This is a genomic window from Erwinia sp. PsM31 (assembly GCF_030433775.1).
Taxonomy (GTDB): domain Bacteria; phylum Pseudomonadota; class Gammaproteobacteria; order Enterobacterales; family Enterobacteriaceae; genus Erwinia; species Erwinia aeris.
Genome location: NZ_JARUWZ010000031.1, coordinates 1 through 51,245, shown reverse-complemented (window position 1 = coordinate 51,245; position 51,245 = coordinate 1). Strand labels below are relative to the sequence as shown.

Sequence of the window (51,245 nt, the reverse complement as noted above, 5' to 3'; positions counted from 1 at the left end):
AACCTGCGACCAATTGATTAAAAGTCAACTGCTCTACCAACTGAGCTAACGACCCACTTTTACGCTGTCAGAACGTTTTAACATATGTCCCGGCAACGGCGGCATATATTACTGATTTACCGTTTCAGCGCAACCACTATTTTCAGATAACTTGTTCAACTGCCTGAGTTTCACCCGACCGGGCCATAAATTAGGCTAAACCCGTTCGTAAGCGGTTAATTACAGCGCAGCCGCACGTTTTTGCGCTTGTTTCGCCACGTCGGTGTTTGGATACTGTTTGATCACCTGCTGGTAGACGGCTTTCGCTTTCGCGCTGTCGCCCTTCTCCTGCATGATCACACCCACTTTATACAGCGCATCCGCGCTTTTCGGCGATTTAGGGTAATTTTTCACTACGGTGGCGAAATAGTAGGCCGCGTCGTCTTTTTTACCCTTGTTGTAATTCAGCTGTCCCAGCCAGTAGTTAGCATTCGGCTGGTAGGTTGAATCCGGATACTTCTTGATAAAAGCCTGGAACGCAGCGATAGCCTGCTCGTTCTGCTTTTTCTCCAATACCAGCGCCACAGCCGCGTTGTAGTCGCTGTTGGCGTCGCCACCCTGCGTCGGCGCAGCAGAAGCGTTGTCGCTGGCTGTAGCGCCTTCTGCGGCCGCTGCCGGAGCCGTAGCGCCTGAAGACGCCTGAGGCTGCGCAGACGCGCCGCTGCTCAGCGTATCTATCTGCTGATAGAGATTCTTCTGGCGTTCGGTGATCTGGTTAAGCTGATACTGGTTTTCCTGAATCTGACCACGCAGCGAATCAATGTCACGCTGGTTGTCGGCAAGCTGCTGCTGAAATTGCTGAAGAAGCTGTGCCTGCGCGTTAGAGATACGCTCAAGCGAGGTGACGCGGTCTTCGACCGAGCCTGAACCTACGTTACTGATTGACGCCTGGGCATTAGCGGCCCAGGGGGCCGCTACGCCAACCAGTAACGACAGACCCAGCAAGTGAAGTCTGAAGTTACTAATCATATGATTCTCTTAGTATACCAGTACGGCACGACGGTTTTTGGCGTAAGCCGATTCGTCGTGGCCCAGTACGGCTGGCTTCTCTTTACCGTAAGAAACGATAGAGATCTGGTCAGCAGAAACGCCTTTGCCCTGCAGGTACATTTTAACGGCAGTAGCACGACGCTCGCCCAGGGCGATGTTGTACTCTGGCGTACCACGCTCATCCGCATGACCTTCTACAGTCACTTTGTAAGACGGGTTGTTACGCAGGAAAGTAGCGTGCGCGTCCAGCATCTGAGCGAACTCAGACTGGATGTCATACTTGTCCAGACCGAAGTACACGATGTTGTTGCGTTGCAGCTGCTGCATCTGCAGGCGCGCCTGCTCGTCGGAGGACATATTGCCGCCGTTCATGCCGCTGTTCATGCCGCCGTTTGCGTCATCGCCCATACCCATACCGCTGGTCTGGTCGTTGTTGTTGTTTTTGTGTGAGCTACATGCAGCCACTGCGATAACTGGCAGTGCCAGCATTAAGCCTTTCAGCACTTTATTCAGTTGCATTTCTACAATCCTATTATTGTTTGCCATACATATTTATATGCATCACAGATACGGCGACCAGGCAGGTGATTTTACCTGTCCATCAGTAGCCGGAAGACGCGCTTTGAAACGACCGTCGGTCGACACCAGCTGCAGTACGGATCCCATGCCTTGAGTAGCGCTGTAGATAACCATAGTGCCGTTTGGCGCGAGGCTCGGCGTTTCATCCAGGAACGTGTCCGTTAATTGTTGAACGGCTCCCGTTTCCAGATCTTGTCTGGCGATATGTTGCGCACCGCCGTTGGTGCTTACCATCACCAGAGATTTTCCATCGGTGCTGACATCGGCGTTCTGATTCTGAGAGCCTTCCCAGGTCAGACGCTGCGGCGCGCCGCCGTTTACACCAATTTTATAGATTTGTGGACGACCGGCCTGATCCGAGGTATAGGCCAGCGTCTGGCTGTCCGGGAACCAGGTAGGTTCAGTGCTGTTATAGCGGCCGTCGGTGATCTGACGCATCTGGCCTGAACCTAAGTCCATCACGTAAAGATTCATGCTGCCGGATTTCGACAGGGTGAACGCCAGCTTGCTGCCGTCAGGCGAGAACGCAGGCGCGCCGTTATGACGAGGGAAAGAAGCAACCTGGCGGATAGCGCCGTTGGCCAGCGTCTGGATCACCAGCGCCGATTTGCCGCTTTCAAAGGTCACATAGGCCAGCTTGCTGCCATCTTTCGACCAGGCCGGAGACATCAGCGGCTCAGGCGAACGGTGCACCACAAACTGGTTATAGCCGTCATAGTCGGATACGCGCAGCTCATACGGGAACTGGCCGCCGTTGGTCTGCACCACATAGGCGATACGGGTACGGAACGCGCCTTTGATGCCGGTCAGCTTTTCAAAGCTTTCATCGCTGGCCGTATGCGCCGCGTAGCGCAACCATTGTTTAGTCACCTTGTACTGATTCTGCGCCAGCACGGTGCCCGGATTACCGGAGGTATCCACCAGCTGATAAGAAACGGTATAGCTGCCGTCGGCGCCAGGCTGGATCTGCCCGACCACCACCGCATCAATACCCAGCGCGGTCCATGCAGCAGGCTGCACTTCCGCTGCGGTGCCTGGCTGCTGTGGCAGACGAGCGCGATCCAGCGGATTGAATTTGCCGCTGTTGCGTAAATCCGCCGCCACGATGCCGCCAATATCTTCCGGGGCTGCGCCCGGGCCAGCCCATTTAAACGGGACTACGCCGATAGGACGTGCGGTGTTAACGCCCTGGGTAATCTCGATGCGAACTTCTGCATGCGCCATAGCGACAAACAGCATCAGGAAACTTAGTGCTACTCGTAATGCCTGCTTCATCTTCTCTCCCTTACCTGAACGCTACGTCCACGATAATTAGCAGTGTTTCAACAAACCAATGGTGCATTTATAGAGTACGGCAAGTTGACCATAGTTCAACCTGCCGCGTCCTGGCATCTTCTTACAGCTAATCTTACGGTTTGAAGATTAACGTCGCCTCTTTCACCGCCTGATACACATCCGTGCTTGGCGGTTTCGGGATCCTCGCCATGCGGGCAGCGTTAATAGCCGCCTGACACAGCGCCGGATCGCCGCCTGCCGGGGTGGCCGAAATCAACAGCCCGTCCGGCGCCAGCTTGATATGCACGTTACAGGTGCGTCCTTTAAACGTATCCGCGTCATAAAACTTGCTCTGGATAGCGCTCTGTACCTGGCCAAGGTAGCTGTCGATAGCGGCGCCGGAGGCACCCGATTTCTTCTGGTTGCCCTGCCCCGCCGCGCCCGCGCCGCCGGTTTTACCCTCTTTTGGCGCGTTCTTGCCGGAGGTCAGGCCGCCCAGCAGGTCGTCGACGTCGCTGCTCTCTTTAGCCGCTTCCGCCGCGGCTTTCTTCTTCGCATCGGCCGCCGCTTTCGCTTTTGCGGCTGCGTCCGCTTTGGCTTTTGCCGCCGCTTCGGCCTTCGCTTTCGCCGCCGCTTCGGCTTTCTCTTTTGCTTCCTCAGCCGCTTTTGCCTTCGCCGCCTCAGCCGCTTTTTCTTTGGCTTCTTTCGCCTGCTGCGCCGCTTTCTCTTTGGCTTCTTCGGCGGCTTTCTCTTTCGCCGCCTTCGCTTCGGCGGCAGCCTGGGCTTTCGCATCGGCCTGCGCTTTGGCTTTTGCCTCCTGCGCCGCTTTCACTTTAGCCGCCTGCGCCGCCGCGGCCGCTTTTTCTTCCGCTTCTTTTTTCGCATCCGCCGCGGCTTTTTTCGCTTCGGCTTCCGCTTTCTTCTGCGCGTCCGCCGCGGCTTTCGCCTGCGTATCGGCCTGCGCTTTGGCATCCGCCTGGGCTTTGGCTTTCGCCTCTGCCTGCGCCGCGGCCTGCTGCTCGGCCGCCTGCTTCGCCGCTTCCTCAGCTTTTTGCTGTTCTGCGGCCTGCTTCGCGGCCTCTTCCGCTTTCTTCTGTTCCGCCGCCTGCGCCGCTTCCTGCTTCGCCTCCAGCCGCTCTTTTTCCAGCGCTTTCAGACGCTGCTGTTCCGCAGCCTGCTTCTGCTGTAGCTCTTCCGCCTGCTGCTTCGCCTGCTTTTGACGCTGCTGCTCGGCGCGCTGGCTGTCGCTCTGCTGATTCTGCTGGCGGTTGTACTGCTCGACGATAGCGCCAGGATCGACCATGACGGCATCAATGTCGCTACCCCCGCCGCCGCCGCTGCTGGCGTCGATATGTTCGTCAAACGAGCTCCAGATCAGTAACGCAATCAGAAAGATATGCAGGATCACTGAAATGATGATGGCGCGTTTTAACTTATCGTTCTGTTCGGTTACCTTCGACACTTTCGATTCCCAAAAACGGTCCGAAATTAAATCGGCTGCGTCATTAATCCAACCGACTTCACGCCCGCCTGATGCAGCAGGTTCAGCGCCTTGATGATCTCATCGTAAGGCACCTCTTTCGCGCCGCCGATCAGAAACACCGTCTTCGGATTCGCTTCGATACGGCGCTGCGCTTCAGCGACGACCTGCTCCGGCGGCAGCTGTTCCATGCGATCGTGATCGACCACCAGGGTGTATTGTCCCACGCCCGCCACTTCAACAATCACCGGCGGATTATCGTCGCTGGACACCGTTTTGGAATCCGTGGCGTCCGGCAGATCCACCTCTACGCTCTGGGTGATAATCGGCGCCGTCGCCATAAAGATCAGCAGCAGTACCAGCAGAACGTCGAGCAGCGGAACAATATTGATTTCGGACTTCAGGTCGCGTTTACGGCGACCGCGCGTTCTGGCCATAGGTCACTCCTACCTGCTGTTCTCGCTGGAGAAAGCCTGACGGTGCAGAATAGCGGTGAACTCTTCCATAAAGTTATCGTAATTCTGCTCCAGCTTGTTCACGCGCTGGTTGAGGCGGTTATACGCCATAACTGCCGGAATAGCGGCAAACAGACCGATAGCGGTCGCGATCAGCGCTTCGGCAATCCCCGGCGCCACCATCTGCAGCGTAGCCTGTTTTACCGCGCCCAGCGCGATAAAGGCGTGCATGATGCCCCAGACCGTACCGAACAGGCCGATGTAAGGACTGATCGAGCCAACCGTGCCCAGGAAAGGAATATGGTTTTCCAGCGTTTCCAGCTCACGGTTCAGCGAGATGCGCATGGCGCGCGTTGCGCCTTCCACCACCGCTTCCGGCGCGTGGTTGTTGGCACGATGCAACCGGGCGAACTCTTTAAAGCCGGCATAGAAAATTTGTTCAGATCCGGCCAGCTCATCACGGCGCGCCTGGCTTTCCTGATACAGGCGCGACAGCTCAATGCCCGACCAGAATTTGTCTTCAAACGCGTCGGCTTCACGGCCCGCCGCATTCAGAATACGGGTGCGCTGAATAATGATTGCCCAGGAGGCAATAGAAAAGCCAATCAAAATCAACATGATAAGTTTGACCAGAAGGCTCGCCTTCAGGAACAAATCAAGAACGTTCATGTCAGTCACTGCTTGAACTCCGCGACAATAGACTTGGGAAGCGCAATGGGCTTCATCAGATGTGGATTGATGCAGGCGATCAGGACTTCGGCTTCATTCAGCGTCCGGCCTTCTGCATTAACAATACGTTGTGCGAATGTCATGGTCGTTCTGGTCATGTTGACGACCTCGCTCTGCACCTCAAGAAGTTCATCAAGACGCGCGGCGGCCAGGTAATCAACCGTGAGACGACGCACGACAAAACCGACCTGCTGTTCCAGCAGCGTCTGTTGACTGAAATGGTGCTGGCGCAGCATCTCGGTTCGTGCCCGTTCATAAAAAGCGACATAGCTGGCATGGTAAACCACGCCACCGGCGTCGGTGTCTTCATAGTAGACACGCACCGGCCATCGAAAAAGCATTGTACTCACTCTACATCCCGGTATAACTTTTTAAACGTTGCTACTATACGCAAGAGCATACGCCTTTGGAATGGATTGCCAGAGGCTAAACAAAATAATTATCTTCCGGAAACAATTATGTGGATTTAGGGAGAAATCTTAAACGTTTACTGACATAACCCAGGGCTGAAAAAAGCCGGGTTAACGGCGGAGAGCAGCGGCGACGAGCAGGAAAAACGGACCGGCGAACCGATCCGTTATTATCCCGCTTTTTTTACGGCAGGCAGTAAAATTCTTTTATGCGCGCTTATCGAGATGTTCGATAGCCAGCGCGGTAATCACCCCGATGGCGCAGGCCAGCAGCGTGCCGAGGATCCAGGCAAAATACCACATCGTTCTGCTCCTTAATCAGTAAAGGGAATGCGTGTTAGCTTCGATCTGCGCGCGCGTGATGCGGCCAAACATTTTGTAGTAGCACCAGCTGGTGTAAATCAGAATAAGCGGCACAAAGATCGCGGCCGTAACGGTCATGATTTTCAGCGTCAGCAGGCTGGAAGTGGCGTCCCACATGGTCAGGCTATGGTTCATCATGCTGCTGGAAGGCATCACAAACGGGAACATCGCCACGCCCGCCGTCAGGATCACGCAGGCTACCGTCAGCGAAGAGCAAAGAAACGCCCAGCCGCCTTTATTCATTCGCGAGCAGATAACGGTAAACAGCGGCAGCAGCACGCCCAGCGCCGGGATAGTCCACAGCAGCGGCTGATGGGTAAAGTTCACCAGCCAGCCGCCCGCTACGCGGGTCACTTCTTTCGCCAGCGGATTGGAAGCCGCATTATGATCCAGCGTGGACACCAGCTGATAGCCTTCAATGCCGTACTTCACCCAAATACCGGCCAGCACGAAGCCCGCCATCATCACCAGCGTGGCGATCTGCGCGATCGTTTTGGATCTGAGATGCAGCTCACCCGTGGTGCGCATTTGCAGGTAAGTGGCGCCCTGAGTCAGGATCATGGTGACGCTGACCACGCCTGCCAGCAGCGCAAACGGGTTCAGCAGCTGGAAGAAGCTGCCGGTGTAGAACAGACGCAGATATTCATCGGCATAGAAAGGCACGCCCTGTAACAGATTGCCAAACGCCACGCCAATAACCAGCGGCGGCACAAAGCTGCCGATAAAAATGCCCCAGTCCCACATGCCGCGCCAGCGCTGATTTTCTATTTTGGAGCGGTAGTCGAATCCTACCGGCCGGAAAAACAGCGAGGCCAGCACCAGCATCATCGCCACATAAAAGCCGGAAAAGGCGGCGGCGTAGACCATCGGCCAGGCGGCAAACAGCGCGCCGCCTGCGGTGATAAGCCATACCTGATTGCCGTCCCAGTGCGGCGCGATGGTGTTGATCATAATACGGCGCTCAACGTCGTTGCGGCCAATCAGACGGCCAAGCATCCCAACGCCCATATCAAACCCGTCGGTAACCGCGAAGCCGATCAGCAGCACGCCAATCAGCACCCACCAGACGAAACGCAACAGTTCATAGGTGATCATGGTTAAACTCCTGTTCCGGTGGCCTGTTCAAAGTGATAACGCCCTATTTTCAGGCTGCTCGGCCCGCGCCTGCCGAACTTAAACATCAGGTACATCTCGGCAAGCAAAAACAGCGTGTAAAGCCCGCAGATAAGCAGCAGCGAAAACAGGATTTGCCCCGTGGTCAGCGATGAGTTGGCTACGGCCGTCGGCAGCACTTCGCCAATCGCCCACGGCTGGCGGCCATATTCGGCGACAAACCAGCCGGCTTCCGCCGCAATCCACGGCAGTGGGATGCCGTACAGCGCGCATTTCAGCAGGAAGCGGCTATGACCGATGCGGTTGCGAATAACGCTCCAGAAACAGCAGAGGGTAACCAGCAGCATCAGCACGCCGCACGCCACCATGATGCGGAAAGCGAAATAGAGCGGCGCGACGCGTGGGATGGAATCCTGCGTGGCCTGACGGATCTGCGCCTCGCTGGCATCGGCTACGTTTGGCGTATAGCGTTTCAGCAGCAGCCCGTAACCCAAATCCTGCTTCGCCTGGTTAAAGGCGGCGCGTACTGCCGGATCGCTGTTGCCTTCCCGTAGCTGTTCCAGCAGCTGGTAAGCGCGCATCCCGTTGCGGATGCGGATCTCATGCTGCGCCATCAGATCTTTGATGCCGGTAACCTGTTGATCCACAGAGCGGGTAGCGATCAGGCCCAGCGCCCAGGGGATCTGAATGGCGTAGCGGTTTTGCTGCGCCTGCTGATCGGGCAGGCCGAACAGCGTAAAGGCCGCCGGCGCGGGCTGCGTTTCCCATTCCGCTTCGATAGCGGCAAGCTTGGTTTTCTGCACGTCGCCGACCACATAGCCCGACTCGTCGCCCAGCAGGATCACGGCCAGAACGGCTGCCATGCCGAAGCTGGCGGCAATAGCGAAAGAGCGCTTAGCAAAAGCGATATCGCGACCGCGCAGCAGATAGAAGGCGCTGATGCCCATAATGAACATGGCGCCGCAGGTGTAGCCTGCCGCAACGGTATGCACAAATTTGACCTGCGCCACCGGATTGAGGATCAGTTCGGAAAAGCTGACCATCTCCATGCGCATGGTTTCAAAATTGAATTCTGAGCCGACGGGATTCTGCATCCAGCCGTTCGCCACCAGGATCCACAGCGCCGACAGGTTAGAGCCTAACGCCAGCAGCCAGGTGCACGTCAGGTGCTGCACTTTACTCAGCCGATCCCAGCCGAAAAAGAACATGCCGACAAAGGTGGATTCAAGGAAAAAAGCCATCAGGCCTTCAATAGCCAGCGGCGCCCCGAATATATCGCCGACGTAATGGGAATAATAAGACCAGTTGGTGCCGAACTGGAATTCCATCGTCAGGCCGGTGGCCACGCCAAGCGCAAAGTTAATACCGAAGAGTTTCCCCCAGAATTTCGTCATATCTTTATAGATTTGTTTGCCTGACAGCACATAAACCGTTTCCATTATTGCCAGCAAAAACGCCATTCCCAGCGTTAAAGGGACAAACAGAAAATGGTACATCGCCGTTAGCGCAAACTGTAAACGCGACAGTTCGACCACATCTAACATGTTGACTCCTTGCTCCGTGCTCAGTTTTGTCCATGCGCCGGGCGGCCAGCGTATGGCCCAACAGGATCGCTCCTCATCGGGGTGACGTAACCCTGTAGGTAAGTGAATAATGTTAATGAGAAAAAATCAGCGGGCCCGCGCCGTTGCTGTTTTTGCAGGATAGCGATCGGGAAAATTTGCGATCGACACAGGAAGTCCCTTTTTATAATTAAAAGCGTAAAGCTGATTTTTTGACGCAGAGCAATTTAATCCCAAAGCTGATTTTTAGCCAGCCTCCGAAGCGTAAATAACTTGCGTTTCTTTGATCGCGATTAATTAATTGCGATAAAGTAAATATGAAAGGGATTATTTTAACAAAGAGGATTATTTAATTTAATTAATATTCAATACAGAAAACAATTTTGTAATATTTACCGGCGGGGTTAATTTTATCGCGTTATTTTACAGAAAGCTTTGCATTATATTAGCTTATTAATAAGAAAGCTTAACCAATATTCCGGCATGAATGCAAAAATAAAAAAGGCTGCCCTGAGGCAGCCCTGATGAGAAGATGGATCCGGCTTACTGCGGCAGAACCGCTTTCACCGCATCGCCGATATCGGCCAGGCTGCGCACGGTTTTCACGCCGGCCGCTTCCAGCGCCGCGAACTTCTCGTCCGCCGTGCCTTTACCGCCTGCGATAATCGCGCCCGCGTGGCCCATACGCTTGCCTTTCGGCGCGGTAACACCTGCGATATAGCCGACAACCGGCTTGGTCACGTGCTCTTTAATAAAGGCGGCGGCTTCCTCTTCCGCACTACCGCCGATTTCGCCGATCATGACGATCGCTTCAGTCTGCGGATCGTCCTGGAACAGTTTCAGGATATCGATAAAGTTAGAGCCAGGGATCGGGTCGCCGCCGATGCCCACGCAGGTGGACTGGCCGTAACCGATATCGGTAGTCTGCTTCACGGCTTCATAGGTCAGCGTGCCGGAACGGGACACGATGCCGATACGGCCTGGCTTATGAATGTGGCCCGGCATGATGCCGATTTTGCATTCGCCTGGGGTGATGACGCCAGGGCAGTTCGGGCCAATCATACGCACGCCCGCTTCATCCAGCTTCACCTTCACGGTCAGCATATCCAGCGTCGGGATACCTTCGGTGATGGTGATAATCAGTTTGATGCCCGCGTCGATCGCTTCCAGGATGCCGTCTTTGCAGAACGGCGCCGGAACGTAAATTACGGAGGCGGTGGCGCCAGTAGCTTCTACCGCTTCACGCACGGTATTAAAAACCGGCAGGCCCAGATGCTCGGTGCCGCCTTTGCCTGGCGTTACGCCGCCAACCAGCTGGGTGCCGTAAGCCAGCGCCTGCTCGGAGTGGAAAGTGCCCTGTCCGCCGGTGAAGCCCTGGCAGATTACCTTGGTGTTTTTATCGATCAGAATGGACATTATTTACCCTCCGCTGCGGCAACAACGCGCTGCGCCGCGTCGCTCAGGCTGGTTGCTGCAATAATATTCAGGCCGCTGTCCGCCAGTTTCTGCGCGCCCAGCTCGGCATTGTTTCCTTCCAGACGCACCACGACCGGCACGTTAACACCCACTTCCGCTACCGCGCCGATGATGCCGTCAGCAATCAGGTCGCAGCGGACGATGCCGCCGAAGATGTTGACGAAGACGGCCTTCACCGCGTCGTCAGAAAGGATGATTTTGAACGCTTCGGTCACGCGCTCTTTGGTGGCGCCGCCGCCAACGTCCAGGAAGTTAGCCGGCTGGCCGCCGCTCAGCTTCACGATGTCCATGGTGCCCATCGCCAGGCCTGCGCCGTTAACCATACAGCCGATATTACCTTCCAGCGCCACGTAGTTCAGTTCCCACTGCGCAGCGTGCGCTTCGCGGGAGTCTTCCTGGCTTGGATCGCGCATTTCACGCAGCTCCGGCTGGCGGAACAGCGCGTTGCCGTCTGCGCCCAGCTTGCCGTCCAGGCAGATCAGATCGCCCTGCCTGGTGATCACCAGCGGGTTGATTTCGACCAGCGCCAGATCGCGCTCCAGGAACATGGTCGCCAGACCCATAAAGATTTTGGTGAACTGACCAACCTGTTTGCCGGTCAGGCCCAGTTTGAACGCCAGCTCGCGGCCCTGATAAGGCTGCGGGCCGGTTAACGGATCCAGCGCCATTTTGTGGATCAGATGCGGCGTCTCTTCCGCCACTTTTTCAATTTCCACGCCGCCTTCGGTCGAGGCCATAAAGACTACGCGACGGGTGCCGCGATCCACGACCGCGCCCAGGTAAAGTTCCTGATCGATGTCGGTTGCCGCTTCCACCAGGATTTGGTTGACCGGCTGACCGTTAGCGTCGGTCTGGTAAGTGGTCAGACGCTTGCCCAGCCAGTGCTCGGCAAATGCGCGGATCTCTTCTTTGCTTTTTACTACCTTCACGCCGCCCGCTTTACCACGGCCTCCGGCATGAACCTGACATTTCACGACCCACGGGCCAGCGCCAATTTTAGAAGCGGCTTCTTCTGCTTCGCGTGGAGTGGTGCAGGCATAGCCGACAGGTGCCGGTAAACCATACCGGCCAAACAGCTGTTTTGCCTGATATTCATGTAAGTTCATGTTGTTAATCCATCCAGTTCGGAAAAGACTTGGCCAAATCCGGCAGTATGCCAGCGCTTTGGCCACACATAGGGTTGAGCGCGGCTTTCACCGCGCCCGACAGGAATTAAACGTCCAGCAGCAGACGAGACGGATCTTCCAGCAGCTCTTTGATCGCGACCAGGAAGCTCACGGACTCTTTGCCGTCGATCAGGCGATGATCGTAAGAGAGCGCCAGATACATCATTGGCAGGATCACCACCTGACCATTGACCGCCATCGGACGATCTTTGATCGCGTGCATCCCCAGAATGGCACTCTGCGGTGGGTTGATGATCGGCGTGGACATCAGCGAGCCGAAGACGCCGCCGTTGGTAATGGTGAAGTTACCGCCGGTCAGTTCGTCTACGGTCAGCTTGCCGTCACGGCCTTTGATCGCCAGCTCTTTGATTTTTTTCTCGATATCCGCCATGCCCAGCGCATCGATATCTTTCAGCACCGGCGTAACCAGGCCGCGCGGCGTGGATACCGCGATGCTGACGTCGAAGTAGTTGTGGTAAACCACATCTTCGCCGTCGATAGAGGCGTTAACTTCCGGGAAGCGCTTCAGGGCTTCCACTACCGCTTTCAGGTAGAAGGACATAAAGCCCAGACGGATGCCGTGACGTTTTTCGAAGGCTTCGCCGTACTGCTTGCGCAGGTTCATGATCGGCTGCATGTTGACTTCGTTAAACGTGGTCAGCATCGCGGTGCTGTTTTTCGCTTCCAGCAGACGCTCGGCGATACGCTTACGCAGACGAGTCATCGGCACGCGTTTTTCGCTGCGGCCAGCCAGCGAAGGCGCGGCTTCAGCCGCTTTCGGCTCGGCGGCTTTGGCAGCTGGCGCTTTCGCCAGGTGTTTCTCTACGTCTTCACGGGTCAGACGTCCGCCCACGCCGGTGCCTTTGATCGCCGACGGCTCCAGACCGTGTTCGGCAATCAGGCGACGGATAGCCGGGCTGAGCGCGTCGTTGCTCTCTTCTTCCAGCGAGGCGCTCTGGCGCTGCGCCGGAGTAGACTCTTTCTCTTCCGTTTTGGCGGAGCTTTCTTTGCCGCCGCTGTTGCCTTCTTTCAGGCGACCCAGCGCCTGACGAGAAGTTACGGTGGCACCTTCGTCTTCCAGAATCGCTTCCAGCACGCCGTCGGCGGAAGCAGGCACTTCCAGCACCACTTTGTCGGTTTCGATTTCTACCAGCACTTCGTCACGGCTGACCGCGTCGCCAGGTTTTTTGTGCCAGGTCGCTACGGTGGCGTCGGCGACGGATTCAGGCAGGTCGGGAACGAGAATATCTACGCTACTCATTATTTTTCCTTTAATTAATTAACGTTCAGCGCGTCATTAACCAGATCTTGCTGCTGCTGCTGGTGAACGGACATATAGCCAACTGCCGGCGAGGCCGAAGCGGGACGACCGGCGTAACGTAATGAAGCACCAAACGGCACTACCTCACGGAAATGATGCTGGCTACAGTACCAGGCACCCTGATTCAGCGGCTCTTCCTGACACCAGACAAAATCATGCACGTGCGCGTACTGCTGGAGTTTTTCCTGCACCGCTTTGTGCGGGAACGGATAGAGCTGTTCAATGCGGACGATAGCCACGTCGGTCTGCTCGTTTTTACGCCGCTTTTCCAGCAGATCGTAATAGACTTTGCCGGAGCAGAGCACCACGCGCTTAACGCCTTTTGGATCGAGATCGTCGACTTCGCCAATCGCCGGCTGGAAGCTGCCGTTAGCCAGCTCTTCCAGCGAAGAGACCGCCAGCGGATGACGCAGCAGCGATTTCGGCGACATCACCACCAGCGGACGACGCATCCCGCGCAGCGCCTGACGACGCAGCATGTGGTAAACCTGCGCCGGCGTGGAAGGCACGCAAACCTGCATGTTCTGCTCGGCGCAGAGTTGCAGATAGCGTTCCAGACGCGCGGAGGAGTGCTCCGGCCCCTGCCCTTCATAGCCGTGCGGCAGCAGCATCACCAGACCGCACATGCGGCCCCATTTCTGCTCGCCGGAGCTGATGAACTGGTCGATAACCACCTGCGCGCCGTTGGCGAAGTCGCCGAACTGCGCTTCCCAGATAGTCAGCGTGCGCGGTTCCGCCGTGGCGTAACCATATTCAAACGCCAGCACCGCTTCTTCAGAGAGCACGGAATCCCAGACGCGGAACGTGCCCTGACCGTTATGGATATGCTGTAACGGCGTATAGGTAGAGCCGTTGGCCTGGTTATGGATCACCGCGTGACGATGGAAGAAGGTGCCGCGGCCCATATCTTCGCCGGACAGACGGCACGGAATGCCTTCGTCTACCAGCGTGGCGTAGGCCAGGTTTTCCGCTGCGCCCCAGTCAAATGGCTTCTCGCCTGCGGCCATCGCGGCGCGGTCGTTGTAGATCTTGGCCACGCGCGACTGCATTTCAATCGCTTCCGGCACGGTGCTGATGCGTTTGGCCAGCGCCTGCAGGCGTTTCAGATCCAGCGTCGCCGGATAGCTTTCGTCCCACTCGTGGTTCAGGTAAGGCGACCAGGTAAAGGAGTGCAGGCTCATCGGACGCCATTCCGGCACCACGCATTCACCGGCATCCAGCGCGTCGCGATAGAGATTGACCATCTCCGTCGCGTCTTCCAGGCTGGCGACCTGTTCCGCTTCCAGACGGTCGGCGTAAAGCTTACGCGGCGTCGGATGCTTTTTGATTTTCTGGTACATCACCGGCTGCGTTGCGCTTGGCTCGTCGGCTTCGTTGTGGCCGTGGCGGCGGTAGCAAACCAGATCGATAAAGACGTCGCGCTTGAAGGTGTTACGGAAATCAAGCGCCAGGCGGGTAACAAACGCCACCGCTTCCGGATCGTCAGCGTTGACGTGGAAGATCGGCGCCAGCACCATTTTACCGATGTCGGTACAGTACTGCGTGGAGCGCGCATCCTGCGGATTAGACGTGGTGAAACCAATCTGGTTGTTGATCACGATGCGCACGGTGCCGCCAACTTCATAGCCGCGTGCCTGCGACATGTTCAGGGTTTCCTGCACCACGCCCTGGCCGGTAACGGCCGCGTCGCCGTGGATGGTGATCGGCAGCACTTTGCTGCTGCGCGGCTCGTCCAGACGATCCAGACGGGCGCGAACCGATCCCATGACTACCGGGCTGACGATTTCCAGGTGCGACGGGTTAAACGCCAGCGCCAGATGCACCATGCCGCCTTCGGTTTCCACGTCGGACGAGAAGCCCATATGGTATTTCACGTCGCCGGTGCCGAGATGCTCTTTATGCTTGCCGGAGAACTCGTCGAACAGGTCCTGCGGCTTTTTGCCCAACACGTTGATCAGCACGTTCAGACGACCACGGTGCGCCATACCCAGCACCACTTCGCGCGTGCCGCTTTTGCCCGCGTGACGGATCATCTCGTTCAGCATCGGCACCAGCGCATCGCCGCCTTCCAGCGAGAAGCGTTTCGCGCCGGGGAATTTCGCGCCCAGATAGCGCTCCAGCCCTTCCGCAGCGGTCAGCTGTTTCAGAAAGCCTTTTTTCTCATCCGTAGAGAAAGAGGCCTGGCCCGCCACCGATTCAATGCGCTGCTGGATCCAGCGTTTCTCTTCGGTGTTGGTGATATGCATATATTCCGCGCCGATCGAGCCGCAGTAGGTTTGCTGCAGCAGGCTGAACAGATCGGCCAGCTTCATCGTATCTTTGCCGAAGGCGAAGGAACCTACGTTAAAGGTTTCCTGGAAATCGGCCTCGGTCAGATCGTGAAACGCGGGATCCAGATCCGGCACCGGCTCCTGTTTCCACAGGCCCAGCGGATCGAGATTGGCCTGCTGATGGCCACGGAAGCGGAAGGCGTTAATCAGCTGGAGCACCTTCACCTGCTTGGCGTTGGTGTCGGGATCGCTGACGGAAGAGGTATAGCGAGAGGCATCTTTCGCCAGACGCTTGAAATATTCGCGAGTGGTGGAGTGGAATTGCTCTGGCCTGACTCCGTGACCCGGAAGCTGCTGAAACAGCGTTTTCCAGGCCGCATCGACAGAGTCAGGATCGGTCAGATAGTCCTCATAGAGCTGCTCTATATAGGTCTGATTCGCGCCGGCCAGCCAGGAGGAGTCCAGCCAGGGTTTCATCGCGCTGTTCTGCATTGTGATCCCTTAAAGCATTACGCTTTTTTGTTGCCGTGATTATGTAACGGAACAGCTAAGCCCCGCGCCGCGTCAGCGGCTTGCCCTCGGCCGTGTTCCGCTTAAGCAAAACCCGGCCTGATAAAACGACCGGGAGCCAGGCTCCCGGACGGTCTGCGCTTAAGCGCTTCGCGCCAGCAGCATCGACTTGATATGGCCGATGGCGCGCGTCGGGTTCAGCCCTTTCGGACAAACGCTGACGCAGTTCATAATGCTGTGGCAGCGGAATACGCTGAACGCATCGTTAAGGTCATCCAGGCGTGCACCGGTTTCCGTATCGCGACTGTCGATCAGGAAACGGTAGGCCGCCAGCAGCCCCGCCGGCCCGATAAACTTGTCCGGGTTCCACCAGAACGACGGGCAGGAAGTGGAACAGCACGCACAAAGAATACATTCGTACAGGCCGTCCAGTTTTTCCCGCTGTTCCGGCTGCTGCAGGTGCTCGCGAGCCGGTGGATTTTGCCCATTATTCAACAGGTAAGGCTTAATTTTCTCATATTGAGTGTAGAACTGGCCCATGTCTACTACCAAATCGCGGATGACCGGCAATCCAGGCAGGGGACGGATCACAATTTTACGTTTTCCCGCGCCGAGCGCGGAAACCGGCGTAATGCAGGCCAGGCCGTTCTTACCGTTCATATTGATGCCGTCGGAGCCGCAGACGCCTTCGCGGCAGGAGCGACGGAAAGCCAGCGTCGGATCTTTCTCTTTCAGACGGATTAGCGCATCCAGCAGCATCATATCGCGCCCTTCTTCCGACTCCAGGCTGTAGTCCTGCATCCGCGGCGCGTCATCGACGTCCGGGTTATAACGATAAACTGAAAATTCGATTCTCATCATATGCTCCGCGAACTAGTAGGTACGGGCTTTCGGCGGGAAAGCCGCGCGCAGTTTCGGCTCCATGTTCACCTCACGGCGAGTCATGCTTTCGCTCTGCGGCAGATAGACGCTGTGGCACAGCCAGTTTGCGTCGTCACGTTCCGGGTAATCGAAGCGGCTGTGCGCGCCACGGCTTTCCGTACGGTAGTTGGCGGCAACCGCGGTGGCGTAAGCCGTTTCCATCAGGTTATCCAGCTCCAGACACTCAATACGCTGGGTATTGAAGTCAGGCGAACGGTCGTCCAGACGGGCGCTTTTCAGCCGCTCGCGCAGGACTTTCAGCTCTTCCAGACCTTTTGCCATCGCGTCGCCTTCGCGGAATACCGAGAAGTTGTTCTGCATGCAGGTTTGCAGCGCTTTACGCAGCTCGGCAGGATCTTCGCCGGTTTCGTTATTGTTCCAGCGGTTCAGGCGCGCCAGCGAGGCGTCGATCTCTTCGTCGGTAGCGTCCAGCAGCTCGCCCTGCTCCAGCATCGACTGCTGTAAATGCAGGCCAGCCGCGCGGCCAAATACCACCAGGTCCAGCAGCGAGTTGCCGCCGAGACGGTTAGAGCCGTGTACGGATACGCAGGCGATTTCGCCTACGGCAAACAGACCCGGCACCACGACGTCTTCGCCCTGCTCGTTCAGCGTTATCGCCTGGCCGGTCACTTTGGTCGGAATGCCGCCCATCATATAGTGGCAGGTCGGGATAACCGGGATAGGCTCTTTGACCGGATCGACGTGGGCAAAGGTGCGGGAAAGCTCCAGGATACCCGGCAGACGCGCTTCCAGCACATCTTTACCCAGATGATCGAGCTTCAGCTTGATATGCGGGCCCCACGGGCCTTCGCAGCCGCGGCCTTCGCGGATTTCGATCATCATCGAGCGGGCAACCACGTCGCGTCCGGCCAGATCTTTGGCGTTAGGCGCGTAGCGTTCCATAAAGCGCTCGCCGTGCTTGTTCAGCAGGTAGCCGCCTTCGCCGCGACAGCCTTCCGTCACCAGCACGCCCGCGCCAGCAATGCCGGTCGGGTGGAACTGCCACATTTCCATATCCTGCACCGGCACGCCGGCGCGCAGCGCCATGCCCACGCCGTCACCGGTATTGATGTGTGCGTTGGTGGTGGACTGATAGATACGGCCTGCGCCGCCGGTCGCCAGCACGGTGGCTTTTGCTTTAAAGTAGACGACTTCGCCATCTTCGATATTCAGTGCGGTACAGCCGACCACCGCGCCGTCGGCGTTTTTCACCAGATCCAGCGCATACCACTCGGAGAAGATGGTGGTCTTGTTTTTCAGGTTCTGCTGATAGAGCGTATGCAGCAGCGCGTGGCCGGTACGGTCAGCCGCTGCCGCGGTACGTGCCGCCTGCTCGCCGCCGAAATTTTTCGACTGGCCGCCGAACGGACGCTGATAGATACGGCCATCGTCCAGACGGGAGAACGGCAGGCCCATATGCTCCAGCTCCAGAATCGCTTCCGGGCCGGTTTTGCACATATATTCAATGGCGTCCTGGTCACCGATATAGTCGGAACCTTTCACCGTGTCGTACATATGCCATTCCCAGTTGTCTTCATGACTGTTGCCCAGCGCGACGGTAATACCGCCCTGCGCGGACACGGTGTGGGAACGGGTCGGGAATACTTTAGATAACAGGGCACAGGTCTGGCCCGATTGGGAAATTTGCAGTGCGGCACGCATACCTGCACCACCTGCGCCGACTACGACGGCATCAAATTCTCTGACTGGCAACTTCATTTTTTACACACCCCACACAACGACGGTTCCATAAATCGCATAGACAAACAGCACTACCACAATCGCCATCTGCAACAGCAGACGCGTCGCCAGATGTTTGATGTAGTCTGTCAGCACCTGCCACATCCCTATCCAGCCATGCATCAGAATGGAGAACAGCGTCAGCAGCGTGAACACTTTCGTTACGGAGGAGGCAAAAAAACCGCGCCAGATGTCGTAAGTCAGCGTGTCCGTCATTACGATAAAGCCGAGGATGTAAAGGATGTAGAGCGTCATCACAATAGATGTGGCGCGCACCAGCAGCCAGTCGTGAACGCCGTTGCGTCCTAATGCGGAAGCGTTGCTTAACATACGAGGACTCCAGCCAGAATTGAAAGCACGACGGTGATACCAAAGCAGATTTGCGCCGAACGCGTTCCCACCACCTGCGTCTCTGCCAGGTAGCCAAAATCCATTAACATATGACGTATCCCGCCGACGGTATGGTACGCCAGCGCGGTGAGAATGCCCCACATGATGAATTTAACGAAGAAGCTTTGCATAACGGCAGACGCCTGCAAAAAGCCTTCGGGCGACGACAGCGACAGGCCCAATAACCAAAGCAGTATGCCCAAGGCAACAAACGTAATGACGCCGGACACGCGGTGGAGAATGGACGCGATTGCGGTAACGGGAAACCGGATCGTTGAGAGATCCAGGTTGACAGGTCTTTGTTTTTTCACGGTTTTGCCCACAGAGCCTTTCTTATTTTGCTTCCTCCGGTCCTGAAGGTGACAGCCAAATACATAAGCATTCGGACTGTGAACCGGCACCAAAACAGCAACATCCAGTGTTAATTGTGGCGCTAAAACGCTGGGTGGCTCCTGGTGTCAGGTATTCCGGAGACCTGGCGGCAGTATAGGTCGATCACAATCTCATTACAATTCCCCTACAAACATCTTGGTGAAAAATAGATGGAACAGTGATCTCACTCACGTTTTTCACAAATTGTACAAATTTAATTATCTGATTTGACAAAACTTCAACATTTTTGTTACAAACTGAGCGCGAAAAGTTCTATGATGCACAAAAGTTATGGGGATACACTTTCCCCTAAGCACAAGTTATGTAACATTGGTGAGCTAAACTTATTAAGCATCAGGTTAACAAGTTACGACCATACCGAATCTTTAACAACTGCTAAACAAAGCCTGATTGTGCCCTTCCGGCCCATAGGCGCCGTCACTCTGTACCCTGCACGTAATAAGATGCCACAGAGTTGATACTGCTTACCCGCAGCGGTGGACATAACGGCGTTTCAGATGTCATAGATTCATCGACAAGGCGCTAAGGAGACTTAAATGGCTGATAAAAAAGCAACGCTTAACCTGCCCGGCGAAGACGCTATCGAACTCGACGTACTGAGCGGCACGCTAGGCCAGGAAGAGATCGATGTCCGTAGCCTCGGTTCTAAAGGTTATTTCACTTTTGACCCGGGCTTTACCTCCACCGCCTCTTGCGAATCCAAAATTACCTATATCGACGGCGACGAAGGCGTTCTGCTGCACCGTGGATACCCTATCGACCAGCTGGCGCTGCACTCTAACTACCTGGAAGTGTGCTATATCCTGCTGAATGGCGAAGCGCCAACCAAAGAGCAGTTTGAAGAGTTCAGCACTATCGTTACCCGCCACACCATGATCCACGAGCAGATCCACCATCTGTTCCGTGGCTTCCGTCGTGATTCCCATCCGATGGCGGTCATGTGCGGCGTAACCGGCGCGCTGGCGGCTTTCTATCACGATGCGATGGACGTGAATATCGAGCGTCACCGCGAAATCGCCGCTTTCCGTCTGCTGTCGAAAATGCCGACCGTGGCCGCCATGTGCTACAAGTATTCCATCGGCCAGCCGTTCGTCTATCCGCGCAACGACCTTTCCTATGCCGGTAACTTCCTGAACATGATGTTCTCTACGCCTTGCGAAGAGTACGTGGTCAACCCGGTGCTGGAACGCGCCATGGATCGTATTCTGATCCTGCACGCGGATCACGAACAGAACGCCTCCACTTCTACCGTGCGTACAGCTGGTTCTTCCGGCGCTAACCCGTTCGCCTGTATCGCTGCGGGCATCGCTTCCCTGTGGGGACCGGCGCACGGCGGCGCCAACGAAGCCTGCCTGCGTATGCTGGAAGAGATCAAAACGGTTGAGCATATCCCGGAATTCCTGCGTCGTGCGAAAGACAAGAACGACTCTTTCCGCCTGATGGGCTTCGGCCATCGCGTGTATAAGAACTACGATCCGCGCGCCACGGTGATGCGTGAAACCTGTCACGAAGTGCTGAAAGAGCTGGGCATGAAGGACGACCTGCTGGAAGTGGCCATGGAGCTGGAGCATATTGCGCTGAACGACCCGTACTTTATCGAGCGCAAACTCTATCCGAACGTCGATTTCTATTCAGGCCTGATCCTGAAAGCGATGGGTATCCCATCCTCTATGTTTACCGTTATCTTCGCCATGGCGCGTACGGTCGGCTGGATCGCCCACTGGAAAGAGATGCACGACGACGGCATTAAAATTGCCCGTCCGCGTCAGCTTTACACCGGCTACGATCAGCGCGATTTTAACTCGTTGACCAAATAAGGCTAACGTTGCTATGAGAAGCGCCGCAATGCGGCGCTTTTTTTATGTCTGACAGCCCGGACACCAGTAAAAAGGCCGTGAAGAGAGCGAGGTTTTCTCAATGATGCCACCGCAGCGCTCGCACGGTTTGCCCGCCCGATGAAAAACTTTAAAGCTGAACAGCGCGCCATGATGCTTGTTTTCTTTTGCCACGCCACGCGTCTGGTAAGAAAGCCGGGGGATGGCCAGCAGCGCTTCCGCCAGCGTGTCCAGCTGCGCCTCGTCTAAATCCTGTGCCTTATGCTGCGGCGCCAGACCGGCGTGCCAGAGGATCTCTACCCGCAGATAGTTGCCTAAACCCGCCAGGAAAGCCTGATCCAGCAGCAGGCCGCTGAACTGGCGCCGCCGGAAGCGCGGTGACAGCAGGCGCGCCTTGACCTCTTCCACCGTCAGCGTCATATCCAGCACGTCCGGGCCGACGCGCAGCAAAAAAGGATGGGCGGCCAGCGTATCCTGCGTCAGCAGTTCAATATCAGAGGCGCTATACAGCAGCAGCGTTTTATCTTCTGCCGCCAGCTTCACGCGCAGCACCCGATTGCTTTGCGGCTCGGTGCCGCTTTTAATCACGCGCCAGACGCCGTAAAGCTGGTTATGGCTGTAGAGGATCAATCCGTTGGAGAAATGCGTCAGTATCGCTTTGCCGCGCGTTTCGATCGCCTCTACCCTTTCGCCAATCAGCGAGGATTCGTAGGTTTTCAGTTGGGGAAAAGCAAACCAGACGTCGGTCAGCGTTTTACCCTTGATGGCTTTTTCCAGCTTGTCCGCCGCGCGGCGGATCTCAGGCCCTTCCGGCATGGTGCCTCCTTGTTATTGTGTGGCGCCGCCTTCCAGCTTTTTGTCCTCTTCCACGGTCAGCGCGATGCTCAGCGCCATCTCCAGCGCCAGCACCACCGTCTGAAGCGGCATACTGGCCGCGCCCGGATGCCTTACCGCCTGCTGCGGCAAATACGGCACGTGGATAAACCCACCGCGACCGCCCTGCTGCGCCTGGCGATGCAGCAAACCGTAAAGCACATGATTGCAAACGAAAGTCCCGGCCGTTTGGGATACCGCCGCGGGGATATCCGCCTCGCGGATACCTTCGACGATCGCCTTAATCGGCAGCGTGGCGAAATAAGCGGCCGGGCCGTCCGCAACGATGCGTTCATCAATCGGCTGTCTGCCCGCATTATCGGGAATGCGCGCGTCGTCAATATTAATTGCCACGCGCTCGACCGTGATATTGGGCCGCCCGTTCGCCTGGCCGACCACGATCACCAGCTCCGGCTCCAGCTCATCCATCGCGTCGTTTAATACCTGAAGCGATTCACCAAATACGCAAGGCAGCTGTTTCGCCACCACGTGCGCGCCGCAGATCATTCTTTCATGCAGCTGGCTGACCGCTTCCCAGGAGGCGTTGACCAGCTCGCCCTCGAATGGCTCAAACGCCGCCATTAATACTGTTTTCATTGCCGCCTCACCGAAACATCAGAAACCAGAGAAGAAAAATATTGGTTATTAACAATAGCACGCCGGTCGGTATCTGAGCCTTGATCACCGCATTACGATCGGGCAGCTCCAACAGCCGGGCGGGTACGATATTGAAGTTGGCGGCCATTGGCGTCATCAGCGAGCCGCAATAGCCGGAGAACATGCCGATCGCCGCCATCACGGCCGGGTTGCCGTGGTGCTGCAAGACCAGGATCGGGATGCCGATACCGGCAGTGACGATAGGGAAAGCCGCAAAGGCGTTGCCCATAATCATGGTCAGCAGCGCCATGCCTGTAGCGTAGGCCGCTACGGCGATAAAACGGTTGTCCACGGCAAGGTAAGTTTCCGTCAGATGCGCAATCGCCGTGCCCACCCCGGCGGTAGTAAACAGCAGGCCCAGCGTGGCGAGGATCTGCGGCAGAATAAAGGCCCAGCCGATAGCATCAAGCAGGCGGCGCGCTTCCTGTACGGACTGCGCGGGCGCTTCATGCGTCATTTTCAGCGCGATCAGCCAGCCCACCACGCAGCCAACCATCATAGAGAAAAGCGTGACCAGCGTGGCCTGATTGCCTTCCCCAAACAGCGCCACCCGTGCGCCCGGCAAATTATTAAACAGCAGCACGCCGACAACCGTAACCACCGGGATGGCCAGCGCAGGCAGAAACAGCCGGTTGCGCAGGCGTTTGGCGCTCGCCTCGCGCTCCTGATGGCTGCGCTGATGGTAGGAGCCCAGCTTTACGCCGCCCAGACCGGCAATCAGCGCCATAATCACCACCACCACGCCGATAGCAATATGGAGCGAACGCGCTCCGAACCATGCCGATGCCCCGTCGCTGACCAGAAAAACCAGGCCGTAGAGCGCCCAGAACAGGCCGGTAGTCAGACGACGCGGATTAGCTTTGTCTCGCCAGGACATCACGGCGACCACCAGCAGGATCAAACCCGCCAGCCAGTAAAGATACTGTTGCTGAAACATCAGCGCCCTCCTTTGGCTTTCTGCGCCTGCGCATTCAGCGCGGCAAGCTCTGCCGCCAGGGTTTTATCCAGGCGACGCAGGCGAAAGGCGTGGATCAGAAAAGCGCAAACGGCGGTCGGGATGCCCCAGAGCGCTATCTGTAGCGGATCGGTCTGGATGCCCGCCGACTGCTGCATAAAATTATGCATAAAGATGATGGCGCCAAAAGCGACAAAGATATCCTCGCCGAAAAACAGCCCGACGTTATCGGTCGCCGCCGCCATAGCGCGCAGGCGATGACGCACTTCCGGCGGCAGCTCGCCGTAACGATTTTCGGTAGCGCCTTCCGCCATCGGCGCCAGCAGAGGACGCACCATTTGCGGATGGCCGCCCAGGCTGGTCAGCCCCATCGCCGCCGTCAGCTCACGCACCAGCAGGTAGACAATAAGCAATCTTCCCGCCGTAGCGCTTTTGATCTGCGCAATCCAGGCCTGGGCGCGCTCTTTCAGCCCGTGGCGCTCCAGCAGGCCTATCACCACTAAAGGCAACAGCAGGATCAGCGGCAGGTTGCGGGTATTGAGAAAGCCAGAGCCCAGTTTTTCCAGAATATCGCCGATCGGCATTTTTGCCGCCAGCCCGGTGATTAAACCGGCGACCAGCACCACCAGCACCGGGTTAAAGCGCAGTAGAAAACCAACCACGATGGCAGCGATGCCGGCCAGCGGCCAGAGATTAACGACAGGATCCATTTATCCTCCTGATAAAGGCTGAAGCTTCCCGCTGCGTGCAGGAGCAATAAGGGAGACGGCCAGGCAAGTGGGCCGTCCGTAGCGATACGTCAGCCGTAGCTGACTGCAATATCTCGTGCGGCGAAAGCCTCACGGAGCTGGCGGGCAAAGGCCAGCGCATGGGCACCGTCGCCGTGCAGGCATACGGTTTCCGCATTGACGCTGACCCATTCGCCGCTGACGGCCCGCACTTTCGCCCGCTGCACCATCGCGAGCGTTTGTGCAATAGCCTGCTCGTCGCTCTCTATCAGCGCGCCGGGCTGCGAGCGAGGCACCAGCGAACCGTCCGCCTGGTAGCCGCGATCGGCAAAAACCTCCTCTCTGGTGGTCAGGCCCGCTGATTTAGCGGCGCGAACAGATTCGCTGCCCGCCAACCCCACCAGGATCAGGTGCGGATCGGCAGCCCTGACCGCCTGCGCGATAGCTTCCGCCAGCGAGGCGTCCTCAGCGGCCTGGTTGTAAAGCATCCCGTGCGGCTTCACATGCGTCACCTTGCCGCCTTCGCTGCGGGCAATAGCCTGGAGCGCGCCAATCTGATAAAGCGTCTGCGCATAAATCGTTTCAGCAGGCAGTGCCATACGCGTGCGGCCAAAGTTTTCGCGATCGGGAAAGCCGGGATGCGCCCCAATCGCCACGCCATACTCCAGCGCCCAGCGCACGCACTGCCGCATGGTTTCCGCGTCGCCCGCGTGAAAACCACAGGCGATATTGGCCGAGGAAACCAGCTGTAATAAGGCGCGATCGTTGCCGCAGCCCTCACCCAAATCGGCGTTTAAATCAATTTTCATGCGCTAATCCCCATGCCATTTGTTCCAGTACCCGATCGCGCTCGCGCTTCGCCTGCAGCGCTTCTTCCAGTGTGCAGTGCACAAAATGGATCGGCTCGCCCAGACGGATCTGCGCCAGATGATAGAGATCGGCTTCAATCACGCAGGCGATACGCGGGTAGCCGCCGGTGGTTTGCGCATCCGCCATCAGCACAATCGGCTGGCCGTTAGGCGGCACCTGCACCACGCCGGGGATCAGCCCGTGCGACAGCATATCGCGCCCGGCTTCGCGCACCAGCGCGCGACCCTGTAAGCGATAGCCCATACGGTTGCTCTGCGGGCTGAGCTGCCAGCCCGTCCGCCAGAACAGCTCCCGGCTTTCGCGGCTGAATTCGTGGTATTCCGGGCCGGCCATCGCGCGAACGCGGTTGCCAAACAGCAGCTGGCGCACGCCCGCCGGTTTGCTGAATGTGCGCGCGGGTTCGCCCAGCGGCAGCCTGTCGCCGTCTTCAATCTGCCGTCCCGCAAAGCCGCCCAGGCCCGTTTTCAAATCGGTGCTGCAGGAACCGAGCACGGGCACGGCGGCAAAACCGCCAGCCAGCGCCAGGTAGCTGCGCATCCCGCGCTGCGGCATTTTCAACGTCAGGCGCGATCCTTTGCGTACGGCGAGGCGCCAGCCCGTCCACACCGGTTTGCCGTCCAGCTCGGCGCTACAGCCCGCGCCCGTCAGCGCCATCCAGCCGTCCCGGGTAAACTCCGCGCAGAACTGGCCGAGCGTAATTTCCAGCACCGGGCTGTTCTGCTCATTGCCGACCAGCAGGTTGGCCGTCGCCATTGCCGGATAGTCCAGCGCGCCGCCGCTGCTGACGCCGAACTGACGCCAGCCGATACGGCCTGCGTCCTGTAAGGTGGTACTCATGCCAGCCCGAATAATATTCAGCACAGGCCCTCCTTTTGCGGAATAAAGCGTACCTGGTCGCCGGGACGTAAAAGCGTCGGCGGCTGCTGTTCAGGCGTAAACAGAGCGATACTCGTCTGGCCAATTAGCTGCCAGCCGCCCGGCGCGGCAAGCGGATAAACGCCCGTCTGGCTACCGCCGATGCCCACGGATCCGGCCGGCACCTTCAGGCGCGGCTCCGCCCGCCGGGGCGTATGCAGCCGCTCGTCCAGGCCCGCCAGGTAAGGGAAACCGGGCTGGAAGCCGATAAAATAAACGGTATAGCGCCCCGCCGCGTGGGCTTCCACCACCTGCTGCGGCGTCAGTCCGCTTTGACGCGCCACCTCGTCCAGATCCGGCCCTGCTGCGCCGCCGTAGATAACGGGAATGGCGATATCCCGCGTTTCCAGCACCAGCGCTTCGCTTGTTTCCCACCAGCCCTGGAGCCACTCGATGGCGTCCAGCGCGTGCTGTTGCGGGTTGCTTAAAATCACCGTGATATTGTTCATGCCGGGAATGACTTCCGTGACTTCCGGCCGGCCGGTCAGACGCGCTGACAGGCCCCAGATACGCTGCTGGCTGCTGAGAGAGACAGGGGGTTCCAGCTCAAGCACTACCGCGCGCTCACCTGAAAGGTAACAACGTGCTCGTTGCAAAACACTCTCCCGGCCCGTTGATAAGGCCACCGTTTTCCAGAAAGAAGAAATAGTTATGCGGAAATGTCAGAGAAGTGTCAATAATCGATTAGCCAGGCGCGACACAGTGGCTACTATTACGGTTTCTGCATAAAGGAGGTAGCGATGAGCACGACATTCAAAATTCATTACGAACATCAGGCCGAAGGCCATCTGCATTCCGAAGAAGTGCTGTTGGAAAGCGAGGGCGAACCGACAGAGGCAGCCGTACAGGACGCGGTGCGCCAGGATATTGCGAAGCATCACGGCGCGGCAGAGTTTACGGTGATCTCAGTCGCACCCTACCCTTAATCGAACGTTGAGGTTAACAGGCGGCCACCGGCACCGCCTGTCTGCTGTCAGGCGGGGTTGTCGATATCGATAAAGGTGACGTCCAGGCCATGCTGTGCCGCCAGCCATTCACCCAGCGCCTTGATACCGCCGCGCTCGGTAGCATGATGTCCGGCCGCAAAAAAGTGCAGGCCCTGCTCGCGCGCGCTGTGAATGGTTTGCTCGGAAACCTCGCCGGAGATAAACGCGTCCACGCCGAACGCCGCTGCCGCGTCGATAAAACCCTGGCCGCCGCCGGAGCACCACGCCACTTTACGGATCAGCGCAGGCGCATTATCGCCGCAGTGCAGCGGGTCGCGATGCAGGGTCTGGCCAATGCGTGCGGCAAGCTGCTCGCCCGTCAGCGGCTCCTGCAGCTCGCCCCAGAACACCAGCGGCATCACTTCGCCTTTGACCTCAATCCCAAACAGTTTCGCCAGCTGCGCGTTATTGCCCAGCTCGGGATGCGCGTCCAGCGGCAGATGCCAGCCGTAAAGGTTAATATCGTTCGCCAGCAGCGTTTTCAGCCGGTTGCGCTTCATGCCCTTAATCACCGGCGCTTCGCTTTTCCAGAAATAGCCGTGATGCACCAGCACCGCGTCCGCCTGTAAACGTACGGCCTCATCCAGTAGCGCCTGACAGGCGGTCACGCCGGTAACGATTTTCTGTACCTGCTCGCGCCCTTCTACCTGAAGACCGTTCGGCGCATAGTCGCTGAAGCTCGCGGTATTCAGCTGCTGGTTAACGATGTTTTCTAATTCACTGTTTTGCATAGGGCGTACACTCTTTTGCCGTTCTCAATGCGGCTACTTTAGCAGAGGGCGGCAAAACGCGCGGCTATTTCCTTGCCGCCTCGTAGGCCGCCAGCGCACGTTTGCGGGCCTCTTTGTGGTCAACGATGGGGTGAGGATAATCGAGCTGAACGCCGTTTTTCCGCGCCCATTCATGCGGCTGGTGAATATGCTGAACGGGCACCGCCTTCAGTTCCGGTAGCCATTGCCGAATGAATTCGCCTTTTTTATCAAAACGTTCGCCCTGCGTAGTAGGATTGAAGATGCGAAAGTAAGGCGCCGCGTCGTTGCCGCTGGAAGCGGCCCACTGCCAGCCGCCATTGTTCGCCGCCAGATCGCCATCGATCAGCTGCGACATAAAATAGCGTTCGCCGATCCGCCAGTCGATCAGCAGATCTTTAATCAGGAAGCTGGCGGTAATCATCCGCAGGCGATTGTGCATCCAGCCAAGACTGTTCAGCTGCCGCATAGCGGCATCCACTATCGGATAACCGGTTTTGCCCTGCTGCCAGGCGGCCAGCTGGTCATCATTGCGCTGCCATTGCACCTTTTTTGTCCAGCTGATAAAGGGCTGATGTTTGCAGAGCGCGGGCCAGGCGACAATCAGGTGCCGGTAGAACTCGCGCCAGATAAGCTCGTTAAACCAGCTGAATATTTTGTCGTTTTCTAACGCGTCGGGATGCTCGCGCAGCAGGCGATGCAGGCACTGGCGCGGCGACAGCACCCCGGTAACCAGATAAACGGACAGGCGGCTTGTGCCGTCAATGGCCGGCGTGTCTCGCCTGGCCGCATACTCCGCGACCGGCTGCTGACAGAACTCGCGCAGACGTTGGATAGCCGTTTTCTCCCCTACGGGAAAAAGGTCGGTATTAAAATCTTCCTGCGGATAATCAAATGGTTCCAGAGCGGGTAGTTTTTCCAGCGGCGCCTGAGCGCGCGGTTTGGGCGCGGGCGCGCATTCCGGCATCCCTTCATGCAGTCGGCGAACAAAAGCTTTGCTGAATGGCGTAAAGACTTTAAACATTTCCCGATTGCCTGTCAGCACGCTGCCGGGCGGCAGCAGACCGTCATCGAAGCCCTGCACAACTATATCCAGCTCGCTCAGTTCGCGTTCCGCTTGCGCATCGCGCTGGCGCTCGTCGACTTCGTGCTGATAGTTATAAAACAGGCTGTCGACATGATGCTCACGGCAGAAATCTTTCAGCGCTTCAACGGAGGCGGAAAAATCATCGCGCTGTAAATAGTGCAGCGGGATGCCTTTTTCTGCCAAAGCGCCCTGGACATCGTGCAGGCTTTGATAAATAAAAGCGGCCTGCTTCGGTGACATATCATGCGATTGCCACTGTTTTGGCGTGGCAATATAGAGGACGAGCACTTCTGCATTGACCTCGCTGCAGGCTGCATAAAGCGCGTAATTATCGTGGATGCGCAGATCGTTGCGCATCCAGACCAGATGGGTGGCCATAGCTTTCCCTGTAATTAATGGCCGTAACGCAGGCGAAGCGCTTCCGGATAAGGCTCAAAATAGCGTTGCTGGGTAAGGTAAGGATCGGGATATTCCGACATATAGTGTTTGAGCAGCGTCATCGGTGCCAGCAGCGGTTGTAAGCCCTGACGATAGTGATCGATCAGCGAGGTCAGCTCCTCGCGCTGTTTGGCGTTCAGCTGCGGTCGGAAATAGCCCTGTACGTGCATCATCACATTAGTGTGGTTGCCGCGCGTGGCTTTATGCTTCAGCAGATCCATCAGGCGCTGACGATACTCAAAAGCAAAGGCTTCCAGTGAAGGCCACTGCTCAATAGCCGCCACAAAGCGACCAATCTCGCGATATTCCGGCTGTGAATGCGCCAGCAGCGTTAGCTTATAGCGGCTGTGAAAGGCAATAAGCTTGCCGCGCGTCAGGCCGCTGCGCCACAGCTGGTTAAATTCATGCAGCGTGTAAATGCGCTCAACAAAGTTCTCGCGCAGCACGGGATCGTGCAGCCTGCCGTCTTCTTCGACCGGCAGCCACGGCATTTGCTTCATCAGTTCACGCGTAAAGATGCCAACGCCTTCTTTACGGTTGTTGTTATTTTCTGGCTGGTAGACGCGCACCCGCTCCATGCCGCAGCTGGGCGATTTGGCGCAGACGATGTAGCCGCAAAGGTGATGCAGGCTGGCGATTTTTTTCTCGGAAAAGCTTTGCATTTCCTGGGTCAGCGGATCGCCTTTCCCGTTGCTGAAGCAAAGCTCAACGCTATTTTCGGCCGTTTCGGTCAGGCGCAGGGCCGGACGCGGCGTGGGCAGACCAATCGCCATTTCCGGGCAAACCGGTTCATAACGCATAAAAGGCGCCAGATCTTCGGCGGCAAAGGCGCAACGTTTGTGGCCGCCATCAAAGCGGACACTGTCGCCAAGCAGGCAGGCGCTGATGCCTACCGGAATTTTCTCACTCATACCTTTCTCCCCTTCGCTACTTTCATCATTAAGTGTAGCGGTTAAATCTGTACAAGACAAAATAAGTTGTACAACTTTATGGAAAGAATTGCTACCGGTGATTTATCGAAAAAAGGCTGGCCCACGAAAAACCTTACGGAACAAGGCAAAGCGGCAGGAAGAAAAGAAAAATGCCCCTAAAACGGGGCATTAACAGCGGTCTGAGGGCGGTGGAAAGATAAGAAGCATGCCCCGAAACCGGAGCATTAAGTAAAATCTAAAGCAAGAGGATAAAGCGGCGTTAAAGCGTGCGGGCGCGATTAATAAAAATCGGCAGCGGCCCTTTCCGCCTGCGCCAGCCACACGGGCTGCGTACTGGTTTTGCACCAGCAGCGATGCAGGTAGCTGTAAAAGCGCGAGCGGTCGCGATAAAAAAGCATAAAAGGCAACGCGACAACACCGACCGCAAGCGTTGCCAGCCGACGCAGTAGAAGATGAGGTAGCGAGTATTGATGATAGAGATTCATACGCCCTCCGGAAAAGTAAAAGCCTGGCTAAAATAATACCGATCTGGCGATATATTTACCACTCATCCGACCAGATTAAATTAAAAATTATCCGGGCAAAGGCAATAAGTTAAATTAAAGTTAATTTAAATTAAATAAATAACAACTGCGTTACATTGCATCTGTTTAAATATGGCCATAACCACCGCCCCGCGCCGTTGCAGCAAGCCTGTAGCCGCATGGCCACTGCCTGAAGGGGTTTAAGCAGTTTTGTACAGGGTAAATGCATTATTGTTCAACTGTTTAAGCTTGATGCTGTTTTATCACTGCGCCCTGTTTGTTGCAGCCACTCCCGGAACAGACGGCTTGGGTATACGAATAAGGGAAGTTCACAGCTTTAAAATCGGCTGAATTATTCGGGACATGCTGAAACAGGCAAAATTGGAATATAAAAAAGGCGCTAATAAATTAGCGCCTTTTATTTTCAGCCCTGATATCAGGCGTTTTTCAGTACTTCGCTAACAATTTCTACCGCTTCTTTTTCAATCTTCTCGCGGTGCTCGGCACCCAGGAAGCTTTCGCAATAGATTTTGTAGGCGTCTTCCGTACCGGACGGACGCGCTGCGAACCAGCCGTTCTCGGTCATCACCTTCAGGCCACCGATTGATGCGCCGTTGCCTGGCGCCGCCGTCAGGCGAGCGGTGATAGGATCGCCCGCCAGCGTATCGGCGCTGACCATTTCCGGCGACAGCTTCGACAGCGCCGCTTTTTGCGCGGAGGTCGCAGAAGCCTGCAGACGGTTATAGCTTGGTGCGCCAAAGCGCTCCGCCAGCTCGTTATAGTGCTGCTGCGGATTTTTACCGGTCACAGCGGTGATCTCGGCGGCCAGCAGGCACATGATGATACCGTCTTTGTCCGTTGACCAAGGCGTACCGTCAAAACGCAGGAAGGAAGCGCCCGCGCTCTCTTCGCCGCCGAAGCCGAAACTGCCGTCGAACAGGCCGTCAACGAACCATTTGAACCCTACCGGCACTTCCACCAGCTTACGGCCGATGTCGTTGACCACGCGGTCGATCATCGCGCTGGAGACCAGCGTTTTGCCGACGGCAACCTCTTTGCCCCACTGCGGACGGTGCTGGAACAGATAGTTAATAGCAACGGCCAGGTAATGGTTAGGGTTCATCAGGCCCGCAGGCGTAACGATGCCGTGGCGGTCATAGTCCGGGTCGTTGGCAAACGCCAGATCGAACTTATCACGCAGCGCCAGCAGGCCCGCCATCGCGCTTTCGGATGAGCAGTCCATACGGATCACGCCGTCTTTATCCAGGTGCATAAAGCGGAACGTCTGGTCGACCGAATCGTTAACGATAGTCAGATCCAGATTGTAATATTCCGCGATACGCTGCCAGTAGGCGATGCCGGAGCCGCCAAGCGGATCGACGCCGATTTTCAGGCCCGCTTTCTGAATAGCCGGAATATCGATGATCTGCGCCAGACCTTCGATATAAGGCTGGATCAGATCTTTTTCCTGCAGATGGCCGCTTGCCCAGGCTTCGTCCAGCGCCATGCGCTTAACATCTTTCAGGCCGTCTTTAATCAGCTGGTTAGCGCGATCTTCCACCACTTTAGTGACGTTAGTATCGGCCGGGCCACCGTTTGGCGGATTGTATTTGATGCCGCCATCTTCCGGCGGGTTGTGCGAAGGCGTGATAACGATGCCGTCAGCCTGCGCGCCGCCCGCCTTGTTATGCTCAAGGATAGCGTTAGAGATGGCAGGCGTCGGCGTGTAGCCGTTGTCCTGCTGTACAATCACATCCACGCCGTTCGCCGCCAGCACTTCCAGTACGGAAATAATCGCCGGTTCGGACAGCGCGTGCGTATCTTTACCCACGTAGCAAGGGCCGGTAACGCCGTTCTTTTTGCGCTCTTCCGCAATCGCCTGCGCGATAGCCAGAATGTGCGTCTCGTTGAAGCTCTGTCGGCCTGCGCTACCGCGATGGCCGGACGTGCCGAATTTCACCGCGTGTTCCGCGTTGCCTGTTTCCGGCTGCAGGACGTAATACTGCGAGGTCAATTGTGCAACGTTAATCAAATCGCTCTGCTGTGCTGGCTGCCCGGCACGGGGGTGACTGGCCATTGGCGCTTCTCCCTGACGCTGTGTTTAGAGTGTGCCGCAAACCTTGTCCGCCAGTTCCGTCGGGAACTGCATGGACGACATGATATGTTCAATCATGCTGCGTTTACGGCCTGTGTTGGTGTTGGTGATCACCCAATACGGCGTGCCGGGAATATGCTGCGGCTTGGTATGGGTGCCGTTCTGTACCAGGGTTTGCTGATTGCCTGCAAAGTAGACGCGCGTACGACCATGCAGTGACTCGGTCGCCGCGGCAAATGCTTTGGGATCCAGATTGTATAAAGTCGACAGGATCAGCATAAAACGGTTTACCGCTTTTTTCTGCTCCGCATACTCGTCCGACAGCAGCAGCTCGCGCACGGCGCGAACGCGATCCTGCGGGCGAGACGTCTCTTTCACCACGGTTTCCTGTACGCTGGCGACAGGCGCGGGCGCAGCCGTAACAGCAGGTGCCTTCGGCGCTGCCTGACCAGCAGAAAATTTCAGCATACGACGTAAAATGTCGGAGGCGCTTTCACCAATATGCTGAGTGTGGCTGGCGATATAACGGTAGAGCTCTTCGTCGACTTCAATAGTTTTCATCTTGATCCAGTACGATTATTGCTGATAAGAGCCGGTTAGCGACCTGTTTTACCCAGGCGCGGACGGACCAGCTCTAACACGAGGATTATAAAGTTAAATCCTGCCGGGTTGTAGCGCCAGCCCCAATTGCGGACAAAAGTCGGAATATGCCGTAAAAAGATCGGGTCTGTCGCGGCGGCAGAAAATCGCTGTTTTATGATAACCTAACCCCTCGTTTCCTCCGTAAGAAGTTTGCCATGAAATTGAATTTCCGCCTGCAATCTGAACAAACGACCGTTTCTGACGCGCCCGTGGTGCTTATTCACGGCCTTTTCGGCAACCTGGATAACCTTGGGGTGCTGGCGCGCGACCTGAAAGCGGATCGCCGCATTATTCAGGTGGACGTCCGAAATCATGGCCTTTCGCCGAGGTCGGATGAAATAAGCTATGCCGCAATGGCGCGCGACGTGCTGGAAACGCTGGATGAGCTTGATGCCGACCGGTTTGATATTATAGGCCATTCCATGGGCGGGAAAATCGCCATGACGCTGGCTTCCCTTGCCCCGGAACGCGTCGGGCAGCTGGTGGTTATCGATATTGCGCCGGTGGCCTACCGGGAACGCCATCACGACGCGATTTTCGCCGCGCTGGCCGCCGTCAGCGAAGCGGGCATTACCCGCCGGAGCGAAGCCGCCGCGCTGATGCGTCAGACCATAGAGGAAGAAGGCGTCATTCAGTTTCTGCTTAAATCGTTTCAGGACGGCGAATGGCGTTTCAACGTGCCGGCGCTCTGGCTGCACTACGATCGGATTATCGGCTGGGAAACGCTGCCCGCTTGGCCACATCCCACGCTGTTTATTCGGGGCGAACATTCGCCTTATCTACAGGAAGCGTATCGTGACGCGCTGCTGGCCCAGTTCCCTGCCGCCCGCGCCCACGTGATTACCGGCGCGGGTCACTGGGCGCATGCCGAGAAACCTGATGCCGTTTTGCGCGCCATCCGCCGTTTTTTTGCCCTGTGAAAACAAATGTTTCAGTAAAAGGCTAAATAATTGTCGTCGCGACTTTCGCTGGGGTATGATGGCGCGCTAAAATTTGTCGACGGCACCGGCCGCAAACGCTAACGGCTCAATCCATCAGAACTCCAGCCTTCAGTATCACGATTCTATGGCAAAAGAAAACACGGACCGCACCACGATCGATCTGTTCGCAGACGAGCGTCGACCGGGACGACCCAAAACCAATCCACTGGCACGTGATGAGCAGTTGCGCATTAACAAACGCAACCAGCTTAAGCGTGATAAAGTGCGCGGGCTGAAGCGCGTAGAACTGAAAATGAACAGTGACGCGGTTGACGCCCTGAACCAGCTCGCCGAGCAGCGTAATATGAGCCGCAGCGAACTGATAGAAGAGATGGTCATGGCGCAGTTAGCCAGGCCTGAGCGCTAAAGCACGCGCTACGGTAAAGCACAAAGCGACAAATGCAGGCGGATTAGCCGTTTATCCCCCTGTTGCTGTCTGCTATTATTGCCCTTAACATTTTCAGGCTAGCCGCCGCATATCATTAAGTTTCAAGAGGTTATTAAACTCATGGCAATCGTAGGCATTTTCTTTGGCAGCGATACGGGCAATACGGAAAACATTGCAAAAATGATCCAGAAGCAGCTCGGTAAAGAGGTGGCTGAAGTTCATGATATCGCTAAAAGCAGCAAAGAAGACCTTGAAGCCTTTGATATTTTGCTGCTGGGCATCCCGACCTGGTACTACGGTGAAGCGCAGTGCGACTGGGATGATTTCTTCCCTACGCTGGAAGAGATCGACTTCAACGGCAAGCTGGTCGCGCTGTTTGGCTGCGGCGATCAGGAAGATTACGCGGAATATTTCTGCGACGCGATGGGCACCATTCGCGACATTATCGAGCCTAACGGCGCGGTGATCGTCGGCCACTGGCCGACAGAAGGCTATGATTTCGAGGCCTCTAAAGGCCTGGCGGACGATACCCATTTCCTTGGCCTGGCCATTGATGAAGATCGCCAGCCGGAGCTGACCAACGAACGCGTTGAAAAGTGGGTCAAACAGATTTCTGACGAGCTTCAGCTCCAGGATATTCTCGAAGCGTGATAGCATTGGCCCGCTGTACGAATCCACAGCGGGCCAATGGTTTTTCCTATAGAAGTGATAGATACATATTTGTAACTTTTACCGTCAAAACGGTAGAATAGCACTGCTCCGCCTCCGCTTCTGCGGCGCCGAAAACCAGGCAGAGCGAACTGACAACCCAGCGTAAATGGGTGCTTGCTTTTCCGGACGTAACGACTTCTTATCCTTACATCCCCTGATGGTTTTGCATCTCCGCTGTGGTTTCTTCAAGGCATCGGTTCTATAATGAGACGCTCAGCTTTTGCGTCGACCGATGCTCACGGCTTCTCAGCCACTTAGTGACCAGCAAAGTAACAGGACAATATCCGCATGACTGACAATAACACCGCATTAAAGAAGGCCGGCCTGAAAGTCACGCTTCCTCGACTGAAAATTCTGGAAGTGCTTCAGGAACCAGAGTGCCATCACGTCAGTGCGGAAGATTTGTATAAACGCCTGATCGACATGGGCGAAGAGATTGGCCTGGCGACGGTTTACCGCGTTCTGAACCAGTTTGACGATGCGGGGATCGTGACCCGTCATAACTTCGAAGGCGGCAAGTCCGTGTTTGAACTGACCCAGCAGCAGCATCACGATCACCTGATCTGCCTGGACTGCGGCAAAGTAATCGAATTCAGCGACGAGTCTATTGAATCCCGCCAGCGTGATATTGCGACGAAGCACGGTATCAAACTCAGCAACCACAGCCTCTATCTTTACGGCCACTGCGCCACCGGCGACTGCCGTGAAGACGACACGCTGCACGATAAGTAATCGATTTCAAAAAAAAACCGGCGATCGCTCGCCGGTTTTTTTTTGCCTGCGCCCCGCCTATTTCAGGCTTTCCACGCGGCTGAAGCGCTTGCCGTCGCTACTGACGGCGCGGATCAACACCTCGCCGGAAACCGACGGACGGGCGCTGTCATGATAGCGCTGCCAGCTGTTGCCACCGTCCAGCGAGTAGTCAATAGCCACGCCCGGCAGGGCGATATTGGCTGCCAGCTTGCCCGCGACAAGACGTGCGCCCGGCTGCGGCAGACGATAGTGGATCCCGGCTTTATCCATTTTCGGCAGCTCGCGCTGGCCCAGCAGGTTTGCATAACGCTGCCAGTCCTTATGCAACGCCGCCCGATCGACATGCCGCGTTTCGCCGCCTTTATACTCACGTCCGGCCTGGTAAGTCTGCTCCCAGGCGGCACGATGCCAGCCGCGCTCCGCCACGGCCAGCGCGCGTGGGAAAATCATCCATTCCATCTGCTCGTCGGTACGTACGGTTTCGCTCCAGAGCTGGGCTGAAATCCCATACACGCCCGGCCAGGGCTTATCGGATTTAGCATCAAAGAAGTTACCGTCGCGATCCACCGATGTCTCTGCATTCTGCGGCATATTGTCCGGCGCGAAGCTGAACATTTTGCGCTCGTCGTTGAAGCGGGTGCCCCAGTAATAGCCTCTTTCCAGCGGATTGACCTCATAAGGGAAATCCATATAGAGATAGTCCGGGTTGGAGACGGTGACTTCATAGCCTTTGTTAGCCCAGTCGTTAACGGTGTCAAAGCCGCCCCAGAAAAGCGTGTCCCAGAAATTAACGCCGATGCGCCTGGTCGCAAAGTCTTTAGCGCCCTTCGCATCCTTCAGGCCATCCTGCCACGCCTGCATCTTTTCAATACCGTGCGCGTTTACCCGCTCGCTGACCTTTTTGCCAAAATAGCTGGGCAGATGATCCATATCCGCGACCTTGCCCGATTTCACCAGTGCCTGACAAACCTGCGATTTCGCCCAGGGTTTATCTTCCTTGCTCAAATCGACCCTGCCCTTGCCTGCTTCGGGACTGGCCGCATCGGTATAGCCAACGCCCAGGCGGATGTTTTTCGCCTCGTCGCCGCCAAAGTGCCAGGTGGTTAACGGCGCGCCTGCCGCCTGATGCATCGCCTGAATTTCACTAATCACCTTATCAACAAAACGCATGGAGGAATCCAGGCAGGGATTCAGATAGCTGGTGCGATCGTAAAACTGTACGGAGGTGGTGTTCGAAGTATCGGTTGGATCGACCAGGCGATACTCGTTTGCCTCTTTGGTCTTACCCTCTTTCATCAGCCGGTTGTAGCGGGCTTCCATAGAAATCACCGCCGCCCTGGCATGAGCAGGCATATCGATTTCCGGGATGACTTCGATGCCGCGCGCTTTGGCATAGCGCAGGATAGCAATGTAGTCGTCGCGGGTCAGATAGCCATTGCCCTGCGCGTCGGCGAAAGGCCCGGATCCCAGCTGCGGCAGCAGACAGCGCTGCTCCGTCAGATCGTGGCAGCGTCTGGCACCAATATCAGTCAGCTCCGGCAGGCCGGGGATCTCAATACGCCAGCCTTCATCATCGCTCAGATGAAAATGGAATTTATTGAGTTTAACCGCCGCCATCTGATCCAGCAGGCGCAGCACCGCCTCTTTGCTGTGGAAGTTACGGCCGATATCGAGAAAAATACCGCGATAGGCCATGCGGGGCGCATCGGTGACGTCCAGGGTAGCGATCTTTTGTTCGCCGCTGGCCGGCAGCAGCGACAGGATGGACATCATGCCGTAGTAGATGCCCGCCTCGTCAAAACCTTCTACCTGCGCTTCCTGCGCGCGGACGCTCAGCCTGTAGGCGCCGGAAACCGCCTCGTTGCCCGTGAAAGCGGCGGGTGCAAGCCTGCTTTTAATCACGTAGCCCTGCCCATTTTCTGCCAGACCCAGCAGCGCAAAACGATCCCTTACCGCTTCTGCAGAATCGGCGTTAAGCCCGGTCAGCTCGAATTGCACGCCCCGGCTTAAATCGGCATCTTCTGCATGAAGGGTAGTATGCAGCGGCGTCGGCAGGATCTGTCCGCGCAGCGCTTCGCCAGCGAGCTGCGCCGTATCACTGTTTTTTTCAAAGCGGCTGACAGGCGTCATCAACACGTTGCGATCGTCGGCCGTCCGCTTCCAGTAGTTATCCATTGGCGAGACAAACGAGGTCAGATCTTCCGTATCGGTGCTGGCAATGATTTTAGGCTGGGCGTTTTCAGAAGTAACGTACCAGCGCGGCATCACGTCCGTGATAAACAGCTGCCAGTATTCGTTAACAATGGGAATATCCACCGATTCACCGGCGGCGAAACCCTTGAATTTTTCGGTTGGCTCCAGCCGCGTCAGATCGCCTACCACGTGCACCATGCGGAACTGGTCGTTGTCCACCCGCAGCGTCTGACGAATATTGGGCAGCCAGATAACCCAGTCTTTACTGGTTAGCGCTTCGCCGGGGTTAGTTAAGGTAATCGTTGCCCGATTGCAGGAGGCCCAGTCGGCCCCCAGCGCGGCACAATCAACGCCGTGCAGCGCGGCATGGTTATCGTTAACGGTATACTTTACGCCAAACTGGCTGATTTGATCGACGACGCGTTGATCCGCAACGGCGCTGCCGCTGGCCATCGCCATCATCAGCGCTGTCGCCACCAGTGTTAATCTCACTTTTTTCATCTCTTTCCTCATCCGCTAGTTAAATTTTTTGCCGTTAGCGGAAAAGCGCTTATTCCCCGTCTGATGCGCTTTTGCCGCGGCCGGGTCTGGCAGCATGGGGCATCAGAACACGGTGAAAGGCGCGATCACGGTCAGCCTCACGTCCTTCTCATCCTGGAACATATTGCCGTAGCCGTTGCTGAAGCTCGGGATATCAGAGTGGTTTTTGTAACGGGTATAGTGCAGGTTGACCTGCGTATCTTTGGCGCGACCATGCTGTACCGTGTAGCGCAGATCCATATTCCAGGCGGATTCGCGGCGGCGCATGCTTTGATCGTAAATCGGATCCGTGGACGGACGGGCATCCCAGCCGTAAGCGTAAGAAGTACCTACCGCCCAGCCCGGCATTTGCCAGCCTTTCAGGTCATACATCACTCCTCCATACAGCGCCTTCTGCCCGTTGGCGTTAAAGTCGCTGCGGGAATCCCACCAGACGTCGTTACGTCCGTTGGAGGTCGCCCCTACCGGCGTCATGCGCGCCAGAAAAAAGCCCTGGTTGCCATGGGCTTTTACCATGGTGCCCTCAACGCGAAAATCGAACGGGCCGGTTTTGTAGTTCAGCGTCACGGCCTGTAGCCAGGCCAGGCCATCATAAACATTATTGATATTGTTTACGCCGCCCTGTTCCTTATTACGCGCGCCGTAAAATTGCCAGCTGGTATGCAGATCGTTGCCGGCAACAGGAAACGCCCACGACACTTTGCTAAAATACTGCTCCATATAATTTTCGGCCTGGCCCAGCGCCCCTTCCAGCACCAGTTTGTTTTTAAAATCGTACTTTATGCCGATGGAATGAAGATATTTTATTTCAGTTTTTAAATCGGGTTTACGAAAATTATACATTTTACGATACCAGGGCGCTTTATATTCATCCGTCCACATATAGGAGAGGGAAAGCGCGCCGGCATCGTCAAAATCATAAACCGAGCCGGCTTCAAATCCGCGATAGGTGCCGGGTACAAACCCCCATTGCGGCGCGATTAATGTTTGTCCCTGCGGCTGAATATAACCGGCTCTTAACCAATAATTATCATGCTTCAGCTTAATAGCGGCTTTATAAAAGGAAGCACCGTCGGCGTCGCCATCAAATCTTTCGTCCCAGCGGCTTTTTGCGTTGCTGAAAGCAATTTCATTCGGCGCGGCAGGCCCGGTTCCCGCCAGCTGTAGCGAACCATTCACGCCCAGCTCTATACCAATAAAATCGGCCGCATAGCCTGAAGAGAAATCGAGGCTGCCGTTAAAAGTTGAATGGTGAAGATTTTCTGTGTACTGGCCATACTTATTATGAACCGGATCCATCTCTTTTCTGTCGCGTTGCCGCTGCCAGTAATAAATACCGCCCGTCAGCGTCGAGTCATCAATAAACCCGGCGGCGGAAGCAGCAGGAACATAAAAGTTTCCGGCAAGAGCAGATCCGCAGGCGACAGCCATCGCCAGCGCTTTTCGCGCTAAATTAACAGAGTGCATTGAGAAATCCTTCTCGAAAGAAATATAAACAATAAATAAATAATCGTAAAATATAAAAAAATAACAAACAGTAATTAACCGACTGCGCGCTGATTATATTTACTGGTGAGGCAGCTGGCAATTAATAACAATTATTGTCGTTGTAAACTATGATGCAAAACAGGTTGTATTATATTTGTTTTTTAGCCGTTAAGCAGATTAATATATTATCCAAAAAAAAAGCAGCCTGAAGGCTGCTTTTTTATTAAATTATGACTTATTCACCGCTTTTAGCCCAGGTATCGCGCAGGCCTACCGTGCGGTTAAACACCAGATGGCTGCTGCTGGAGTAAACGCTGTCCGCGCAGAAATAGCCTTCACGCTCAAACTGGAACGGACTGGACGCTTCGGCAGCCTTCAGGCCAGGCTCGACAAAGCCCTGACGGATAACCAGCGAGTCCGGGTTGATCGTGGTCAGGAAATCCTCGGCGCCGCCAGGATTCGGCACGCTGAACAGACGATCGTAAAGACGAAACTCGGCCGGCAGCGCATGCTCGGCGGATACCCAATGGATAACGCCTTTCACCTTACGGCCGTCAGCCGGATCTTTACTCAGCGTATCGACGTCGCAGGTGCAGAACAGGCAGGTGATGTTGCCTGCTTCATCTTTAGCCACGCGCTCGGCTTTGATAACGTAAGCGTTACGCAGACGAACTTCTTTACCCAGCACCAGACGCTTGTAGTGCTTATTGGCTTCCTCACGGAAATCCGCACGATCGATATAAATCTCACGGCTGAACGGCACTTCACGCGTTCCCATCTCCGGCTTGTTCGGATGGTTCGGCATGGTGATGATTTCTTCATAGTTGGCCGGCAGATTCTCGATCACCAGCTTAACCGGATCGAGAACGGCCATAGCACGCGGCGCGTTTTCATTGAGATCGTCGCGGATACAGGATTCCAGCGAGGCCATCTCAACAATGTTGTCCTGCTTGGTGATACCAATGCGACGGCAGAACTCGCGGATCGAGGCGGCCGAATAGCCGCGACGACGCAAACCGGAAACGGTCAGCATGCGCGGATCGTCCCAGCCTTCCACGATTTTTTCGGTTACCAGCAGGTTCAGCTTGCGCTTGGACATGATGGCGTATTCAAGATTCAGGCGCGAAAACTCGTACTGGCGCGGATGCGTCGGGATGGTGATATTGTCCAGCACCCAATCGTACAGGCGACGGTTGTCCTGGAATTCCAGCGTACAAAGCGAATGCGTAATGCCTTCCAGCGCGTCGGAAATGCAGTGGGTAAAGTCATACATCGGGTAGATGCACCACTTGTTGCCGGTCTGATGATGTTCGGCAAACTTAATGCGATAAAGCACCGGATCGCGCATGACGATAAAGTTAGAGGCCATATCGATTTTGGCACGCAGGCAGGCGCTGCCCTCGGCGAATTCGCCGTTGCGCATTTTCTCAAACAGCGCCAGGTTCTCTTCTACGCTGCGATCGCGGTACGGGCTGTTTTTACCCGGCGAGGTCAGGGTGCCGCGATACTCACGGATCTGCTCCGGCGACAGCTCGTCTACATAGGCCAGGCCTTTATTAATCAACTCAACGGCATAGTGATGCAGCTGGTCAAAATAGTCAGAGGAATAACGGACCTTGCCGCTCCATTCGAAGCCCAGCCACTGTACGTCACGCTTGATTGATTCGACATACTCCAGGTCTTCTTTGACCGGGTTAGTATCGTCGAAACGCAAATTACACTCGCCCTGGTAATCCTGAGCGATGCCAAAGTTCAGGCAGATTGATTTGGCGTGACCAATGTGCAGATAGCCGTTCGGCTCCGGCGGGAAGCGAGTATGCACGCTGGTGTGCTTACCGTTCGCCAGATCTTCGTCGATGATCTGACGAATAAAGTTAGTTGGGCGGGCTTCAGCCTCACTCATCTTAATATCCTCTGGAATACTTTAGTGCGTGAAATAACGGAGTATGATCCACAAAGCCGTTCAGGGAAACAACCGTTTGTTAGCGTATCGCATAAAAAAGGGCGGGAATTGCTTCCCGCCCTCGTTTTTTTACCGCTGCCGTCAGCCGGTAATTTCGCAAAGTGGACTTTCGCCCGCAATGACGGTATCGCCCGCAACCAGCCTGATACCGCTAAAATCTTCAATATTGGTGACCACGACCGGACTGATCATCGATTTCGCATGGCTGTTAAGCCAGGCCAGATCCATCTCCAGAATTGGTTCACCCGCTTTAACCTGCGCGCCCTCTTCTACCAGCCGCGTAAAGCCCTTTCCTTCCAGCGCGACGGTGTCGATGCCCATATGCACCACCACTTCCAGGCCTTTTTCCGTTTCCAGACAGAAAGCATGGTTGGTGTTGAAGATTTTCAGGATGGTGCCGCTGGCAGGCGAAACCACCGTACTGCCGGTTGGCCTGATGGCTACGCCCTCGCCGACCGCCTTGCTGGCGAAAGCCTCATCCGGCACCTGCTCCAACGCCACAACTTCTCCGCTTACCGGCGCCAGCAGCGTTTCAAGCACGCCCTTTGCAGCTGCAGGCGGCGTGGTTGGCGCGACGGTCGCGGCGACGGTGCTGACCGCAACTGGCGCAACCGGCCCTTTGGCAATGATTTTTTTCATCGTCTCCGCCACGGATTCCGCTTTGGCACCGATAATAACCTGAATGGTTTGCTTGTTCAGCTTCACCACGCCCGAAGCGCCCAGACGCTTACAGGCCGCATCGTTTACCTGCGCGGCATCTTTTACGGAAAGACGCAGGCGGGTAATACAGGCATCAATAACGTTCAGGTTTTCCGACCCGCCGACGGCGGCAATATAGTGGCGGGAAAGCTGTTCCAGCCCCTCTTCCGTGTTGCTGTTAGCCTCTTCCTCCGGCTGCACGGTCGCATCCTCACGGCCCGGCGTTTTCAGATTCATCATGCGGATAACCGCGCTGAACAGCGCAAAGTAAACCACAAATGCGATAGCGCCCATCACCAGCAGCACCCAGACATTGCTGCTGGCCGCCGGCAGGTTATACATCAGCACATAGTCGATTGCGCCCGCAGAGAAAGAGAAACCGGCATGGATACCCAGCGCCGTCGCTATATAAAGGCTAATGCCCGTCAGGATGGCGTGGATCAGATAAAGCATCGGCGCCAGGAACATAAACAGGAATTCCAGCGGCTCCGTCACGCCGGTCAGGAAAGCGGTAACCGCCACCGAAAGCAGCATACCGCCAACCATAGGACGACGCGCTTTCGGCGCGGCCATATACATGGCCAGCGCAGCGCCGGGCAGGCCAAACATCATGATTGGGAAGAAGCCGGACATAAACATGCCCGCCGTGCCGTCGCCCGCATAGAAACGGTTGATATCGCCATGGAAAACGGCGCCAGCGGCGTTGGTGAAATCGCCGATCTGGAACCAGGCGATGGTATTCAGTACCTGATGTAAACCCGTTGGGATCAGCAGGCGGTTAACGAAACCGAAGACGCCTGCGCCAAACGCGCCAGCCGAGACAATCCACTCGCCGCCCGCATGAATGGCGTTTTGCACTGGCGGCCAGACGTAGCCAAACACAGCGGCCAGGATCAGACAGAAGAAGCCGGTTGCGATAGGAACGAAACGCTTGCCGCCGAAAAAGCTGAGAAAATCGGGCAGCTTGATATCCGCCCAGCGGTTATAGGTGGCGCCCGCTACCAGGCCAGTCACGATCCCCGCCAGCACGCCCATATTGATCGCCGGATTAATGGTGATCATCGCTTTGGTCAGAATAAAGTAGCCCACGGCGCCTGCCAGCGCGGCGGCGCCTGCGTTATCTTTAGACCATGTAGAAGCCACCCCGATAGCAAAGATTAATGCCAGATTGTCAAAGATCGCCCCGCCAGCCTGCGCGATAAACGGCATATTCAACAGATCGGGCTGACCAAAGCGCAACATCAGCGCCGCCACTGGTAATACGGCTATCGGTAGCTGTAAAGAGCGCCCCAGCCTTTGAAAGAACCCTAAAATATTCACTATTCCCCCTATGAGAGCCGCCAGGCGCCCGTTGTGCAGTTTTTATTGAGCGGACTGCTCTGAATGCCACCAATCATTAGTCGACGCAGTGTAAGGAAAAATTAATTCGCTGCGCAAATTAAAACCATAGCATTTGTGATATTTATCACCAAAGAAGCTATTTTAACGCGGTTTATGCTGGCGAACCCCGCCCACTTATTTTATGATGAAAAAAATGATCGTGGTGCTGTTTCGCGCCCGTTACTGATTATGCAGATTACGCTTACTACAGTGAAACCGGTGTAAAATATTTCCTTAAATTGCTTATAACGAGGTAAAAAAATGAGATTGATCCCTCTTGCGACGCCAAACCAGGTCGGTAAATGGGCCGCCCGCCATATTGTAAACCGTATCAACGCGTTTCAACCTACCGCAGAGCGTCCGTTTGTGCTGGGTTTACCCACGGGCGGCACGCCGCTGGAAGCCTATCGTCATCTCATTGAAATGCATAAAGCGGGCCAGGTCAGCTTTAAACACGTCGTTACGTTCAATATGGACGAATATGTCGGCCTGCCGAAAGAGCATCCGGAAAGCTATCACAGCTTTATGTACCGCAACTTTTTCAATCACGTTGATATTCAAAGTGAAAATATCAATCTTCTTAATGGCAACGCGCCTGATATTGACGCAGAATGTCGCCAGTATGAAGAGAAAATCCGCGCTTACGGTAAAATTCACCTGTTTATGGGCGGCGTAGGTAACGACGGGCATATCGCTTTTAATGAACCCGCTTCATCGCTGGCTTCCCGTACCCGTATCAAGACGCTGACGCACGATACGCGCCTGGCGAATTCCCGCTTTTTTGACGGCGACGTCAGCCAGGTACCGAAATATGCGCTGACCGTTGGCGTGGGCACGCTGCTGGACGCGGAGGAAGTGATGATTCTGGTGACGGGACACCTTAAAGCGCAGGCGCTGCAGGCTGCCGTCGAAGGCAACGTTAATCATATGTGGACCATCAGCTGCCTGCAGCTGCATGCCAAATCGATCGTGGTTTGCGACGAGCCCGCGACGATGGAACTGAAAGTGAAAACGGTTAAATATTTCCGCGAAATGGAAGCGGAAAATATGGAAAATCTGTAACTCATCTGCACAAGGCTATCGGCGCTGGCCGGGAGAAAATTATGTATGCTTTAACCCATGGCCGTATCTTTACCGGCTACGAAGTACTGGATAATCACGCCGTCGTCATCGCCAACGGCCTGATTGACCGTGTTTGCAGGCTGGAAGAGCTGCCTGCGGATATCACCCGGCGTGATGTAAACGGCGCGCTGATTGCTCCCGGCTTTATCGATTTGCAGCTTAACGGCTGCGGCGGCGTGCAGTTTAATGATGATATCGCCGCTATCAGCGTTGAAACGCTGGCGATTATGCAAAAAGCTAACGAGAAGTCGGGCTGTACCAGCTTCCTGCCGACGCTGATCACCAGCAGCGACGAGCTGATGAAACGCGCGGTGGAAGTGATGCGCGCTTACCTGGCGCAAAACGCTAACCAGGCGCTCGGCCTGCATCTGGAAGGCCCCTGGCTGAATCCACTCAAAAAAGGCACGCATAATCCGGCGCTGATCCGTCCCCCGGAAAAAGCGATGGTCGATTATCTGTGTGAAAACAGCGATGTGATTGCCAAAATCACCCTGGCACCGGAACAGGTTGATTCTGCCGTGATCCGCCAGCTGCATCAGGCGGGCATCGTGGTTTCCGCTGGCCATTCCTATGCCACCAGCGAAGAGGCGCGCCAGGGTATTGCCGCCGGCATCAGTTTCGCCACCCATCTGTATAATGCTATGCCGCCGTTGACCGGCCGTGAGCCAGGCTTAATCGGTACGCTTTTTGACTCGCCCAACGTCTACTGCGGCATCATCGCCGACGGTTTACACGTCAACTACGTTAATATTCGTAATGCAAAACGCCTCAAAGGCGACAGGCTAATCCTGGTCACCGATGCCACCGCGCCGGCGGGCGCGCAGATTGACCAGTTCATTTTTGCAGGAAAAACAATATACTATCGGGATGGACTCTGCGTTGACGAAAACGGCACGCTCAGCGGCTCTGCGCTGACCATGATTGAAGCTGTCGCGAACAGCGTCGAACATGTCGGCATTGCGCTGGATGAGGCGATCAGGATGGCAACGCTGTACCCAGCCCGCGCTATGGGTGTGGAGGATAAGTTAGGTTCCGTCGAAGCCGGAAAAGTCGCGAACCTGACGGTGTTCACCCGTGACTATCAAATAATCCAGACTGTCGTTAATGGTGACGAAGTCTTAAGCGAGTAGAAACTGAATGACCACTGGCGGCCAGGCTCAAATAGGAAATGTCGATCTTGTTAAGCAACTCAATAGCGCGGCCGTTTACCGGCTTATCGATCGGCAAGGCCCTATATCGCGCATTCAGATTGCCGAACATAGCCAGCTAGCACCCGCCAGCGTCACCAAAATCACTCGCCAGATGATAGAGCGCGGCCTGATCAAAGAAGTGGATCAGCAGGCCTCTACCGGCGGCCGCCGCGCTATCTCTATCGTCACCGAAACCCGCGGCTTCAATACTATCGGCATCCGTCTGGGCCGCAATGACGCCACGCTTACCCTGTTCGATCTGAGTGGAAAAGTGCTGGCGCAGGAGGACTACGCGCTGCCGGAACGCACCCAGGAAACGCTGGAACATGCGCTGTTCAACGCTATCGCCAGTTTCTGCGAGCAGTATCAGCGCAAGCTGCGCGAGCTGATCGCCATCGCCGTTATCCTCCCCGGTCTGGTCGATCCTAATAACGGCGTTATCCGCTATATGCCGCATATCGCGGTTCATCACTGGCCGCTGGTCGCCAATCTGCAAAAGCGTTTCAACGTCACCAGCTTTGTGGGTCACGATATCCGTAGCCTGGCGCTTGCCGAGCACTATTTTGGTGCGTCTCGCGACTGTGCTGACTCGATTCTGGTGCGAGTCCATCGCGGGACGGGCGCAGGCATCATTACCAATGGTCATATCTTTTTAGGCAGTAACGGCAACGTGGGCGAACTGGGCCATATCCAGGTCGATCCTTTGGGCGAGCGCTGCCACTGCGGTAATTTCGGCTGTCTGGAAACCCTGGCGGCCAACAGCGCGATAGAAAATCGCGTCCGTCATCTGCTTACCCAGGGTTATCCAAGCACGCTGACGCTGGATGACTGTCTGATGCCGAAAATTTGCAAGGCCGCCAACCGCGGCGACGCGCTGGCAGCCGAAGTGATAGAATCCGTCGGACGCCACTTAGGCAAGGCGATCGCTATCGCCATTAATCTGTTCAACCCGCAAAAAGTGGTGATTGCGGGCGAGATCACTGAAGCAGATAAAATCCTGCTGCCCGCTATTGAAGGCTGTATCAACACTCAGGCGCTGAAAGCTTTCCGCCAAAATTTACCGGTGGTGCGTTCTGAGCTCGATCATCGTTCTGCCATAGGCGCTTTCGCGCTGGCAAAGCGTGCCATGCTTAACGGCATCCTGTTACAACATTTAATGGAAAGTTGATGAGCGCTCTAACCCTGAACGACAGCGAAAAAATAGCTATCAAAAACGTCATCTGCGATATCGACGGCGTTTTGATGCACGATAATACCGCCGTACCCGGCGCTAACGATTTCCTGCAGCGCATCCTGGCTAAAGGGATGCCGCTGGTGGTGCTGACCAACTACCCTTCGCAAACCGCGCTGGATCTGGCTAACCGCTTCTCTTCGGCGGGCATCGATCTGCCGGAAAGCGTGTTTTATACCTCAGCGATGGCTACCGCCGATTTTTTACGCCGTCAGGAAGGCAAGAAAGCCTATGTGGTTGGCGAAGGGGCGCTGGTGCATGAGCTTTATAAAGCCGGTTTTACCATTACCGACATCAATCCCGATTTTGTTATCGTGGGCGAAACGCGCTCGTTTAACTGGGATATGATGCATAAGGCCGCCTATTTCGTGGCGAACGGCGCGCGCTTTATCGCAACTAACCCCGATACGCACGCCCGTGGCTTTGTACCGGCGTGTGGCGCGCTGTGCGCGGGTATTGAAAAAATATCCGGCCGGACGCCTTTTTACGTGGGTAAACCCAGCCCGTGGATTATGCGCGCGGCGCTGAACAAGATGCAGGCGCACTCCGAAGAGACGGTGATCGTCGGCGATAATCTGCGTACCGATATTCTGGCTGGTTTCCAGGCCGGTCTGGAAACTATTCTGGTGCTGTCCGGCGTTTCCACCCTGAGCGATATTGACGCCATGCCTTTCCGACCCAGCTGGGTATTCCCGTCGGTCGCGGACATCGACATTCTCTGAATCGCCAGCCCGGCCCGGCCAACGCGCCGGGCTTTTTTATCCGCCTCGACTGCCTGTTTTTTGACCGTTTTTTGATGTTTATTATCGATTCCACAAAAAATAGCGCTATATATTGAATAATCATCAAACTTAAGCGCGATGCAACAGGCCATTTATCAGAAAACAGCTAAAAGGCTTGCACACTCTCTCAATCTGGCGCATTTTCTTATCTATCGGGCGAAGAAGTCGCCGTTAACTATGCCTTTTTTCATCAATATCACCGTTGCGGTTTGTCGTTAGGGAGTTAGCTATGTGTTCTATTTTTGGCGTGTTGGATCTCAAAAGCGATCCGGTTGAACTGCGTAAGAAAGCGCTGGAGCTTTCTCGTCTTATGCGTCATCGCGGCCCGGACTGGTCAGGCGTTTATGCAGGTGACAACGCGATTCTGGCCCACGAGCGTCTCTCTATTGTGGACGTCAACAACGGCGCGCAGCCTCTCTACAACGCAGCCCACACCCACGTGCTGGCGGTAAACGGTGAGATCTATAACCATCAGGCGCTGCGTGCAGAGCTGAGTGACCGCTACGAGTTTCAGACCGAATCAGATTGTGAAGTTATTCTTGCGCTTTATCAGGAAAAAGGCGTCGATTTTCTGGACGACCTGCAGGGCATGTTCGCCTTTATCCTCTATGACAGCGTAAAAAACACTTACCTGGTTGGCCGCGATCATATCGGCATCATTCCGCTGTATATGGGTAACGACGAACACGGCAACCTGTTTGTTGCTTCAGAAATGAAGGCGCTGGTGCCGGTCTGTAAATCAATTAAAGAATTCCCACCGGGAAGCTACCTTTCCAGCACCGATGGCGAGATCCGCCGCTACTGGCAGCGCGACTGGTTCAGCTATGAGGCGGTAGAGCACAACAAAACTGACGCGACGGCGCTGAAAGATGCGCTGGAAGAGGCCGTGAAAAGCCATCTGATGTCCGATGTGCCTTATGGCGTGCTGCTTTCCGGCGGCCTGGACTCCTCTATTATTTCCGCCGTGACCAAAAAATTCGCGGCCAAGCGTATCGAAGATCAGGACAAGAGCGAAGCCTGGTGGCCACAGCTGCACTCTTTCGCGGTAGGTCTGGAAGGATCGCCGGATCTGAAAGCGGCGAAATCCGTCGCCGACCATCTGGGTACGGTGCACCATGAGATCCACTTTACCGTGCAGGAAGGCCTGGATGCGATCCGCGACGTTATCTATCACATCGAAACTTATGATGTGACTACTATTCGCGCCTCCACGCCGATGTATCTGATGTCGCGTAAAATTAAAGCGATGGGCATTAAGATGGTGCTGTCCGGCGAAGGCGCCGATGAAGTCTTTGGCGGCTATCTTTATTTCCATAAGGCCCCCAACGCTAAAGAGTTTCACGAAGAGAACGTGCGTAAGCTGCTGGCGCTGCATATGTTCGACTGCGCTCGCGCCAACAAGGCGATGTCGGCATGGGGCGTGGAGGCACGCGTGCCTTTCCTGGATAAAAAATTCCTCGACGTGGCGATGCGCATTAACCCGGCGGACAAAATGTGCGGCACCAACGGCAAAATGGAAAAGCATATCCTGCGTGAATGCTTCTCTTCTTATCTGCCGGAAAGCGTGGCGTGGCGTCAAAAAGAGCAGTTCTCCGACGGCGTAGGCTACAGCTGGATTGATACGCTGAAAGAAGTCGCGGCGAAACAGGTCAGCGACCAGCAACTGCAAACGGCGCATTTCCGCTTTCCGTACAACACGCCGACCTCAAAAGAAGGCTATCTGTATCGGGAAATTTTTGAAGAGCTGTTTCCGGTTCCCAGCGCGGCTGAATGCGTGCCGGGCGGTCCATCCGTCGCCTGTTCTTCGGCAAAAGCGATTGAATGGGACGAAGCGTTCAAAACCATGGACGATCCTTCCGGTCGTGCGGTAGGCGTTCATCAGTCCGCCTATAAATAACTTACGGCTTTTATTCACAAATCGGGCCGCCAGCGGCCCGTAATTGTTTAAAAAAACGCTGGCTTTGCTGAATTAGTCGCCATACTGGTTATAAGCCAGACAAACGAATCATTTCAGCGAAAAAACGGGAAAAAACTTGTTGACGCTTTCAGGCCAACTTAGCATAATGCGCCCCGCAACGCCGATGAAGGTAACGCGAAAAAAGATGGCTACTTAGCTCAGCTGGTTAGAGCACAGCACTCATAATGCTGGGGTCACAGGTTCGATTCCCGTAGTAGCCACCATCTTTTTTTTTAGCGGGAGTGGCGAAATTGGTAGACGCACCAGATTTAGGTTCTGGCGCCGCAAGGTGTGCGAGTTCAAGTCTCGCCTCCCGCACCATTTCGAAGCATTGCACGGATGGGGTATCGCCAAGCGGTAAGGCACCGGTTTTTGATACCGGCATTCCCTGGTTCGAATC

At 55.9% G+C, this 51,245-nt stretch carries 46 protein-coding genes and 2 tRNA genes; 13 read left to right on the top strand and 35 right to left on the bottom strand.

Annotated features, from left to right (window positions below; all coding sequences use genetic code 11):
• Positions 1 to 219: 219 nt before the first annotated feature.
• The 18 genes from cpoB to sdhC form a co-directional block, all read right to left on the bottom strand.
• Positions 220 to 1,008, bottom strand: coding sequence for a cell division protein CpoB (gene cpoB, locus QCD69_RS19145; protein WP_301253176.1), 789 nt, complete (start codon positions 1,006 to 1,008; stop codon positions 220 to 222).
• Between the two features lie 9 nt (positions 1,009 to 1,017).
• Positions 1,018 to 1,548: a peptidoglycan-associated lipoprotein Pal gene (gene pal / locus QCD69_RS19140; RefSeq protein WP_253454868.1), complete on the bottom strand. Its 531-nt coding sequence runs from the start codon at positions 1,546 to 1,548 to the stop codon at positions 1,018 to 1,020.
• A 42-nt stretch (positions 1,549 to 1,590) separates the two neighbouring features.
• Positions 1,591 to 2,883: a Tol-Pal system beta propeller repeat protein TolB gene (tolB, locus tag QCD69_RS19135; RefSeq protein ID WP_253454869.1), complete on the bottom strand. Its 1,293-nt coding sequence runs from the start codon at positions 2,881 to 2,883 to the stop codon at positions 1,591 to 1,593.
• Between the two features lie 133 nt (positions 2,884 to 3,016).
• Positions 3,017 to 4,345, bottom strand: coding sequence for a cell envelope integrity protein TolA (gene tolA / locus QCD69_RS19130; protein ID WP_301253175.1), 1,329 nt, complete (start codon positions 4,343 to 4,345; stop codon positions 3,017 to 3,019).
• 26 nt (positions 4,346 to 4,371) lie between these two features.
• Positions 4,372 to 4,800: a colicin uptake protein TolR gene (tolR, locus tag QCD69_RS19125; protein ID WP_125288616.1), complete on the bottom strand. Its 429-nt coding sequence runs from the start codon at positions 4,798 to 4,800 to the stop codon at positions 4,372 to 4,374.
• Between the two features lie 9 nt (positions 4,801 to 4,809).
• Positions 4,810 to 5,496 (bottom strand): Tol-Pal system protein TolQ, encoded by a 687-nt coding sequence (gene tolQ / locus QCD69_RS19120; protein WP_301253173.1) that lies wholly within the window; start codon positions 5,494 to 5,496, stop codon positions 4,810 to 4,812.
• Complete coding sequence (gene ybgC, locus QCD69_RS19115) at positions 5,493 to 5,888, bottom strand: tol-pal system-associated acyl-CoA thioesterase (RefSeq protein ID WP_301289557.1); 396 nt, start codon at positions 5,886 to 5,888, stop codon at positions 5,493 to 5,495. The genes tolQ and ybgC overlap by 4 nt, the downstream gene beginning before the upstream one ends.
• A gap of 276 nt (positions 5,889 to 6,164) precedes the next feature.
• Positions 6,165 to 6,260 (bottom strand): cytochrome bd-I oxidase subunit CydX, encoded by a 96-nt coding sequence (gene cydX, locus QCD69_RS19110; RefSeq protein WP_253454874.1) that lies wholly within the window; start codon positions 6,258 to 6,260, stop codon positions 6,165 to 6,167.
• 15 nt (positions 6,261 to 6,275) lie between these two features.
• Positions 6,276 to 7,415, bottom strand: coding sequence for a cytochrome d ubiquinol oxidase subunit II (gene cydB, locus QCD69_RS19105; protein WP_301253171.1), 1,140 nt, complete (start codon positions 7,413 to 7,415; stop codon positions 6,276 to 6,278).
• A 2-nt stretch (positions 7,416 to 7,417) separates the two neighbouring features.
• Positions 7,418 to 8,977: a cytochrome ubiquinol oxidase subunit I gene (gene cydA / locus QCD69_RS19100; RefSeq protein WP_301253169.1), complete on the bottom strand. Its 1,560-nt coding sequence runs from the start codon at positions 8,975 to 8,977 to the stop codon at positions 7,418 to 7,420.
• A gap of 561 nt (positions 8,978 to 9,538) precedes the next feature.
• On the bottom strand, positions 9,539 to 10,411 hold the full coding sequence (gene sucD / locus QCD69_RS19095; RefSeq protein ID WP_125288610.1) for a succinate--CoA ligase subunit alpha: 873 nt from the start codon (positions 10,409 to 10,411) through the stop codon (positions 9,539 to 9,541).
• On the bottom strand, positions 10,411 to 11,577 hold the full coding sequence (gene sucC, locus QCD69_RS19090; RefSeq protein WP_301253167.1) for an ADP-forming succinate--CoA ligase subunit beta: 1,167 nt from the start codon (positions 11,575 to 11,577) through the stop codon (positions 10,411 to 10,413). The genes sucD and sucC overlap by 1 nt, the downstream gene beginning before the upstream one ends.
• Before the next feature lie 106 nt (positions 11,578 to 11,683).
• A complete protein-coding gene (gene odhB, locus QCD69_RS19085; RefSeq protein ID WP_253454877.1) occupies positions 11,684 to 12,898 on the bottom strand; it encodes a 2-oxoglutarate dehydrogenase complex dihydrolipoyllysine-residue succinyltransferase in 1,215 nt (404 codons plus the stop codon).
• A 14-nt stretch (positions 12,899 to 12,912) separates the two neighbouring features.
• Positions 12,913 to 15,720: a 2-oxoglutarate dehydrogenase E1 component gene (gene sucA, locus QCD69_RS19080; RefSeq protein ID WP_253454878.1), complete on the bottom strand. Its 2,808-nt coding sequence runs from the start codon at positions 15,718 to 15,720 to the stop codon at positions 12,913 to 12,915.
• 159 nt (positions 15,721 to 15,879) lie between these two features.
• Positions 15,880 to 16,596, bottom strand: a complete 717-nt coding sequence (locus tag QCD69_RS19075) for a succinate dehydrogenase iron-sulfur subunit (RefSeq protein WP_253454879.1) — start codon at positions 16,594 to 16,596, stop codon at positions 15,880 to 15,882.
• A gap of 15 nt (positions 16,597 to 16,611) precedes the next feature.
• Positions 16,612 to 18,378: a succinate dehydrogenase flavoprotein subunit gene (gene sdhA / locus QCD69_RS19070; protein WP_253454880.1), complete on the bottom strand. Its 1,767-nt coding sequence runs from the start codon at positions 18,376 to 18,378 to the stop codon at positions 16,612 to 16,614.
• Between the two features lie 3 nt (positions 18,379 to 18,381).
• Positions 18,382 to 18,729, bottom strand: coding sequence for a succinate dehydrogenase membrane anchor subunit (gene sdhD, locus QCD69_RS19065; RefSeq protein WP_125288605.1), 348 nt, complete (start codon positions 18,727 to 18,729; stop codon positions 18,382 to 18,384).
• Entirely contained in the window at positions 18,723 to 19,112 is a 390-nt protein-coding gene (gene sdhC / locus QCD69_RS19060; RefSeq protein ID WP_253454881.1) for a succinate dehydrogenase cytochrome b556 subunit, read from the bottom strand. Before sdhC ends, sdhD begins: the two co-directional genes overlap by 7 nt.
• A 606-nt stretch (positions 19,113 to 19,718) precedes the next feature.
• Between sdhC and QCD69_RS19055 the strand changes: the two genes are divergently transcribed.
• On the top strand, positions 19,719 to 20,999 hold the full coding sequence (locus QCD69_RS19055) for a citrate synthase (RefSeq protein WP_253454882.1): 1,281 nt from the start codon (positions 19,719 to 19,721) through the stop codon (positions 20,997 to 20,999).
• A 42-nt stretch (positions 21,000 to 21,041) separates the two neighbouring features.
• Here the strand turns inward: QCD69_RS19055 and nei are convergent, their stop codons facing one another.
• The 7 genes from nei to pxpB form a co-directional block, all read right to left on the bottom strand.
• Positions 21,042 to 21,833, bottom strand: coding sequence for an endonuclease VIII (nei, locus tag QCD69_RS19050; protein WP_301253164.1), 792 nt, complete (start codon positions 21,831 to 21,833; stop codon positions 21,042 to 21,044).
• A gap of 12 nt (positions 21,834 to 21,845) precedes the next feature.
• Positions 21,846 to 22,487 (bottom strand): pyroglutamyl-peptidase I, encoded by a 642-nt coding sequence (gene pcp, locus QCD69_RS19045; RefSeq protein WP_253454884.1) that lies wholly within the window; start codon positions 22,485 to 22,487, stop codon positions 21,846 to 21,848.
• A gap of 7 nt (positions 22,488 to 22,494) precedes the next feature.
• The gene (locus QCD69_RS19040; RefSeq protein ID WP_301253179.1) at positions 22,495 to 23,487 is read right to left on the bottom strand and encodes a DUF979 domain-containing protein; all 993 of its coding nucleotides are present in this window, start codon (positions 23,485 to 23,487) and stop codon (positions 22,495 to 22,497) included.
• Positions 23,484 to 24,212: a DUF969 domain-containing protein gene (locus tag QCD69_RS19035; RefSeq protein WP_253454885.1), complete on the bottom strand. Its 729-nt coding sequence runs from the start codon at positions 24,210 to 24,212 to the stop codon at positions 23,484 to 23,486. Before QCD69_RS19035 ends, QCD69_RS19040 begins: the two co-directional genes overlap by 4 nt.
• A gap of 89 nt (positions 24,213 to 24,301) precedes the next feature.
• A complete protein-coding gene (gene pxpA / locus QCD69_RS19030; protein ID WP_301253161.1) occupies positions 24,302 to 25,039 on the bottom strand; it encodes a 5-oxoprolinase subunit PxpA in 738 nt (245 codons plus the stop codon).
• On the bottom strand, positions 25,029 to 25,961 hold the full coding sequence (gene pxpC, locus QCD69_RS19025; protein WP_253454887.1) for a 5-oxoprolinase subunit PxpC: 933 nt from the start codon (positions 25,959 to 25,961) through the stop codon (positions 25,029 to 25,031). The genes pxpA and pxpC overlap by 11 nt, the downstream gene beginning before the upstream one ends.
• Complete coding sequence (pxpB, locus tag QCD69_RS19020) at positions 25,955 to 26,611, bottom strand: 5-oxoprolinase subunit PxpB (protein WP_253454888.1); 657 nt, start codon at positions 26,609 to 26,611, stop codon at positions 25,955 to 25,957. The genes pxpC and pxpB overlap by 7 nt, the downstream gene beginning before the upstream one ends.
• Positions 26,612 to 26,755: 144 nt before the next feature.
• Between pxpB and QCD69_RS19015 the strand changes: the two genes are divergently transcribed.
• Positions 26,756 to 26,941: a hypothetical protein gene (locus QCD69_RS19015; RefSeq protein WP_301253160.1), complete on the top strand. Its 186-nt coding sequence runs from the start codon at positions 26,756 to 26,758 to the stop codon at positions 26,939 to 26,941.
• Positions 26,942 to 26,988: 47 nt separating this feature from the next.
• Here the strand turns inward: QCD69_RS19015 and QCD69_RS19010 are convergent, their stop codons facing one another.
• The 6 genes from QCD69_RS19010 to seqA form a co-directional block, all read right to left on the bottom strand.
• Complete coding sequence (locus QCD69_RS19010; RefSeq protein ID WP_301253158.1) at positions 26,989 to 27,732, bottom strand: type 2 GTP cyclohydrolase I; 744 nt, start codon at positions 27,730 to 27,732, stop codon at positions 26,989 to 26,991.
• A gap of 64 nt (positions 27,733 to 27,796) precedes the next feature.
• A complete protein-coding gene (phrB, locus tag QCD69_RS19005) occupies positions 27,797 to 29,215 on the bottom strand; it encodes a deoxyribodipyrimidine photo-lyase (protein WP_301253156.1) in 1,419 nt (472 codons plus the stop codon).
• Positions 29,216 to 29,229: 14 nt separating this feature from the next.
• On the bottom strand, positions 29,230 to 30,186 hold the full coding sequence (locus QCD69_RS19000; RefSeq protein WP_253454892.1) for a YbgA family protein: 957 nt from the start codon (positions 30,184 to 30,186) through the stop codon (positions 29,230 to 29,232).
• Positions 30,187 to 30,485: 299 nt separating this feature from the next.
• Complete coding sequence (locus QCD69_RS18995) at positions 30,486 to 30,692, bottom strand: DUF2517 family protein (protein WP_253454893.1); 207 nt, start codon at positions 30,690 to 30,692, stop codon at positions 30,486 to 30,488.
• A gap of 475 nt (positions 30,693 to 31,167) precedes the next feature.
• Positions 31,168 to 32,808: a phosphoglucomutase (alpha-D-glucose-1,6-bisphosphate-dependent) gene (gene pgm / locus QCD69_RS18990; protein ID WP_253454894.1), complete on the bottom strand. Its 1,641-nt coding sequence runs from the start codon at positions 32,806 to 32,808 to the stop codon at positions 31,168 to 31,170.
• Between the two features lie 24 nt (positions 32,809 to 32,832).
• Positions 32,833 to 33,387, bottom strand: a complete 555-nt coding sequence (gene seqA, locus QCD69_RS18985; protein WP_253454895.1) for a replication initiation negative regulator SeqA — start codon at positions 33,385 to 33,387, stop codon at positions 32,833 to 32,835.
• A gap of 236 nt (positions 33,388 to 33,623) precedes the next feature.
• On the opposite strand from seqA, the gene ybfF reads away from it, so the two are divergent.
• The 4 genes from ybfF (at position 33,624) to fur (ending at position 36,279) form a co-directional block, all read left to right on the top strand.
• Positions 33,624 to 34,388, top strand: a complete 765-nt coding sequence (gene ybfF, locus QCD69_RS18980; protein WP_301253155.1) for an esterase — start codon at positions 33,624 to 33,626, stop codon at positions 34,386 to 34,388.
• 145 nt (positions 34,389 to 34,533) lie between these two features.
• Entirely contained in the window at positions 34,534 to 34,815 is a 282-nt protein-coding gene (gene ybfE, locus QCD69_RS18975) for a LexA regulated protein (RefSeq protein ID WP_125288637.1), read from the top strand.
• A gap of 141 nt (positions 34,816 to 34,956) precedes the next feature.
• Positions 34,957 to 35,487 (top strand): flavodoxin FldA, encoded by a 531-nt coding sequence (gene fldA, locus QCD69_RS18970; protein WP_125288585.1) that lies wholly within the window; start codon positions 34,957 to 34,959, stop codon positions 35,485 to 35,487.
• 348 nt (positions 35,488 to 35,835) lie between these two features.
• Positions 35,836 to 36,279: a ferric iron uptake transcriptional regulator gene (gene fur / locus QCD69_RS18965; protein ID WP_253454897.1), complete on the top strand. Its 444-nt coding sequence runs from the start codon at positions 35,836 to 35,838 to the stop codon at positions 36,277 to 36,279.
• Positions 36,280 to 36,336: 57 nt separating this feature from the next.
• Here the strand turns inward: fur and QCD69_RS18960 are convergent, their stop codons facing one another.
• The 4 genes from QCD69_RS18960 to nagE form a co-directional block, all read right to left on the bottom strand.
• Entirely contained in the window at positions 36,337 to 38,994 is a 2,658-nt protein-coding gene (locus tag QCD69_RS18960; RefSeq protein ID WP_301253153.1) for a beta-N-acetylhexosaminidase, read from the bottom strand.
• A gap of 102 nt (positions 38,995 to 39,096) precedes the next feature.
• Positions 39,097 to 40,500 (bottom strand): chitoporin ChiP, encoded by a 1,404-nt coding sequence (gene chiP / locus QCD69_RS18955; protein ID WP_441004988.1) that lies wholly within the window; start codon positions 40,498 to 40,500, stop codon positions 39,097 to 39,099.
• A 256-nt stretch (positions 40,501 to 40,756) separates the two neighbouring features.
• A complete protein-coding gene (gene glnS / locus QCD69_RS18950; protein ID WP_253454899.1) occupies positions 40,757 to 42,424 on the bottom strand; it encodes a glutamine--tRNA ligase in 1,668 nt (555 codons plus the stop codon).
• Between the two features lie 141 nt (positions 42,425 to 42,565).
• The gene (nagE, locus tag QCD69_RS18945) at positions 42,566 to 44,503 is read right to left on the bottom strand and encodes a PTS N-acetyl glucosamine transporter subunit IIABC (protein ID WP_301253151.1); all 1,938 of its coding nucleotides are present in this window, start codon (positions 44,501 to 44,503) and stop codon (positions 42,566 to 42,568) included.
• A gap of 321 nt (positions 44,504 to 44,824) precedes the next feature.
• Between nagE and nagB the strand changes: the two genes are divergently transcribed.
• The 7 genes from nagB to QCD69_RS18910 all read left to right on the top strand — a co-directional run bounded on the left by nagB (position 44,825) and on the right by QCD69_RS18910 (position 51,166).
• Complete coding sequence (nagB, locus tag QCD69_RS18940; protein WP_125288579.1) at positions 44,825 to 45,625, top strand: glucosamine-6-phosphate deaminase; 801 nt, start codon at positions 44,825 to 44,827, stop codon at positions 45,623 to 45,625.
• Between the two features lie 41 nt (positions 45,626 to 45,666).
• On the top strand, positions 45,667 to 46,815 hold the full coding sequence (gene nagA / locus QCD69_RS18935; protein ID WP_253454903.1) for an N-acetylglucosamine-6-phosphate deacetylase: 1,149 nt from the start codon (positions 45,667 to 45,669) through the stop codon (positions 46,813 to 46,815).
• Between the two features lie 7 nt (positions 46,816 to 46,822).
• Positions 46,823 to 48,043, top strand: coding sequence for a DNA-binding transcriptional regulator NagC (nagC, locus tag QCD69_RS18930; protein ID WP_253454904.1), 1,221 nt, complete (start codon positions 46,823 to 46,825; stop codon positions 48,041 to 48,043).
• 32 nt (positions 48,044 to 48,075) lie between these two features.
• Positions 48,076 to 48,828 (top strand): HAD-IIA family hydrolase, encoded by a 753-nt coding sequence (locus QCD69_RS18925; protein WP_253461076.1) that lies wholly within the window; start codon positions 48,076 to 48,078, stop codon positions 48,826 to 48,828.
• 289 nt (positions 48,829 to 49,117) lie between these two features.
• Positions 49,118 to 50,785 carry an asparagine synthase B gene (gene asnB / locus QCD69_RS18920; RefSeq protein ID WP_253454905.1) on the top strand — a complete coding sequence of 556 codons (1,668 nt, stop codon included), beginning with the start codon at positions 49,118 to 49,120 and terminating at the stop codon, positions 50,783 to 50,785.
• Between the two features lie 207 nt (positions 50,786 to 50,992).
• A tRNA-Met gene (locus QCD69_RS18915) sits at positions 50,993 to 51,069 on the top strand.
• A 12-nt stretch (positions 51,070 to 51,081) separates the two neighbouring features.
• Positions 51,082 to 51,166: transfer RNA gene (locus QCD69_RS18910), tRNA-Leu, on the top strand.
• Positions 51,167 to 51,245 lie beyond the last annotated feature (79 nt).

Excerpts from the sequence above, each read along its gene's own strand:
- pcp (WP_253454884.1), bottom strand. The coding sequence starts at position 22,487 with ATGAAAACAGTATTAATGGCGGCGTTTGAGCCATTCGAGGGCGAGCTG.
- tolB (WP_253454869.1), bottom strand. The coding sequence starts at position 2,883 with ATGAAGCAGGCATTACGAGTAGCACTAAGTTTCCTGATGCTGTTTGTC.
- sucA (WP_253454878.1), bottom strand. The coding sequence starts at position 15,720 with ATGCAGAACAGCGCGATGAAACCCTGGCTGGACTCCTCCTGGCTGGCC.
- cydB (WP_301253171.1), bottom strand. The coding sequence starts at position 7,415 with ATGATCACCTATGAACTGTTGCGTTTCGTCTGGTGGGTGCTGATTGGC.
- ybfE (WP_125288637.1), top strand. The coding sequence starts at position 34,534 with ATGGCAAAAGAAAACACGGACCGCACCACGATCGATCTGTTCGCAGAC.
- asnB (WP_253454905.1), top strand. The coding sequence starts at position 49,118 with ATGTGTTCTATTTTTGGCGTGTTGGATCTCAAAAGCGATCCGGTTGAA.
- pal (WP_253454868.1), bottom strand. The coding sequence starts at position 1,548 with ATGCAACTGAATAAAGTGCTGAAAGGCTTAATGCTGGCACTGCCAGTT.
- sdhA (WP_253454880.1), bottom strand. The coding sequence starts at position 18,378 with ATGAAGTTGCCAGTCAGAGAATTTGATGCCGTCGTAGTCGGCGCAGGT.
- pgm (WP_253454894.1), bottom strand. The coding sequence starts at position 32,808 with ATGGCCAGTCACCCCCGTGCCGGGCAGCCAGCACAGCAGAGCGATTTG.
- QCD69_RS19010 (WP_301253158.1), bottom strand. The coding sequence starts at position 27,732 with ATGCAAAACAGTGAATTAGAAAACATCGTTAACCAGCAGCTGAATACC.
- QCD69_RS18995 (WP_253454893.1), bottom strand. The coding sequence starts at position 30,692 with ATGAATCTCTATCATCAATACTCGCTACCTCATCTTCTACTGCGTCGG.
- nagB (WP_125288579.1), top strand. The coding sequence starts at position 44,825 with ATGAGATTGATCCCTCTTGCGACGCCAAACCAGGTCGGTAAATGGGCC.
- QCD69_RS19000 (WP_253454892.1), bottom strand. The coding sequence starts at position 30,186 with ATGAGTGAGAAAATTCCGGTAGGCATCAGCGCCTGCCTGCTTGGCGAC.
- QCD69_RS19035 (WP_253454885.1), bottom strand. The coding sequence starts at position 24,212 with ATGGATCCTGTCGTTAATCTCTGGCCGCTGGCCGGCATCGCTGCCATC.
- seqA (WP_253454895.1), bottom strand. The coding sequence starts at position 33,387 with ATGAAAACTATTGAAGTCGACGAAGAGCTCTACCGTTATATCGCCAGC.
- QCD69_RS18960 (WP_301253153.1), bottom strand. The coding sequence starts at position 38,994 with ATGAAAAAAGTGAGATTAACACTGGTGGCGACAGCGCTGATGATGGCG.
- nagA (WP_253454903.1), top strand. The coding sequence starts at position 45,667 with ATGTATGCTTTAACCCATGGCCGTATCTTTACCGGCTACGAAGTACTG.
- fldA (WP_125288585.1), top strand. The coding sequence starts at position 34,957 with ATGGCAATCGTAGGCATTTTCTTTGGCAGCGATACGGGCAATACGGAA.
- fur (WP_253454897.1), top strand. The coding sequence starts at position 35,836 with ATGACTGACAATAACACCGCATTAAAGAAGGCCGGCCTGAAAGTCACG.
- ybgC (WP_301289557.1), bottom strand. The coding sequence starts at position 5,888 with ATGCTTTTTCGATGGCCGGTGCGTGTCTACTATGAAGACACCGACGCC.
- chiP (WP_441004988.1), bottom strand. The coding sequence starts at position 40,500 with ATGCACTCTGTTAATTTAGCGCGAAAAGCGCTGGCGATGGCTGTCGCC.
- cpoB (WP_301253176.1), bottom strand. The coding sequence starts at position 1,008 with ATGATTAGTAACTTCAGACTTCACTTGCTGGGTCTGTCGTTACTGGTT.
- phrB (WP_301253156.1), bottom strand. The coding sequence starts at position 29,215 with ATGGCCACCCATCTGGTCTGGATGCGCAACGATCTGCGCATCCACGAT.
- nei (WP_301253164.1), bottom strand. The coding sequence starts at position 21,833 with ATGCCGGAAGGGCCTGAGATCCGCCGCGCGGCGGACAAGCTGGAAAAA.
- odhB (WP_253454877.1), bottom strand. The coding sequence starts at position 12,898 with ATGAGTAGCGTAGATATTCTCGTTCCCGACCTGCCTGAATCCGTCGCC.
- sucD (WP_125288610.1), bottom strand. The coding sequence starts at position 10,411 with ATGTCCATTCTGATCGATAAAAACACCAAGGTAATCTGCCAGGGCTTC.
- sucC (WP_301253167.1), bottom strand. The coding sequence starts at position 11,577 with ATGAACTTACATGAATATCAGGCAAAACAGCTGTTTGGCCGGTATGGT.
- pxpA (WP_301253161.1), bottom strand. The coding sequence starts at position 25,039 with ATGAAAATTGATTTAAACGCCGATTTGGGTGAGGGCTGCGGCAACGAT.
- cydA (WP_301253169.1), bottom strand. The coding sequence starts at position 8,977 with ATGTTAGATGTGGTCGAACTGTCGCGTTTACAGTTTGCGCTAACGGCG.
- cydX (WP_253454874.1), bottom strand. The coding sequence starts at position 6,260 with ATGTGGTATTTTGCCTGGATCCTCGGCACGCTGCTGGCCTGCGCCATC.
- QCD69_RS19075 (WP_253454879.1), bottom strand. The coding sequence starts at position 16,596 with ATGAGAATCGAATTTTCAGTTTATCGTTATAACCCGGACGTCGATGAC.
- ybfF (WP_301253155.1), top strand. The coding sequence starts at position 33,624 with ATGAAATTGAATTTCCGCCTGCAATCTGAACAAACGACCGTTTCTGAC.
- QCD69_RS19055 (WP_253454882.1), top strand. The coding sequence starts at position 19,719 with ATGGCTGATAAAAAAGCAACGCTTAACCTGCCCGGCGAAGACGCTATC.
- sdhD (WP_125288605.1), bottom strand. The coding sequence starts at position 18,729 with ATGTTAAGCAACGCTTCCGCATTAGGACGCAACGGCGTTCACGACTGG.
- nagC (WP_253454904.1), top strand. The coding sequence starts at position 46,823 with ATGACCACTGGCGGCCAGGCTCAAATAGGAAATGTCGATCTTGTTAAG.
- tolR (WP_125288616.1), bottom strand. The coding sequence starts at position 4,800 with ATGGCCAGAACGCGCGGTCGCCGTAAACGCGACCTGAAGTCCGAAATC.
- glnS (WP_253454899.1), bottom strand. The coding sequence starts at position 42,424 with ATGAGTGAGGCTGAAGCCCGCCCAACTAACTTTATTCGTCAGATCATC.
- QCD69_RS19015 (WP_301253160.1), top strand. The coding sequence starts at position 26,756 with ATGAGCACGACATTCAAAATTCATTACGAACATCAGGCCGAAGGCCAT.